Source organism: Streptomyces sp. NPDC088810 (genome assembly GCF_044750305.1).
Classification (GTDB): domain Bacteria; phylum Actinomycetota; class Actinomycetes; order Streptomycetales; family Streptomycetaceae; genus Streptomyces.
Window position 1 is genome coordinate 1 of record NZ_JBIVJQ010000006.1, and the last position, 56,269, is coordinate 56,269.

At 73.0% G+C, this 56,269-nt stretch carries 50 protein-coding genes and 1 pseudogene (1 of these 51 cut by a window edge); 23 read left to right on the top strand and 28 right to left on the bottom strand.

Annotated elements, in window-relative coordinates; all coding sequences use genetic code 11:
• A partial coding sequence (locus ACIP4Y_RS20410) for a phosphopantetheine-binding protein (protein WP_401395223.1) occupies positions 1-479 on the bottom strand: 479 nt, incomplete at its 3' end.
• Positions 480-764: 285 nt separating this feature from the next.
• Between ACIP4Y_RS20410 and ACIP4Y_RS20415 the strand changes: the two genes are divergently transcribed.
• The gene (locus ACIP4Y_RS20415; RefSeq protein ID WP_401395226.1) at positions 765-1,640 is read left to right on the top strand and encodes a hypothetical protein; all 876 of its coding nucleotides are present in this window, start codon (positions 765-767) and stop codon (positions 1,638-1,640) included.
• 72 nt (positions 1,641-1,712) lie between these two features.
• Here the strand turns inward: ACIP4Y_RS20415 and ACIP4Y_RS20420 are convergent, their stop codons facing one another.
• Genes ACIP4Y_RS20420 through ACIP4Y_RS20430 form a run of 3 tightly spaced genes read right to left on the bottom strand, consistent with a single transcriptional unit; the run spans position 1,713 to position 4,223 of the window.
• Positions 1,713-2,405, bottom strand: coding sequence for a thioesterase II family protein (locus ACIP4Y_RS20420; protein ID WP_401395229.1), 693 nt, complete (start codon positions 2,403-2,405; stop codon positions 1,713-1,715).
• Between the two features lie 40 nt (positions 2,406-2,445).
• Positions 2,446-3,225, bottom strand: a complete 780-nt coding sequence (locus tag ACIP4Y_RS20425) for an ABC transporter permease (RefSeq protein WP_401395232.1) — start codon at positions 3,223-3,225, stop codon at positions 2,446-2,448.
• Entirely contained in the window at positions 3,225-4,223 is a 999-nt protein-coding gene (locus ACIP4Y_RS20430; RefSeq protein ID WP_401395235.1) for an ATP-binding cassette domain-containing protein, read from the bottom strand. Before ACIP4Y_RS20430 ends, ACIP4Y_RS20425 begins: the two co-directional genes overlap by 1 nt.
• A gap of 234 nt (positions 4,224-4,457) precedes the next feature.
• Here ACIP4Y_RS20430 and ACIP4Y_RS20435 point away from each other — a divergent pair, with 234 nt between their 5' ends.
• Positions 4,458-4,865: an SCP2 sterol-binding domain-containing protein gene (locus ACIP4Y_RS20435; RefSeq protein ID WP_401395238.1), complete on the top strand. Its 408-nt coding sequence runs from the start codon at positions 4,458-4,460 to the stop codon at positions 4,863-4,865.
• Between the two features lie 247 nt (positions 4,866-5,112).
• Here ACIP4Y_RS20435 and ACIP4Y_RS20440 read toward each other — a convergent pair whose 3' ends face one another.
• Positions 5,113-6,762, bottom strand: coding sequence for an AMP-binding protein (locus tag ACIP4Y_RS20440; protein WP_401395241.1), 1,650 nt, complete (start codon positions 6,760-6,762; stop codon positions 5,113-5,115).
• 489 nt (positions 6,763-7,251) lie between these two features.
• Here ACIP4Y_RS20440 and ACIP4Y_RS20445 point away from each other — a divergent pair, with 489 nt between their 5' ends.
• Complete coding sequence (locus ACIP4Y_RS20445) at positions 7,252-7,950, top strand: response regulator transcription factor (protein WP_358648023.1); 699 nt, start codon at positions 7,252-7,254, stop codon at positions 7,948-7,950.
• Here the strand turns inward: ACIP4Y_RS20445 and ACIP4Y_RS20450 are convergent.
• The gene (locus ACIP4Y_RS20450) at positions 7,941-10,241 is read right to left on the bottom strand and encodes a heavy metal translocating P-type ATPase (RefSeq protein ID WP_401395246.1); all 2,301 of its coding nucleotides are present in this window, start codon (positions 10,239-10,241) and stop codon (positions 7,941-7,943) included. The genes ACIP4Y_RS20445 and ACIP4Y_RS20450 overlap by 10 nt on opposite strands.
• Positions 10,242-10,682: 441 nt before the next feature.
• On the opposite strand from ACIP4Y_RS20450, the gene ACIP4Y_RS20455 reads away from it, so the two are divergent.
• Positions 10,683-11,648 carry an SDR family NAD(P)-dependent oxidoreductase gene (locus tag ACIP4Y_RS20455; protein WP_401395249.1) on the top strand — a complete coding sequence of 322 codons (966 nt, stop codon included), beginning with the start codon at positions 10,683-10,685 and terminating at the stop codon, positions 11,646-11,648.
• A gap of 205 nt (positions 11,649-11,853) precedes the next feature.
• Here ACIP4Y_RS20455 and ACIP4Y_RS20460 read toward each other — a convergent pair whose 3' ends face one another.
• Entirely contained in the window at positions 11,854-12,819 is a 966-nt protein-coding gene (locus tag ACIP4Y_RS20460; protein ID WP_401395252.1) for a pirin family protein, read from the bottom strand.
• Positions 12,820-13,249: 430 nt separating this feature from the next.
• Positions 13,250-13,945: a type 1 glutamine amidotransferase domain-containing protein gene (locus ACIP4Y_RS20465; RefSeq protein WP_401395255.1), complete on the bottom strand. Its 696-nt coding sequence runs from the start codon at positions 13,943-13,945 to the stop codon at positions 13,250-13,252.
• Between the two features lie 184 nt (positions 13,946-14,129).
• On the opposite strand from ACIP4Y_RS20465, the gene ACIP4Y_RS20470 reads away from it, so the two are divergent.
• Entirely contained in the window at positions 14,130-15,074 is a 945-nt protein-coding gene (locus ACIP4Y_RS20470; protein ID WP_401395258.1) for a LysR family transcriptional regulator, read from the top strand.
• A gap of 17 nt (positions 15,075-15,091) precedes the next feature.
• On the opposite strand, the gene ACIP4Y_RS20475 is transcribed toward ACIP4Y_RS20470, so the two are convergent.
• Together ACIP4Y_RS20475 and ACIP4Y_RS20480 are read right to left on the bottom strand one after the other, a co-directional pair.
• Positions 15,092-15,658, bottom strand: a complete 567-nt coding sequence (locus ACIP4Y_RS20475) for a GNAT family N-acetyltransferase (RefSeq protein WP_401395261.1) — start codon at positions 15,656-15,658, stop codon at positions 15,092-15,094.
• A gap of 2 nt (positions 15,659-15,660) precedes the next feature.
• Positions 15,661-16,260: an HDIG domain-containing metalloprotein gene (locus ACIP4Y_RS20480; RefSeq protein WP_401395264.1), complete on the bottom strand. Its 600-nt coding sequence runs from the start codon at positions 16,258-16,260 to the stop codon at positions 15,661-15,663.
• A gap of 189 nt (positions 16,261-16,449) precedes the next feature.
• Here ACIP4Y_RS20480 and ACIP4Y_RS20485 point away from each other — a divergent pair, with 189 nt between their 5' ends.
• Positions 16,450-16,806: a cupin domain-containing protein gene (locus ACIP4Y_RS20485; protein WP_358648015.1), complete on the top strand. Its 357-nt coding sequence runs from the start codon at positions 16,450-16,452 to the stop codon at positions 16,804-16,806.
• 80 nt (positions 16,807-16,886) lie between these two features.
• On the opposite strand, the gene ACIP4Y_RS20490 is transcribed toward ACIP4Y_RS20485, so the two are convergent.
• The 3 genes from ACIP4Y_RS20490 to ACIP4Y_RS20500 all read right to left on the bottom strand — a co-directional run bounded on the left by ACIP4Y_RS20490 (position 16,887) and on the right by ACIP4Y_RS20500 (position 20,137).
• The gene (locus ACIP4Y_RS20490) at positions 16,887-17,867 is read right to left on the bottom strand and encodes a pyridoxal-phosphate dependent enzyme (RefSeq protein ID WP_401395268.1); all 981 of its coding nucleotides are present in this window, start codon (positions 17,865-17,867) and stop codon (positions 16,887-16,889) included.
• A 63-nt stretch (positions 17,868-17,930) separates the two neighbouring features.
• Positions 17,931-19,283, bottom strand: coding sequence for a VWA domain-containing protein (locus ACIP4Y_RS20495; RefSeq protein WP_401395271.1), 1,353 nt, complete (start codon positions 19,281-19,283; stop codon positions 17,931-17,933).
• The gene (locus ACIP4Y_RS20500; protein ID WP_401395274.1) at positions 19,280-20,137 is read right to left on the bottom strand and encodes an AAA family ATPase; all 858 of its coding nucleotides are present in this window, start codon (positions 20,135-20,137) and stop codon (positions 19,280-19,282) included. The genes ACIP4Y_RS20495 and ACIP4Y_RS20500 overlap by 4 nt, the downstream gene beginning before the upstream one ends.
• Before the next feature lie 158 nt (positions 20,138-20,295).
• On the opposite strand from ACIP4Y_RS20500, the gene ACIP4Y_RS20505 reads away from it, so the two are divergent.
• Genes ACIP4Y_RS20505 through ACIP4Y_RS20515 form a run of 3 tightly spaced genes read left to right on the top strand, consistent with a single transcriptional unit; the run spans position 20,296 to position 22,582 of the window.
• A complete protein-coding gene (locus ACIP4Y_RS20505; RefSeq protein ID WP_401395277.1) occupies positions 20,296-20,976 on the top strand; it encodes an ABC transporter permease in 681 nt (226 codons plus the stop codon).
• Positions 20,973-21,644 carry an ABC transporter permease gene (locus ACIP4Y_RS20510; RefSeq protein ID WP_401395280.1) on the top strand — a complete coding sequence of 224 codons (672 nt, stop codon included), beginning with the start codon at positions 20,973-20,975 and terminating at the stop codon, positions 21,642-21,644. The genes ACIP4Y_RS20505 and ACIP4Y_RS20510 overlap by 4 nt, the downstream gene beginning before the upstream one ends.
• Positions 21,641-22,582, top strand: coding sequence for an ABC transporter substrate-binding protein (locus ACIP4Y_RS20515; RefSeq protein ID WP_401395283.1), 942 nt, complete (start codon positions 21,641-21,643; stop codon positions 22,580-22,582). Before ACIP4Y_RS20510 ends, ACIP4Y_RS20515 begins: the two co-directional genes overlap by 4 nt.
• Before the next feature lie 6 nt (positions 22,583-22,588).
• Here ACIP4Y_RS20515 and ACIP4Y_RS20520 read toward each other — a convergent pair whose 3' ends face one another.
• From ACIP4Y_RS20520 to rhaI, 9 genes and pseudogenes are all read right to left on the bottom strand, one after another.
• The gene (locus ACIP4Y_RS20520; protein WP_358641451.1) at positions 22,589-23,743 is read right to left on the bottom strand and encodes a betaine/proline/choline family ABC transporter ATP-binding protein; all 1,155 of its coding nucleotides are present in this window, start codon (positions 23,741-23,743) and stop codon (positions 22,589-22,591) included.
• A gap of 9 nt (positions 23,744-23,752) precedes the next feature.
• Positions 23,753-23,911 (bottom strand): hypothetical protein, encoded by a 159-nt coding sequence (locus ACIP4Y_RS20525; protein ID WP_401395287.1) that lies wholly within the window; start codon positions 23,909-23,911, stop codon positions 23,753-23,755.
• Between the two features lie 52 nt (positions 23,912-23,963).
• Positions 23,964-24,455: pseudogene (locus ACIP4Y_RS20530) on the bottom strand (zinc-binding dehydrogenase); the annotation flags it as partial.
• Positions 24,456-24,561: 106 nt separating this feature from the next.
• Complete coding sequence (locus ACIP4Y_RS20535) at positions 24,562-25,203, bottom strand: lactate utilization protein C (RefSeq protein WP_401395290.1); 642 nt, start codon at positions 25,201-25,203, stop codon at positions 24,562-24,564.
• A complete protein-coding gene (locus tag ACIP4Y_RS20540; RefSeq protein ID WP_401395293.1) occupies positions 25,200-26,678 on the bottom strand; it encodes a LutB/LldF family L-lactate oxidation iron-sulfur protein in 1,479 nt (492 codons plus the stop codon). The genes ACIP4Y_RS20535 and ACIP4Y_RS20540 overlap by 4 nt, the downstream gene beginning before the upstream one ends.
• Positions 26,675-27,430: a (Fe-S)-binding protein gene (locus tag ACIP4Y_RS20545; RefSeq protein WP_401395295.1), complete on the bottom strand. Its 756-nt coding sequence runs from the start codon at positions 27,428-27,430 to the stop codon at positions 26,675-26,677. Before ACIP4Y_RS20545 ends, ACIP4Y_RS20540 begins: the two co-directional genes overlap by 4 nt.
• A 72-nt stretch (positions 27,431-27,502) precedes the next feature.
• Complete coding sequence (locus ACIP4Y_RS20550; protein ID WP_401395298.1) at positions 27,503-28,954, bottom strand: rhamnulokinase family protein; 1,452 nt, start codon at positions 28,952-28,954, stop codon at positions 27,503-27,505.
• On the bottom strand, positions 28,951-30,990 hold the full coding sequence (locus ACIP4Y_RS20555) for a bifunctional aldolase/short-chain dehydrogenase (RefSeq protein ID WP_401395301.1): 2,040 nt from the start codon (positions 30,988-30,990) through the stop codon (positions 28,951-28,953). The genes ACIP4Y_RS20550 and ACIP4Y_RS20555 overlap by 4 nt, the downstream gene beginning before the upstream one ends.
• A gap of 108 nt (positions 30,991-31,098) precedes the next feature.
• Positions 31,099-32,259, bottom strand: a complete 1,161-nt coding sequence (gene rhaI / locus ACIP4Y_RS20560) for an L-rhamnose isomerase (RefSeq protein WP_401395303.1) — start codon at positions 32,257-32,259, stop codon at positions 31,099-31,101.
• 269 nt (positions 32,260-32,528) lie between these two features.
• Between rhaI and ACIP4Y_RS20565 the strand changes: the two genes are divergently transcribed.
• The 9 genes from ACIP4Y_RS20565 to ACIP4Y_RS20605 all read left to right on the top strand — a co-directional run bounded on the left by ACIP4Y_RS20565 (position 32,529) and on the right by ACIP4Y_RS20605 (position 42,461).
• Positions 32,529-34,046, top strand: coding sequence for a sugar ABC transporter ATP-binding protein (locus tag ACIP4Y_RS20565; protein ID WP_401395306.1), 1,518 nt, complete (start codon positions 32,529-32,531; stop codon positions 34,044-34,046).
• On the top strand, positions 34,043-35,113 hold the full coding sequence (locus ACIP4Y_RS20570) for an ABC transporter permease (protein WP_401395309.1): 1,071 nt from the start codon (positions 34,043-34,045) through the stop codon (positions 35,111-35,113). Before ACIP4Y_RS20565 ends, ACIP4Y_RS20570 begins: the two co-directional genes overlap by 4 nt.
• Complete coding sequence (locus tag ACIP4Y_RS20575) at positions 35,106-36,071, top strand: ABC transporter permease (protein ID WP_401395312.1); 966 nt, start codon at positions 35,106-35,108, stop codon at positions 36,069-36,071. Before ACIP4Y_RS20570 ends, ACIP4Y_RS20575 begins: the two co-directional genes overlap by 8 nt.
• A 111-nt stretch (positions 36,072-36,182) precedes the next feature.
• Complete coding sequence (gene rhaS / locus ACIP4Y_RS20580; protein WP_401395316.1) at positions 36,183-37,247, top strand: rhamnose ABC transporter substrate-binding protein; 1,065 nt, start codon at positions 36,183-36,185, stop codon at positions 37,245-37,247.
• A gap of 15 nt (positions 37,248-37,262) precedes the next feature.
• Entirely contained in the window at positions 37,263-37,583 is a 321-nt protein-coding gene (locus ACIP4Y_RS20585; protein ID WP_401395319.1) for an L-rhamnose mutarotase, read from the top strand.
• A 16-nt stretch (positions 37,584-37,599) separates the two neighbouring features.
• Positions 37,600-39,012, top strand: coding sequence for a BNR repeat-containing protein (locus ACIP4Y_RS20590; RefSeq protein ID WP_401395322.1), 1,413 nt, complete (start codon positions 37,600-37,602; stop codon positions 39,010-39,012).
• 53 nt (positions 39,013-39,065) lie between these two features.
• Positions 39,066-40,097, top strand: coding sequence for a LacI family DNA-binding transcriptional regulator (locus ACIP4Y_RS20595; protein ID WP_401395325.1), 1,032 nt, complete (start codon positions 39,066-39,068; stop codon positions 40,095-40,097).
• 111 nt (positions 40,098-40,208) lie between these two features.
• A complete protein-coding gene (locus ACIP4Y_RS20600) occupies positions 40,209-41,510 on the top strand; it encodes an alpha/beta fold hydrolase (RefSeq protein ID WP_401395328.1) in 1,302 nt (433 codons plus the stop codon).
• Positions 41,511-41,609: 99 nt separating this feature from the next.
• Entirely contained in the window at positions 41,610-42,461 is an 852-nt protein-coding gene (locus ACIP4Y_RS20605; protein WP_401395331.1) for a pentapeptide repeat-containing protein, read from the top strand.
• Here the strand turns inward: ACIP4Y_RS20605 and ACIP4Y_RS20610 are convergent.
• Positions 42,423-43,988, bottom strand: a complete 1,566-nt coding sequence (locus tag ACIP4Y_RS20610; RefSeq protein WP_401395334.1) for a cytochrome P450 — start codon at positions 43,986-43,988, stop codon at positions 42,423-42,425. The two genes, ACIP4Y_RS20605 and ACIP4Y_RS20610, sit on opposite strands and share 39 nt — an antisense overlap.
• 121 nt (positions 43,989-44,109) lie before the next feature.
• Here ACIP4Y_RS20610 and ACIP4Y_RS20615 point away from each other — a divergent pair, with 121 nt between their 5' ends.
• Positions 44,110-44,727 (top strand): TetR/AcrR family transcriptional regulator, encoded by a 618-nt coding sequence (locus tag ACIP4Y_RS20615; protein WP_358641416.1) that lies wholly within the window; start codon positions 44,110-44,112, stop codon positions 44,725-44,727.
• A gap of 80 nt (positions 44,728-44,807) precedes the next feature.
• Entirely contained in the window at positions 44,808-45,533 is a 726-nt protein-coding gene (locus tag ACIP4Y_RS20620; RefSeq protein WP_401395337.1) for a DUF2470 domain-containing protein, read from the top strand.
• Here the strand turns inward: ACIP4Y_RS20620 and ACIP4Y_RS20625 are convergent.
• The 5 genes from ACIP4Y_RS20625 to ACIP4Y_RS20645 all read right to left on the bottom strand — a co-directional run bounded on the left by ACIP4Y_RS20625 (position 45,501) and on the right by ACIP4Y_RS20645 (position 50,592).
• Positions 45,501-46,736 carry a lactonase family protein gene (locus ACIP4Y_RS20625; RefSeq protein WP_401395340.1) on the bottom strand — a complete coding sequence of 412 codons (1,236 nt, stop codon included), beginning with the start codon at positions 46,734-46,736 and terminating at the stop codon, positions 45,501-45,503. The genes ACIP4Y_RS20620 and ACIP4Y_RS20625 overlap by 33 nt on opposite strands.
• A gap of 109 nt (positions 46,737-46,845) precedes the next feature.
• Positions 46,846-47,961, bottom strand: a complete 1,116-nt coding sequence (locus ACIP4Y_RS20630) for a hypothetical protein (RefSeq protein WP_358641410.1) — start codon at positions 47,959-47,961, stop codon at positions 46,846-46,848.
• A gap of 46 nt (positions 47,962-48,007) precedes the next feature.
• The gene (locus tag ACIP4Y_RS20635; RefSeq protein ID WP_358641408.1) at positions 48,008-49,261 is read right to left on the bottom strand and encodes an aromatic acid exporter family protein; all 1,254 of its coding nucleotides are present in this window, start codon (positions 49,259-49,261) and stop codon (positions 48,008-48,010) included.
• Positions 49,262-49,340: 79 nt separating this feature from the next.
• Positions 49,341-49,835: an FBP domain-containing protein gene (locus ACIP4Y_RS20640; protein WP_401395343.1), complete on the bottom strand. Its 495-nt coding sequence runs from the start codon at positions 49,833-49,835 to the stop codon at positions 49,341-49,343.
• A gap of 115 nt (positions 49,836-49,950) precedes the next feature.
• Positions 49,951-50,592, bottom strand: a complete 642-nt coding sequence (locus ACIP4Y_RS20645) for a PAS domain-containing protein (RefSeq protein WP_358641404.1) — start codon at positions 50,590-50,592, stop codon at positions 49,951-49,953.
• Positions 50,593-51,324: 732 nt separating this feature from the next.
• On the opposite strand from ACIP4Y_RS20645, the gene ACIP4Y_RS20650 reads away from it, so the two are divergent.
• The 3 genes from ACIP4Y_RS20650 to ACIP4Y_RS20660 form a co-directional block, all read left to right on the top strand.
• Positions 51,325-54,507, top strand: coding sequence for a cytochrome P450 (locus tag ACIP4Y_RS20650; RefSeq protein ID WP_401395346.1), 3,183 nt, complete (start codon positions 51,325-51,327; stop codon positions 54,505-54,507).
• Between the two features lie 20 nt (positions 54,508-54,527).
• Positions 54,528-55,505: a phosphotransferase family protein gene (locus ACIP4Y_RS20655; protein WP_401395349.1), complete on the top strand. Its 978-nt coding sequence runs from the start codon at positions 54,528-54,530 to the stop codon at positions 55,503-55,505.
• Positions 55,506-55,591: 86 nt separating this feature from the next.
• Positions 55,592-56,269: the 5' portion of an ROK family protein gene (locus ACIP4Y_RS20660; protein ID WP_401395352.1), read on the top strand. 612 nt of this gene lie beyond the right edge of the window; 678 of the gene's 1,290 nt are visible here — the first part of the coding sequence; it begins with the start codon at positions 55,592-55,594; its stop codon lies off the right edge, out of view.

The following is a 56,269-nucleotide window of genomic DNA, read 5'->3' on the forward strand; positions in this document are numbered from 1 at the left end:
CGGGACTCCAGCTCCAGATAGACATGCGTCGAGACGTCACCCAGCTCGAACAGCCCCGACCGGCCCAGCCAGTAAGCATGCTGGACGTCCGTCAGACCGAACGGCTCACCCCACGACCCCGGGTCCGGACGCAGGGTCAGTTCCCGTTCCGTCTCGGCGAGCGGTGCCTCCGCCGAGGAGACCAGTGACTGGCCGACGGCCTCGGCCAGGACGCGCAGACTGGGCATGGCGACGAGGTCGGTGAGCGGGATGGACACCTCCAGCTCGGCCTCGACCGTGATCTGCAGCTCGGTGGCCTGGAGGGACTCCAGGTAGAGGGAATCGTCGAGGTCGGCGGGCGCCTCCTGGCCGGTCGTCCGGTGGTAGCACTCGCGCAGGTAGGCGCAGATGTCCCGCATCCGGTCGGCCGGGGGGAGGGCGAGCAGGGCCGCGCGGTCGAGGGAGCGCGTGCCGACGTTGCCATTGCCGATCGGGTGCACGGGATCCTCCTGGAGGCGATGCGGGAACGGACACCCGGGGCCACTCGGTGGTCCGGGCGCGGCTTGCTGCGGCCCTGCGGGCAAGCCCGGTCAGACTCACGCGCGGACGAGGCCGTCCAACAGCCCTGAATGACTGGCGGGAAGGCCGGACGGCCGGGGACGCCCACCGTGTCCTTTCGAGGGGGACCAAGGGCAGGGCTCTTCGGACGCGTCGTGCTGGGGTGGGCCCCTCACCGGCCCGCGGGGCAGGGTGCTCGGGATGTCCGACCCGTCGAAGGAGCGATTGTGGAAGGCCCGTCCCGCTCTACCAAACGGCAGGTCAGGCGCACCCTGTTGCGCCTGGTGCCGATCCTGGCCGTACTCGTCGCGGCCGGAGCGTTCATCGTCGCGAACCGCACCCAGGCCATCACCCCCGAGGGAACGCCGGTGACGTTCGCCAAGGCCCTGAAGACGTACCGCGACCATCCTTCGGCGCTCCGCGACGACCTGGGGCAGATCAGCCGTCCGGTGGCGCCGAGCAAGCAGATCAAGGGGTTCACCAAGCCGAAGGCCGGCGTCTACACCTACCGTACCGACGGCGCGGACTCGATCATCTACGACGGTGACACCTACAAGCGTCCCTTCCCCAAGGTGACCTACGCCCGGGTGCAGCACGGGCCCGGCTGCGTGTGGGAGCTGTACTTCACCCCGATCAAGGAGCACACCGACGCCCACCGCCAGTGCAGCGGCCGGGGCGAGTACTTGTGTCTGGCCCATATGCAGAAGGTGAGCTTCGCGGGGATCGAGGGGGACGAGGCGCACAAGTGCAATCCGGCCATGGTGCAGGTGGGCGGGAACGCGGTGAAGCCCGGCGGACGGGAGGAGACGATCTGCATCTCGCACGGCAACCGCGCCGCCATCAAGATCAAGTACATCGGTGACGAGACCGTCCAAGTCGGCGGTGAGGCCCGGCCGGCCCACCACGTGAAGATCGACAGCTATGTGAAGGGCGAGGGCCTGGACGGTGACGCCGTGGCGGACGTCTGGTTCGACAAGGCGGACGGCCTGTATCTGAAGGTCGTCAGGTCGGCCGACGTCAACGTGGACCGTGGCGGCGGCAACAAGGGCACCTACCGCGTCGAGGCGTCGTACACGCTGGAGTCCCGCACCCCCAGGACCTGACCGGAGGCACGACAGCCGGCGGGGCCGCCCCTGAGAACAGGGGCGGCCCCGCCGCGACGTCGGCCGCGCCGGTCACCGCACCGGTGACACGGTCTCCTGCCGGATGCGCTCCAGCACCGGATCGGGATTGTCGGCGACGAAGAAGTGCCCGCCGGGCACGCTGTGCAGCTCGAAGCTGCCCGTGGTGTGCAGCCGCCACGGAGCGCACTGGTCCACGGGTGCCCGGTCGTCGTCGGTGCCGGCCAGGGCCACGATCCGGCAGCCCAGCGGCAGCCCGGGGACGTAGCGGTAGGTCTCGGCGGCCCGGAACTCCGCTCGCAGGCCCGGTTCGGCCGCCTCGCGCAGTGCGGCCTGGCCGAGGAGTTCCGGCGGGGTCCCGCCGAGCGCGCGCACCTCCGACCAGAACTCGGCGGTGGGCAGCGCGGCCAGCTTCGGGCCCGGCGACGGCAGATGCGGGGCGACGTGGCCGGTGGCGAACAGCACCTCCGGGCCCCGGCAGCCCCGGGCGGCGAGCACCCGTGTGGTCTCGAAGGCGATCAGCGCCCCGAGGCTGTGGCCGAGGAACAGATACGGGTCGCGCTCGCCGGCCAGGTGGTCGGCGCATGCCTCGGCCAGCGCGGTCACCGAATCCGGCGCGGTCGGCGTCCGGCCCGGGAACCGGGCACCGCGGCCGAGGACACGCACCTCCACGGAGGTGAGCCGGTCTCCCCAGGAGCGGTAGGGGGAGTCGGTGCCCCCGGCGTGCGGGAAGCAGTACAGCAGCATGGCAGGGTGCTCCTCGGTGGGCGGAGTGCGGCGGCCCGGCTCAGTCGCCGACCAGGCGGGTGAAGGCCGGGAGGACGAAGATCTGGGTGACGATCGTGAGTCCGACGAGGACCGCCAGGGCCTTCAGCAGCGCCTCCGTGGCCGTACCGCTCTCCGGTCCCGTCATCAGGGCGCGGATGCCCTCGATGACGTAGGTGAACGGATTCCACGTGGTGAGCTTGGCCAGCCAGTCCTGCAGGAGGTACGGCGGAGCGGCGGCCGGGCTGGCGAACAGCAGCAGCACCGACAGGGGGGCCATGGCGAGCGGCGCCTGCGGATTGCGGGTGCGCAGCGCCACGACGTAGAAGATGCCGCCGTAGGCGACCGACCAGAACGAGGAGAGCACCAGCAGCAGCAGGACCCCGGCCGGGCCGGAGTCGACGCGGGCGCCGAGCAGCACGCTGACCCCGAGGACCACGAGGCCGGCCGGCACCACCCGCAGGGCGTCGAACAGGAGCCGGGACAGCAACAGGGCCGCGGGGCGTACGGGTTGCAGCCGCAGCCGGTCGAGGAAGCCGCTCTGCGCGTCGAGCACCAGGGCGGTGGCCGAGTAGCCGGAGCCCATCATCCCCGTGAACAGCAGCAGGCCGGGCGCCATGTAGGCGGCGTAGGGGGTGACGGGGAAGCCCGGGATGAACGCCATGCGCTCGTAACTGGACGCCACGAGGGTGATCAGGAACAGCGGGAACAGCACGGGGAAGACGAAGGCGATCACGGGGCTGCGCCGGCCCTCGCGCAGGTTGCGCCTGAGCAGGGTCATGGTTCCGGACAGTGCGGACATCAGATGCCTCCCCGGCCCGTGCCGACGGTCCTGGCGAGCGCGGCCGCGGCGACGCTGCCGTCGTTCGCCGTCCTGCGCTCCAGCCCCTCACCGGTGAGGCGGATGAAGACTTCCTCGATGGTCGGATCCGTCACGGTGACCCCGTTCAGGGGAACGCCCCGTTCGTGCAGCTTCCGGAACAGCGACGGCAGGACGTCCTCGTCCGCCGGCAGGTCGATCCGGAGCAGGTCGCCGGTCTGCCGGCAGGCCGCCGGGCCGGCGACCGAGACGGCCAGTTCCTGTGCCTCGGGGGTGGCGGGCAGGGTGAGGACCTTGCCGCCGATGCCCTTCTTGAGCTCCTGCGGGGTGTCGATCACGGAGAGCGTGCCCTTGTCGAGAATGGCGATCCGGTCGCACAACTCGTCGGCCTCGTCGAGGTACTGGGTGGTGAGGAACACGGTTCCGCCGCCTCGCCGGTAGGTGCGGACGAAGTCCCACAGGGCCCGTCGGCTCTGCGGGTCAAGGCCCGTGGTCGGTTCGTCCAGGAAGAGCAGCTCCGGGCCGTGGATCAGGGCGAGAGCCGCGTCGAGGCGGCGCCGCATGCCCACCGTGTAGGTGGCGACGAGCCGATCGGCCACCTCGGTGAGCCCGAACCCGGTGAGCAGTTCCTCGATGCGCTCGGTGCGCCGCGCGGGGCGCATCCTGCGCAGGGTCGCGACGAGGTGCAGATGCTCCCGGCCCGACATGAGCGGGTCGAGCGCGGCCTGCTGCAGCGACAGGCCGATGCGGTCGCGCACCTGGGCACGATGCTTGACGACATCGAGTCCCAGCACCCGGGCGCTGCCCGAGGTCGCGCGGGTGAGGGTGGCCAGGATGCGGACCGTGGTCGTCTTGCCCGCTCCGTTGCGGCCGAGGAAACCGAACACTTCCCCCTCGGCCACCTCGAAGTCGACCCGGTCCACCGCCACCGTGCCGTCGTCGAACGCCTTATGGAGGCCCTGGGCCTCGATGATGGACATGCCGTTCAGCGTCATGCCTCGGATCGCCGCTGAACAGCGCTGTTTCGGAGCGTCGTTCGTGCCCCGTGCGGCGCCCGTTCTAGGTGGCCGTTCGGGCCCGTCGAGGGTGCTGTAACTCGGGCGTCCCGTTGGCCCTGGGAGCCGCCCCGGCGCTTCGGTACAACGGTGGCACCGCACAAGATTCGAGGGGATGCCGTGAGCCTCTTTCCCAGCGCAGAGTGGTTGAATTCATACGTGGAGCTGATCAATTCCTCGGAAGAGTTCGAGGAGGCGGCACGCACGTTTCAGGCGGAGATCGCATTCGTCTTCGAAGCGGAGGAGGACCGCGGCGTGCCGGCCGACATCTGGTGCCACACGGAGTTCGGGGACGGTAAATGCAAATGCGCCACGTACGACGTGGGGCCGGAGGGGGCGCGTGACGCCACCTTCGTGATCAGGGCGCCGTACTCGGTGTGGAAAAGCGTGATCGAGGGCGAGACGGACCCCATCGAGGGCATGCTCGACGGCGACCTCATGGTGACCGGTCACCTGCCGACGCTCCTGAAGTACGTGCGGGCGACGGACGAACTCGTGTCCCTCGCCGCCCAGGTCTCCAGCAGCTTCGCCGACGAGGTGCGCGGAGCCGTCGGCGAGGTGCGCTGAGCGACGGTGTGGGTGAAGCCGCCCGGCCGGGTGTGTTCGCCGGCGGGGCGGCTTCGGCGTGGGGTCGGCGGGCGGTGGCGACGATGTCGAGTTCGCCTGCCAGGTAGCGTTCCCGGCAGGTGCCGCGGCGCTTCTTGCCCGAGGAGGTCTTGGGCGGGGTGGCGGTACGTACGGGGACGTCTTCGGCCGGTGTGGGTGAAGCCGCCCGGCCGGGTGTGTTCGCCGGCGGGGCGGCTTCGGCGTGGGGTCAGCGGGCGGTGGCGACGATGTCGAGTTCGCCTGCCAGGTAGCGTTCCCGGCAGGTGCCGCGGCGCTTCTTGCCCGAGGAGGTCTTCGGCAGGGTGGCGGGACGCACGAGGACGACCTCGGCCGGCGCGTGCTTGGCCGCCTCGCGCAGCCGCTCGAACAGCTCGCGGGCGAGCCGGTCCTGGCTCACGGCGCCGCCCCTGCCCTCGGCGACCACCACCATGCGCTCCTGGTCCGTCAGGGAGAACGCGATCACGTTGCCGCCCCGCACACCGGGCACCGTCTCGGCCACGATCTCGTAGTCCTCCGGGTAGAGGTTGCGCCCGCCCACGATGATCATGTCCTTGGCCCGGCCGCAGATGTACAGCTCGCCCTCGTGCAGGAAACCGAGATCGCCGGTGTCCATGTGGCCGTCGGTGAGCCGGCCCAGGCCGTCGAGCGGGGCGCCGGGCGCGGTCCAGTACCCGTCGGTCACGCCGGGCCCGGTCACCCGCACCTCGCCGACCTGGCCGTCGGGGAGCACCTCACCGCCGGGCCCGTGCACGGTGACGCGGGTGCCGGGCAGCGGCGTGCCGCAGGAGACCAGCGGACGGGCCGGCAGTTCGTGACCGCCGTACTGGCGGGGCGCCTCCTTCGGGTCGAGCACGCGCACCGACGCCCGCGCTGACGCCGCGGTGACGACGAGCGTCGTCTCGGCCATGCCGTAGGTGGGGCACAGCGCCCCGGCGGGCATGCCGCTCCTGCCGAGCACCCGGACGGCTTCCTCCACCGTGTCGGCCGTCACCGGCTCCGCACCGTTGATGGCCACCCGCAGCCGGGACAGGTCGAGTGCCGCGGGCCGCAGCTGCTGGGCCTTGACGGCCAGCTGGTAGGCCGAGTTCGGGGCGGCCGTGATCTCGGCGCGGTGAGCGGTCACCGTCTCCAGCCAGCTCGCCGGGCGGCCGAGGAAGTTCTCCGTGGGCATCACGACGACGTGCACGCCCTGGACGAGCAGTCCGACCACCGAGACGATGCCCATGTCGTGGTAGAAGGGCAGCCAGCTGACGTAGGTGTGCCCGGGGCGCATGCCGAGCGCCGCCATGCAGGCCAGCACGTTTCCGACCAGCTGTCCCTGCCGTACCGGAACGGCCTTGGACGATCCGGTGGTTCCCGAGGTGAACTGGAGGAGGCCGAGGGCGGAGCCGTCGGGCACCGGGGGCTCGGGCGCTGCCGGGCCCGACAGGCCGGCGTCGAGCGGGAGCACGCGGCACCCGGGGGGCACCGCCGCGCTCAGCCGGGGCGGTCGGTCGGTCAGGACGACCTCGGCGCCCGCCGTGGCGAGCCGTTGCGCGAGCAGATCCTGTCCGGCGGACGCCTCCAGCCGCTCGTGCGGCAGCACCACGGGCACGGCGCCCAGCCGCCACAGGCCGAACAGGTTCAGCAGCAGCTCCACGGAGGTCGGCGCGAGCACGCACACCCGGTCCCCCGGCCGGACACCGGCACGGCGCAACCGGGCGGCCACACCCGTCGATATGTCGCCAACTTCGCTCAGACTCAGGCGTGTCGGCCGCATCGCCCGGTCGAGCACGGTGAGCGAGCCGCCGCGCCGCGACGAGTCGTGCAGCGCGGCGGGTATCGACTGCTGGTCGCTTCGCAGGGGGTCGGCGGTCATCGGACACAGCCCTCTCGGATAGCGGGGGAGCACCGGGTGCGCCCCACGCTAGGCGGACCTCGCCCGACTCCGCGTCCGTCCTTGGAGACGCCGTCCGAGGGTGCCCGAACGGCTACGCCGCCCCCGCGACCGAATGCCCCGGTGTGACGCCCCGCGCGATGCGCCGGTGAGACAGGTGGCGTGATTCACCCGGACGGGCACCCGGGTGCTTGCCGGTGGTATTGCCCGCGGGCTGAGTCGTCAACTACTGTCGCCACGCTCTACTAGCCCGGCATAGTAGAGAAATGACGCGACCGGGGTTGACGCGCTGTCGGCAACACGCGGAGCGATACTGGAAAGTACGCCGCTGGAACGTATCGACAGCAGCGAACGGACCGCTGCCCGCGGGGCCCCGGAATCCCGCGCCGCCGATAATTCCCGCTTGTTCAGTGCACGACTCCTTCCAGAGGAAAAAAAGGGTTCCCGCCGAGCAACTCAGGAGTAAAAGTCGTGACCGAGACCGACCGCACCACCGCCCTCGAATACCGCCCCGCCACCCATGACGGGCTGGACATCGCGCTTTTCGTCCCCAACGAAGTGGCGAGGTTCGGTCTGCGCACCATGCTGGCCTCGATCAGGGTGCGACATCTGATCGAGGCCGACTCGTTCGAAGAACTCGCCGAGCACCTGCACCATGCGCCGGTCGACGTCGTGATCATGTCCTGTCCGGGGCAAGAGGTCACCCAACAGGAAGAAACGCTCCGCGAGATCTCCGCGATGAACGTCAAGGTGCTGTTCCTGCTGGAGAACGCGTCACAGCACATGGTGGTACGCGCGGCCTCGCTGCCCGTCGACGGCTTCCTCGTCCAGCCGGAGCTCACCCGGAACGCCCTGGCCGACGCGCTGCGCCGGATCAGCGACGGCGAACTGTCCATGCCCTCCACGCTCGCCCGCGAGTTGCTGTCCCAGGTACGCGAGCGCAACGGCGCCAAGGCGCCACGCCCGGTGTCGCTCACGCCCCGGGAACAGCAGGTCCTCTCGCTGGTCGGGGACGGCCTGAGCAACAAGCAGATCGCCCGCCGCCTCAGCATCTCCGAGCACGGCGCCAAGCGCCATGTGGCCAACGTGCTGGCGAAGTTGAACAGCCCCAACCGGACGCTGGCCGTGGTGACCGCGCTCAAGGAGGGGCTGCTTCCGCCTCAGGCCTGAGCAGGTCGCCATGAGCGCAGCCGCAGGCTGTTACCGACGACCAGCAGGGAGCTCCCCGACATGGCGACCGCGGCGATCATCGGGTTGAGCATGCCGGCGGCGGCGATCGGGATGAGCAGGATGTTGTACGTGAACGCCCAGGTGAGGTTCGACCCGATGGTCCCCATGGCCCGCTTGGCCAGCTCCAGGGCATCCGCGACCGCCAGCGCGTCCTCGCGCATCAGCGTCACCGACCCCGCTCCGATGGCCACGTCCGTGCCGGTGCCCATGGCCATGCCGAGTTCGCAACCGGCCAGCGCCGCAGCGTCGTTCACTCCGTCGCCGACGACCGCCGGCACGCGACCGGCGGCCTGGAGGTGCGCCACCGCCTCGGCCTTGTCCTCCGGCGACGCGGAGTGCCGCACCTCGTCGATGCCCAGCTCGGCGGCGACCGCACGGGCGGCCCCGGGACCGTCCCCGGTCAGCAGCATGACCTCGATGCCGAGCGCCCGCAGCCGCGCCACCAGTTCGGTGCTGCCCTGCCGCAGGGTGTCCCCGAGCGTCAGTACGGCCACACACGCGCCGTCGACCTGAACCACGACGGCCGTGCGCCCCGCGGCGTCCGCCCGGTCCGCGGCCTCCCGCAGGGCCGCGGGCAGCGCGGTGTCCGGGGCGATACGCCGGATGCACAAGGCGTGCCCGTCCACGCTGCCGCGGACCCCGGTCCCGGCCATGGCGGTGAAACCGGAGACGCCACCGGGAACGCGGTCCGCGGCGGGCACGGCGGCGGCGATGGCGCGGCCGACGGGATGCTCGGACAGCTGCTCCACGGCCGCCGCCAGGCGCAGCACGGCGGCGGCCGACCAGCCGTCGACGGTCACCGTGTCCAGCAGGCGCATGGTGCCCGAGGTGAGCGTGCCGGTCTTGTCCAGCACCACGGTGTCCACGGCCCGCAGCCGCTCCAGCACCTCCGGGCCCTTGAACAGCACCCCGAACTGCGCGCCGCGCCCGGTGGCCGCGAGCAGCGCGGTGGGCGTCGCCAGCCCGAGTGCGCAGGGACAGGCCACCACCAGCACCGCGACGGCCGTGGTGACGGCCCCCTGGGCACTGGCGCCGGCGCCGAGCCAGAAACCGAGGACGCACGCCGCGATCACCAGCACCGCCGGCACGAACACCCCCGCGAGCCGGTCCGCGAGCCGCTGCACCCGGGCCTTGCCCGCCTGGGCCTCCCACACCAACTGGGTCACCCGGGCCAGCCGGGTGTCGGCGCCCACCTCGGTCGCCCGGACGACGACACTGCCGCCGGCGTCCAGCGTTCCGCCGGTGACCCGGTCGCCCGGTCCGACCTCGCGGGGCGCGCTCTCCCCGGTCAGCAGGGACAGGTCGAGCGCGGCACTGCCCCGCACCACCACGCCGTCGGTCGCCACGCGCTCCCCGGTCCGGACGAGGAACAGCTGACCCGGCACCAGCCGACCGACGGGAATGCGCCGTTCGACGGGCGGCTCGCCGGGCGGTCCCTCGTCCAGGACGGTGACATCCTTCACGACGAGTTCGGCGAGAGCGTGCAGCGCGGAGCCCGTCCGGCGCCGCACCCGGTCCTCCATCAGCCTGCCGCACAGAACGAACAGCGGGATGCCGACGGTGGCCTCCAGATAGACGTGGTCGTGCCCGCCGACGGCGCCCAGCGAGAAGGGCATGACCAGGCCCGGGGTGCCGGCGGTGCCCAGGAACAGCGCGTAGCACGACCACGCGTACGAGGCGGTCACGCCCAGACTGACCAGGGTGTCCATGGTCGCCGTCGAGTGCCGCAGGGCGCGCAGGGCGCGGCGGTGGAAGACATCGGCGCCCCACAGGGCCACCGGGGTGGCCAGCAGGAAGCACACCCACTGCCAGTTGCGGAACTGCAACGCCGGGATCATCGACACGAGGAGCACCGGCAGGGCCAGCACCGCGGTGAGCACCACCTTGAGGCAGTCCTCGTCACGGCATCCGGTCGGCGGGGCCTCGGGCGCCTGAGCGCTGTCGTCGATCCGGTCGGCCGTGTAGCCGGCCCCCCGTACCGCGTCGAGCAGATCCGTCACGGGCACGTCGGCCGGATGGACGACCCGGGCCCGCCCGGTGGCCAGGTTGACGCCCGCCGTGACGCCCGCGATGCGACGGAGCCGCTTCTCCACGCGGGCCACGCAAGCGGCACAGGTCATTCCGCCGACGGCGAGGTCGGTGGTGAGCAGGCTGCCGCGGTCTGCGGGCTCCGCCTCGCCCTCCCCGCTGTCCGCCGGCGCCGGGCGGACCGTCCCGGACTCGGCGCTCATCGGCCGTGCTCCGCGGAGTGTGAACTGTCGTCCTGCGGATAATGCCACCCGGGACGCCACTCGGGCGCCACCGGGCCCACCGCGCGCCCGACCCCGTAGAACACGGCGCAGAGCACCCCCAGGACCAGGACGAATCCGATCGGTTTGCCAAAGGCGAAGGAAGATCGCCGCCGCTGTTGTGCATCCATGGCCAGGTAGTCGCGCCGACGGGTTACGGGGTTCCCGGCCGCCGGCGTACCGGTCAGCGCGCCCTTCCCCGTGGTTTCGGCGCTGCCCCCGGCAACTCCGTGCTCGGAGGACTGCGAGCATCCGCTCGTGGTGGTCGTGCGGCAGCCCGCGCAGGTCGAAACCGCGAGCCGGGACAGGATCGGCCACCTGGCGTCGAAGCAGCTCTTCAAGGAGCTTGACTTCGAGTGCACTCGAATTCGTAGCGTTCCGGGTATGAGCACTGCACAGCACAAGATCGGATCCGGTTTCGGTGCCACCAGCACCGCCGACGACGTCCTGCAGGGCATCGACCTGACCGGAAAGCTTGCCCTCGTCACCGGCGGTTACTCGGGGATCGGCCTGGAGACCACCCGGGCGCTCGCCAAGGCCGGGGCCCACGTGGTCGTGCCCGCCCGCCGCCCGGCCACGGCCGAACAGGCGCTGACCGACATCGCGGGAGTCGAACTGGACGAGCTGGACCTCGGCGACCTGGAGAGTGTGCGCGGCTTCTCCGAGCGGTTCCTCGCCTCCGGACGGAACATCGACATGGTGATCGACAGCGCCGGGATCATGGCCTGCCCGGAGACACGGGTGGGGCCCGGCTGGGAGGCCCAGTTCGCCACCAACCACCTCGGTCACTTCGCCCTCGTCAACCGTCTGTGGCCAGCGATCGCACCGGGCGGTGCACGGGTCGTCTCCGTCTCCTCTCGCGGGCACCACTTCTCCGGCATCCGCTGGGACGACATCCACTGGCGGCAGGGTTATGACAAGTGGGAGGCCTACGGTCAGGCCAAGACCGCCAACGTCCTGTTCGCCGTCCAGCTCGACAAGCTCGGCCGCGATGCCGGTGTCCGGGCCTTCGCCCTGCACCCCGGCGGCATCATCACCCCGCTCCAACGCCATCTGCCCAAGGAGGAGATGATCGAGCGGGGGTGGATCGACGAGGACGGCAACGTGCTCAACCCCGAGGGCTTCAAGACCCCGCAGCAGGGTGCGGCCACCCAGGTGTGGGCGGCGACCTCGCCGCAGCTGGACGGGATCGGCGGCGTCTACCTGGAGGACTGCGACATCGCCGAGCCGGCGCCGGAGGACGACGCCGAGCGCCTTGGCGTGAAGGACTGGGCGATCGACCCGGAGCAGGCGGCTCGGCTGTGGGAGCTGTCGGCGGAGCTGACGGGCGTCAACGCGTTCGCCGCCTAGAACTCCCCGGACGTGGCAGGTCCGGGGAGCGCCGAGTTCCCGGGTGCCCACGGCGCGACAGGTGTGCCGACAGCGAAGTCGGCAGCTGGGGTCACCTCGCTGCGGAGGGCCGCTGCCACCAGGGCAGGCGACGGCCGAGCGAGACCGGCTGATTCCTGCGGCCCGGGTGAATCCACACCGTGCTCTCGCAGGCCGACGCCGGCGGTCAGCGGCCCCTTCCTCGAGGCTTGAGCGGCACTGCCGGCAGTTCGGGCGCACGCAGTGGAGCTCCGTCGTACCCCTTCACCTCGCCGAACCGGGTGCCCTTCATCCAGTCCTCGCGAGCCTCGACGATCTCCTCCTGGGAGCGGGCCACGAAGTTCCACCACATGACCAGTTCCTCGGCGAACGGCTCGCCGCCCAGGAGCATGATCCCGGCGTCCGACTCGGCGCGCAGCGGGAGTCCGGAGCGGCCGCAGCCGAGGTAGAGCAGGGAGCCGGGCAGCACCGGGACCCCGTCCACGTGCACCTCGCCGGACATGGCCAGCACGCCGTACTCGAAGTCCGGCTCCAGGGGGAGGCGGGCCTGGGCGCCCCGGCGCAGGGCGAGGTCGGCGCCGACGATCGGGGTGTACGCCGTACCGGGGGAGCGGGCGCCGTCCAGGTCGCCCAGGATCACCGTGGCGGTCAGGCCGGGCGCGGTCACCGTGGGCAGCTCGGGGTGGTACTCGAACGACGGTTCCGTGTGCCGGTGCTCGTCGGGCAGCGCCACCCAGAGCTGGGCGCCGTGCAGGAAGCGGGCGTGCGGGCGGGGGCTCTCCTCGGAGTGGCTGATCGCGCGGCCCGAGGTCATCAGGCCCAGCTGCCGGGGCCCGATCGTCTGCAGGCTGCCGGTCGAGTCCCGGTGCAGCACCTCGCCCTCGTGCAGCCAGCTGACCGTCTGCAACCCGATGTGCGGATGCGGCGGGACCTGCATGCCGGGCTCGTCGGCGATGTCGTCCGGGCCGTAGTGGTCGACGAAGGCCCACGCGCCGATCATGCGCCGGCCGAGGTTCGGCAGCAGCCGGCGCACCTCGGTCGACTCGCCCAGCTTCACGTGACGGGGACTCAGCAACTCGCGGACGGGTTCGGCGACGACGAATCCGCGGCCACCGCAGACACTGGGCACGGGCGCGCGGTCAAGGTTGCTCATGCCGCCCAACCTAGCGCTCCGCGCGCTGCGGGAGAGGGGTGCTGCGGGCGGTTCACCGGTGTGGTGCGCTCGGGGACGGCTGGGCCGTGGACGGGCGTACCGGGCTCGGTGCCGGGGACGGTGTGCCGGTCGAGGGACGGGGGGAGCGGCCGGCCCGGCCGGACGGGGCGGGCCGCCGCGCGTCGTGGAGAACACCAGCGCGGCCACGGCGGCCAGGGCCAGCACGCCCGCCACCGCCCGGCGCACCAGCACCCTCCGGCGCCGTACCGCAGCGGCCGCATGGGTTCCTTCGGTCGCTCGGGCAGGACATCTGGCCGAAGCGGAGGCCTCCACCCCGGCAGACGCCCGTCCCCGGGCGAGGTTGCAGGTGACGGCCGACGAATTTCCCGCGCTCCGCGATCCGCCGACCGCTGCCGTCACCCGCCGCCTTTCAGCCCAGCTGCTTCAGCAGCTCCTCGGCCACCGGAGCCGAGGACGCCGGGTTCTGGCCGGTGATCAGGTTGCGGTCGACGACGACGTGCGGCGCCCACGGCTCGGCCGCCTGTACGTCGACGCCCGCCTCGGTCAGCCGGTCCTGGAGCAGCCACTTGGCCTGGCCGGCGAGGCCGCCCTGGGTCTCCTCCTCGTTGGTGAAGGCCGCCGCACGGTACCCGGCGAAGGCATTGGTGCCGTCGGGCCGGACCGCGGCGAGCAGCGCGGCCGGACCGTGGCAGACCACGGCCAGCGGCTTGCCCGAGTCCAGGGCCGCCACCAGCAGCCCGCCCGACTCGGCGTCGACGGCCAGGTCCTCCATCGGGCCGTGCCCGCCCGGATAGAAGACGGCGGCGAACTCGCCGAGGTCCACCTCCGCGAGCTTCACCGGCGTGCGCAGCTCGGTCATCTCCTCCAGCGCGCGGGCGACCTGGGCGGCGCCCTCCTCGCCGCCGTTGAACTCGGGCGCCAGGCTCGCCCGGTCGACCGGCGGCACCACACCGCCCGGCGTGGCGACGACGACCTCGTGCCCGGCGGCCTTGACGGCGCGGTACGGGACCACGGCCTCCTCGGCCCAGAAGCCGGTGGGGTGCGCGGTGCCGTCGGCGAGCGTCCACTGATCGGCGCCGGTCATCACGAACAGGATCTTCGACATGGGGTCCCTCTTCGAAAGCGTGCGTCTTCGGAAAGCGTGCGTCCGCGGCAACGTGCGTCCGCGACGTGCGTCCGTCGGAAAAGAACGTAGGCGGCAGGACCCATAGACATCCAATGAAGGATCGAATGGCTGACATTGGATCCCCTATGGGTCCGTGGGAATACCGGCCGGTGATACTCGGACCGTGGAGACCGCTTCCCTCGACCTGAACCTGCTGCGCACCTTCCTCGCGGTGTACCGCTCCGGCTCCTTCACCGGTGCCGCCCGCCTGCTGGGGCTGTCCCAGCCGACGGTGACGACGCAGATGCGCGCGCTGGAACGGCAGACCGGCCGGGAGCTGTTCGAACGGCTGCCGCGCGGGGTCACACCGACCCCGGTGGCCGACGAGCTGGCGGCCCGCGTCGCCGCACCGCTGGACGAGCTCGCGGCCGTCGCCGGCCCCACCCCGCCGGCCGGCACCGGGACCGAACCGGTCCACCTGGCCGGCCCGGCGGAACTGCTGTGCACCATGGTCCTGCCGGCCCTCGCGCCGCTGGTCGCCGAGGGCGTACGGCTGCGGGTGGCGACCGGGCTGACCGATCCGCTGCTGGACGAACTGCGCGCCGGCCGCCACGACCTGGTGATCGCCACCACCCGCCCGCGCGGCCGCACCCTGCACGCCGTTCCGCTCACCGACGAGGAGTTCGTGCTGGTCGCGGCACCGGTCTGGGCCGAGCGGCTGACGGACCACCGGCGCGCGCAGGACCCCGAGGGCCGGGCACCCGGCGCGCAGGGCGCCTTCGACCCCGCCGTCCTGCAGGGCGTCCCGCTCCTCACCTACGCCGAGGACCTGCCGATCGCCCGCCGCTACTGGCGGCACGTCTTCGGCCGGCGCCTGTCCCGTACGGCCGCGGTGACCGTGCCCGACCTGCGCGGGGTCCTCACGGCCGTGGCCGCGGGCGCCGGGTTCAGCGTGCTGCCCCGCTATCTGTGCCAGGACCTGCTGGAGTCCGGCGCGCTCGTCGCGCTGCTGGAACCGGAGGACCCGCCGATCAACACCGGCTTCCTCGTCCAGCGGCCCGGCGTCTCCGACAACCCCGACGTGGCCCGCGTCCGCGCCCTGCTGCTGCGGGCGGCGCGCGGCTGGTAGCCCGGCCGGCGGCCCGTTCAGGCCGCGGAGGCTCCCGGGTCGGTCCGCCACTCCGGGGCCAGCACCGCCCAGATCTCCTCGTCGTGCCGCTCGCCCCGGTACAGGTAACTCTCCCGCAGCACGGCCTCCTTGCGCATGCCGAGCCGGCGGGCGACCGCGATGCTGGGCGCGTTGCCGGCCGACACCCACCACTCGACGCGGTGGATGCCCCGCTCCCGGACCGCCCAGTCGATGAGCCGGCGTGCCGCCCGGGTCACCAGACCCCGGCCCACCCCGGCCGGCTCCAGCCAGCACCCCGCCTCCGCGGTACCCTGCGCCACGTCCATCCGGCGCAGGATCACCGCCCCGACGAGGGTGCCGTCGAGGCGGATCCCCCGGATCAGGCCCGCGTCGGCCGCCTCCTTCCGCGCGTACGCCTCCAGGAACGCCCGGCCGGCGGCCACGTCCGTGACCACGTCCGGCAGTCCGTTGAAGCGCCCGATGAACTCCCGTCCCCGGTTCACATGGGCGAGGAACTCCTCGGCCTGCCAGGGCTGGAGGGGGCACAGCTCGGCGCCGTCGTCACCGAGTGAGGTCGCGAACACGGTCACCTTCGGGGGAGCGGGTGGGACGTCTGGTACGCCAGCCTACGGTCCGCGCCCTCGCCGATGGCGGTGAGGACCTCGTCCAGTTCCATGAACCACTGCCAGGCCGGCCGGCCGTCGGCCCCCGCCAGCCGCGCCACCACCAGGTCCTCCAGCTCCGGGACCCGCTTGTTCTTCCAGACCTTGTCGGCCAGGCTCACCAGCAGGTCCGCCACCCCGGTGCCGGGAGCCGTCCAGGAGGCGTGGGTGCCGGCGAACCGGGCGAGTTCGGCCGGCACCCCGTACCGCAGCAGCAACTCCCGCCCCGCTTCCTCGTGCTGGGTGCCGGGACCGGACAGCTCGGCGGGGTGCAGCGCCTTGCCGATGTCGTGCGTGGCGGCACCGAACAGGACCGCCTCGGCGTCGAACTCCAGGTGCGGACAGTGCCGTTGCACCCATGCCACGAGCTGGGCGGCGACGTCGTGCACCGCCCGGAGGTGGGCCACCAGCCGTGGCGGCGCACCGGCCCGCTCCAGCAGCAGGGCGGCCTGTTCGGGCAGGGGGCGCAGGGGCGGGTCACCGGTGTCGTCCGTCGCTATCGACGCGGTGTCGGTGGCGGTCATCGGGCCAGCGTAGACGCCCTCCGGGAACTGACATCGTTGTCCCGCGTTCCCTGGATGGCGGGGCCGGGGTGCCAGGCCGACGATGGTGGTGGGGTACGGGCCGCCGCCGCAGCACCGGTGCCGTCCGAGGCCGCCGGGGACGGAGGCCGGCCCCGGCCGCGGTCGGCGGCCGGAAGGGAGGACACCGTCATGCTGGAAGTGAAGACGGTCGAGAAGCCGGACGAACGGCGCGACTTCCCCCGCGGCCACCTCGAAGCTCTCCACCTGACCGGGCTCGACTTCGCGGTGGGCACGTTCGAACCCGGGTGGCGCTGGTCGGAGTCCGTGGCGTCGATCGCGGGCACCGAGAGCTGCATGGTCCACCACAACGGGTATGTGGTGCAGGGACGGTTGCACATCCGCATGGACGACGGCGGTGAGGGCGAGGTCGGCCCGGGCGACGTGTTCGTCTGCCCGCCCGGCCACGACGCCTGGGTGGTCGGTGACGAGCAGGTCGTCGTCCTGGACTTCGCCGGGACGATGGCGAACGAGTACGCGAAGGGCTAGCCGGACGTCGGCGTCCGTCCGCGCGTTGTCTGCCGCCGGGCCGCACCGGGTGCGGCCCGGCGGCCTGTCCGCAAGCCCCGTCAGGCTGTGGCGTCGAAGGTCCCCGCTTCCTCCTCCGCGAACCCCACGGCGTCCGGGTGGCCGAACAGGCCCGGGAGGCCGCCGGTGTGGAGGAGGACCGTCTTCTCGCCGGGGCGGACGGTGCCGTCGGTGATCGCGGCGTGCAGGCCGGCCAGGGCTCGGCCCGTGTAGACGGGGTCCAGTGGCAGGCCCTCGGTGCGGGCGGCCAGCCGCAGGGCATCGCGCACCGGGCCGGTCAGTGTCGCGTACCCGGCGCCCACCTGGTCCCGGCGGATCCGCAGCACCTCGGGTGATACCTCCTCCGTGGTGAGCGGTGCGGCGAACTCGGTCACCGCCGCTGCCGGGTCGGCCAGCGCGCCCACGTCGACGCCCAGTACCGCCCCGCTGCCCAGGGCCGCGACCAGCCCGGCCATCGTGCCGCCCGAGCCGAGCGCCACCACCGCCGTGCGCAGCTCCGGCAGTTGCTCGCGCAGTTCCGCGCCGCAGCGCAGGTAGCCGCGGGCACCCAGGACGCCGGAACCGCCGAACGGGATCAGTGCCGGACGGGCACCGCCGGCCCGCAGGCGCGCGCAGACCTCGGCCGCCGCCGCGTCCAGCCCGGCCTGGTCCACCGGGCCGGCCCAGGCGAGCCGGGCCCCGAAGAGGCCGTCGAGGGCCAGGTTCCCGGAGCGGGAGGCGCCCGGGGAGCCGCGCAGCACGAGGACGACCGCCAGGCCGAGCCGGGCGCCCGCGGCGGCGGTCAGCCGGGCGTGGTTGCTCTGCGGGGCACCGGTGGTCACCAGCGTGTCCGTGCCCTCGGCGAGGGCCGCGCCCACCGTCCACTCCAGCTTGCGGATCTTGTTCCCGCCGCCGCCGAGACCGGTCAGGTCGTCCCGTTTCACCCACAGGTCGTCCGGCCCGAGTCCCAGCGCGGCGGCCAGCCGGGGCGCCGGTTCCAGCGGGGTGGGGAAGGTGCCCAGCGGCACGGGCGGGTGAGTCATGGCGACGCGTCCTCGGGTCGGGTCGGGCGATGGGGCCAGTGGATCACGGACCGGCGCCCGGCGTCACACCGGCAGCAGCCCCGCGACGAGCCCGCTCAGCTGCCGGGCCGTGCGGCACTCGTGCATCTCGACCAGCTCGGCGTAGGCGGGCGCGGCCGAGTCGCCGGTGCCCCAGCGGTCGCGCGGCTCGGGGTTCAGCCAGTAGACGCGCCGGGCCCGCCGGGCCAGCTCGCGGACGGCGGGGAGGTTGGGGTCGCTCATGTTCGTCCGGGCGTCCCCGAGGACGAACACGGTCGTCCGCGGTCCGACCGCACCGCCGTACCGCTCGGTGAACTCGCCCAGCGCCACGCCGTAGTCGCTGCTGCCGTGCCAGCCGGTGAGCACGGCCTCGGCGCGGATCCGGGCGCTCAGCCCGTCGGGGTCGGCGCGGCCGTGGTCGAGCAGGCCGGTGACCTCGTCGAGCCGGTTGACGAAGGCGAACACGCGCACCTTGCCGAACTGGTCGTGCAGGGCCTGCACGAGGAGCATGGTGAAGTCCGAGAAGCCGGACACCGAGCCCGACACGTCGCAGAGCAGCACCAGTTCGGGGCGGACCGGACGGCGCCGGCGCAGCACCGGCCGCATCGGCACCCCGCCCGTGGACAGCGAGGAGCGCAGGGTGCGGCGCAGGTCGATCGTGCCGCGCGCGGCCCGGCGGCGGCGCGCGGCGAGCCGGGTGGCCAGCTTGCGCGCCAGCGGCTGGACCGCCTTGCGCAGTTCGGCGAGTTGATCCCGGTTGGCGAACAGGAAGTCGACCCGGTCGGCGGTCGGCCGGACGCCCCGGCGCGCGATCTCGTCCCGCCCGCGCCGCTCCGCGACCCGGCGCCGGGCCTCCGCCCCGACCATCCGCCGGAACTCCTCGATGCGGCGCCGGATCTCGTCGTCCAGCAGCCGGTCCGCGAACCCGGCGCCGCTCCCGTCCCGGCCCCGCACCTCGGACCGTACCCGGGCCAGCAGGGTCTGCGGGCGCAGCCGGTCCAGGGTCTGGTACGCCGACCAGCCGTCCGAGCCCGGTGAACTCCCGTACCCGCCCAGGCCGTCGACCGCCTCCGCCGCCAACCGGGCGAGCTGCGTACGGTCGTCGGCGGCCAGCGCGTCCGCGAGCCGGTCGCGCAGGGTCTCGCGGTCCGGGGGAGCACCGTCCGGGCCGCCGACCCCGCGCGGGAAGTACAGGTCGAAGACCGAGTCGAACAGGGCCCGTTGGCCCGGGCCGTGCAGCAGAGTGGCCGCCAGCCCCTCGCGCAGCAGCTCCCGGTCGGCGAGGCCCAGTGCCTCCACGGCGCGGGCCGCGTCCACGGTCTCCCCGGTGCCGATCCGCACCCCGTGCCCGCGCAGTGCCGCGGCGAGGCCCGTGATCCGGTCGGCGACGTCGCTCACAGCGCGTCCAGGTCGAGCTTGGCCGCGGCCTTCTGGATGTCGTCCTGGTGCTTGAGGATCACGCCGAGGGTGTCCCGTACGACGGTCTCGTCGAGGGTGCCGGCGCCCAGGGCCAGCAGGGTGCGCGCCCAGTCGATGGTCTCGGCGACGGACGGCACCTTGCGCAGGTCCATCGCGCGCAGCGCCCCGACGACCCGGACCACCGACGCGGTCAGCGCCTCGCCGAGGCCCGGCACCTTCAGCCGTACGATGCGCCGCTCCAGCTCCTCCTCCGGGAAGCCGATGTGCAGGAACAGGCAGCGGCGGCGCAGGGCCTCGGACAGCTCGCGGCCGGCGTTGGAGGTGAGGACGACGAACGGGCGGCGGGTCGCGGTGACCGTGCCCAGCTCCGGGACGGTGATCTGGAAGTCGCTCAGCACCTCCAGCAGCAGTCCCTCCATCTCGACGTCGGCCTTGTCGGTCTCGTCGATGAGCAGCACCGTCGGCTCGTCGCCGCGGATGGCGGTGAGCAGCGGGCGGGGGAGGAGGAACTCCTCGGTGAAGATGTCGGTGCGGGTCTCGTCCCAGCTCTCGTCGCGGCCCGCGCTGATGCGCAGCAGCTGCTTGGCGTGGTTCCACTCGTACAGGGCCCGGGACTCGTCCACGCCCTCGTAGCACTGGAGCCGGACCAGCCGGGCCGCGGCCACCTGGGCGACGGCCTTGGCCAGTTCGGTCTTGCCGACCCCGGCCGGGCCTTCGACCAGCAGCGGCTTGCCCAGCCGGGCGGCGAGGAAGACGGTCGTGGCGACGGCGGGCGAGGCGAGATAGCCGGTCTCGGCGAGGCGGGCGGAGACGTCGTCGACGGACGTGAACAACGGGGCCTCCGGCGGGTCGGGGAGCGGGCTCCTGGGGGAAACAACGGCCGAGCCCCTATCTAAGCGCTTGTTCAGCTCCGGCGCCACGGGTACGAGCACTCCCCCGGACGGGCCAGCCCAGCGCGCCGACGCCGTGGGCCGCCCGGTCCAATGGAGCCGTGACCGCGCCCCCGGACGACTGCCTCGCGCGCAACGAGTGGATCTGCGGTGCCTATCTGAGCACCCGCCGGCAGATCCTGCTCGACGCGGTCGTCCAGCACCTGCAGCTGACCTTCCTGTCGGTCCTGATCGGCCTGCTCGTCGCCCTGCCGCTCGCGGTACTGGCCCGCCGCTGGGGCTGGGCGGCCGGCCCGGTCCTCGCCGTCACCACGATCCTCTACACCATCCCGTCGCTGGCCATGTTCTCCCTGCTCCTGCCCCTCTACGGCCTCTCGGCCACCCTGGTCGTCGCCGGGCTGGTGCTGTACTCGCTCACCCTGCTCGTCCGGAACATCCTCGCCGGACTGCGCGCGGTCCCGGAGGAGACCCGGCAGGCCGCACTCGGCCTCGGCTACGGCCCCGTCCGCCTGCTCCTCACCGTCGAGCTGCCCCTCGCCCTGCCCGCCGCGATGGCCGGCCTGCGCATCGCCACCGTCTCGGCGGTCTCCCTGGTCACCGTCGGCGCGATCGTCGGCTTCGGCGGCCTCGGCAACCTCATCTACGCGGGCATGAACACCTACTTCAAGGCCCAGGTGCTCACCGCGTCCGTGCTGTGCGTGGTCATCGCCGTCGCCGCCGACCTGCTCCTGCTGGGCGTGCAGCGGCTGATCACGCCCTGGTCACGGGCGGCCCGCGGATGAACGCCCTCGCCGCCGCCTGGAGCTGGCTCACCGACCCCGCGCACTGGTCGGGCGACGACGGCATCCGGCACCGGCTGCTCCAGCACCTCGGCCTCACCGTCGTCTGCCTGCTGCTCAGCTGTCTGATCGCGCTGCCCGTAGCCCTCGTCCTCGGCCACCTCGGCAGGGGCGGCGCGCTCGCGGTGAACGTCTCCAACGTCGGCCGGGCCGTGCCCACCTTCGCCGTCCTGGTGCTGCTGCTCCTGACCCCGGTGGGCAGGTGGGGCGAGGGTCCGACGGTGGTCGCCCTGGTGCTGTTCGCCGTACCGCCGCTGCTCACCAACGCCTACGTCGGCATGCGCGAGGTCGACCGGAGCGTGGTCCAGGCCGCCCGGGGCATGGGGATGACCGGCCGGCAGGTGCTGTGTCGAGTGGAACTGCCCCTTTCGCTCCCGCTGGTGCTGAACGGGGTGCGGATCGCCGCCGTCCAGCTCGTGGCCACCGCCACCATCGCCGCGCTCGCGGGCGGCGGCGGCCTCGGCCGGATCATCACGGCCGGGTTCAACCTCGCCAGCACCCCGCAGGTGGTCGCGGGCGCGCTGCTCGTCGCCGTGTTCGCCCTCCTCGTCGAGGGGGTATTCGAGGCCGTCGAGCGGCTGGCACCGGTGTGGGCCCGGGGCGGCCGATGAGGGGTCGTACGGCACTGGCCGCGCTGGCGCTCCTCATGCTGGGCGGCTGCGCCACCGGCCCGGCCCTGGAGCACCGCGGCCAGGTCACCGCACCCCCCGGCGACAGCCGTCACCTGACCATCGGCTCGGCCGGCTTCACCGAGAGCGACCTGCTCGCCCAGCTCTACGCCCAGCTGCTGAACCAGGCCGGCTACCGGACCTCCGTCCTCACCGTCGCCAACCGGGAACTGTACGAACCGGCCCTCGAATCGGGTCAGATCGACGTCGTGCCCGAGTACGCGGCCACGTTCGCCGACTGGCTCGATGCAAAGACGCACGGCGCCGGCGCGCGCACGGCCGGTTCGCCCGACCTCGCCGCCACGATGCGGGCGTTGCGCGGCCTCGCCGCACCCCGCGGCCTCACCGTCCTCCCACCGGGCCGGGCCGTCGACCAGAACGCCTTCGCGGTGACCGCCGCCTACGCCCGCCGGCACCGCCTCAGGACCCTCAGCGACCTCGGCGCCTCCCGACTGAAGGTACGGCTCGCGGCGGGCGACGAGTGCGTGCAGCGGCCGTACTGCGCGCCGGGTCTGCGGAAGGTGTACGGCATCGACATCACCGGCATCGACCCCAAGGGCGTGGGCACCACCCAGGCCAAGCGGGCCGTGCAGACCGGCCGGGACCAGATGGTGCTGACCACCACCACCGACGCCACCCTCGGCTCGTTCGGTCTGGTCCTGCTCGCCGACGACAAGCGGCTGCAGAACGCCGACTACGTCGTCCCGGTCGTCAACCGCTCGCGCGCGGGCGGCCCCGGCGTGGCGAAGGCACTCGGCCGGCTCAACGACGTCCTCACCACCGGCGACCTGGCCGCCATGAACCAGCGGGTCGACAGCTGGCGCCGGCTTCCCGCCGACGTGGCCCGCACCTACCTGAAGGACAAGGACCTGCTGAAATAGTCCGCCTCAGGCGTCCGCCACCGAGTCGAACGGCACCTGCCCGCGCGTCACTCCGCGCGCCTCCGCGTCCACCGAACGGCGCAGCGCCTCGTGCAGCTTCGCCGGGGTCAGCACCCCGAGGAACCGCGCCCCCTCCAGCACGGCGACCCACCCGGCGTCGTACTGGAGCATCACGCCGAACGCCTGCTTCAACGGGGCGCCGACCGGCACCCAGGCGGTCATCCGGTGGGTCAGCTCCCCGACCGTGCCGCCCGCCACCAGTTCCTCGATGCCGACCCAGCCGTGCAGATCACCGCCCCGGTCCAGGACCACCGCCCACCGGGCGCCTTCGGCCCGCAGCCGCTCCAGCGCCTGCCCGGCGGGCTCGTCCCGGCGGGCCACCGGCGGCTGCTCCAGGTCCTCCGGCTCGATCGTGGTGACCGACAGCCGTTTCAGCCCGCGGTCGGCGCCCACGAAACCGGCGACGTACGGCGTGGCGGGCGACCCCAGCACCGCGCCGGGCGTGTCGAACTGCTCGATCCGGCCCTGCCCGTACACGGCGATACGGTCGCCGAGCCGGACGGCCTCCTCGATGTCGTGCGTGACCAGCAGCACCGTCTTGCGCACCGCGGCCTGCATGCGCAGGAACTCGTCCTGCAACTGCTCGCGCACCACCGGGTCGACCGCGCCGAACGGCTCGTCCATCAGCAGCACCGGCGGATCCGCGGCCAGCGCCCGCGCCACGCCGACCCGCTGCCGCTGCCCGCCGGACAGCTGTTCCGGATAGCGCGGCCCGTACGTCTTCGGGTCGAGGCCCACCAGGTCCAGCAGCTCGGCCGCCCGGGCCCGCGCCTTCGCCCGCTTCCAGCCGAGCAGCGCGGGCACGGTCGCGGTGTTGTCCAGGACGGTGCGGTGCGGGAAGAGGCCCACCTGCTGGATGACGTACCCGATCCGGCGGCGCAGCCGCACCGGGTCGACGGTCGCGATGTCCTCGCCGCCGACGAGGATCCGCCCCGAGGTCGGCTCGATGAGCCGGTTCACCATCATCATCGTGGTCGTCTTGCCGCACCCGGACGGTCCCACGAGCGTGACCAGCTCGCCCTCGGACACCTCGAAGGAGAGGTCGTCCACGGCCGTCGTACCGTCCGGATACCGCTTGCTGACCTGCTCGAACCGGATCATTCCCTCACGCTACGGCAGCGTGTCCCGGGCTTCATCCCGCCGTGCCCCGACCGGCGGACCCCGGCGTTCACCGCCCGGTCGTGAGCACGATCCTGCCGTACTGGTGCCCGCCTCCATGTACTGGTGGGCCTGGACGACGTCGGCCAGCGGGAAGGTGCGGTCGACCACCGGGCGCAGGGTGCCGGCGCGCGGCCATGGTCAGCGGGGGCATGTCCAGGTCGAACCCGGGGAACGGGGTGGGCCCGCCGCTCTGCATGCCCCACAGCAGCAGCGTTCCGTCGGCGGCCACGGCCCGGGCCGGCTCCAGCACCCCGGGTCCCGCGACGGCGTCGAGGACGTGCTCGGCGCCCCGGCCGCCGGTCAGCTCCCGCACCCGCCCGGCCACGTCCTCCTCGTCGGAGACGATCACCTCGGCGGCGCCGTCGTCCAGCAGCCGCTGCCGCTTGGCACGGGTCCGGGTGACGGCGACGGGCGTGGCGCCGAGCCGGTTCGCGGTCCGGATCGCGGCAAGGCCCAGGCTGCTGGAGGCCGCGTTCACGACGGCCACGTCCCCGGCCCGGACCCCGCCGACCTCCACCAGTGCGCCGTAGGCCGTCAGGTACGGCAGCCACACCGCCGCCCCGCTGACCGGGTCCACCTCGGGGGAGCGGGGCAGCGACGCGGAGGCGGGGACGAGGGCACGCTCGGCGTACACGCCGTAGTCGTCCACCACGCCCGCCGCCTCGGTGCCGAGCCGGGCCGGGAACCGCTTGACCGGTTCGATGTACCGGCCGCGTGGAACCGCACCGTCGCCGCCATGTCCTCGTGCCAAGGGGCGGTCAGCCGAGCAGGATCACCTCCAGGGTGCGCGGGCCGTGCACGCCCTCCACCCGGTCCAGTTCGATGTCGCTGGTGGCCGACGGCCCCGAGATCCACGTCAACGGCCGGGCGGGATCAAGGCGTTCAAGGGCCTGCGGGACGGAGGAGACGACCTGGTCCGGGACGCGGACGACACAGATGTGGTGGTCCGGGACGAGCGAGATCCGGCGCCGGCCCTGGTCCGGGGAGCCGTCGAGGACGATCGTGCCGGTCTCCGCGATCGCGACCGCGCACGCCGTGACCACACTCCCGGCCCGGTCGAGGTCGGGCGGCGTGCTCTCCGCCCGGTCGGCGACCCGGGTGACGTCCGCCGCGGCCAGCCAGGCCTCGTCCAGCCCGGGCGGCACCACCACCGGGCCCGCGTTCCGCTCGGCCAGCAACCGGCCGATCAGGGACGGGAGTTCGGAAGCGCTGCTGCGGTACACGAGCGCCCGGTAGTCCGCCAGGTTCTCCGCCAGCAGCTCCACCGTCTGCTCGACGGTCCGCTCCCCGTGCTCGCGCAGGTAGTCCCGGGGCACCGCCTCCTCGTACGGCCCCTCCTCCGGTGTCACGTCCGCGAGCGCGCGCCGCACCCGGCCCAGGACCCGTTCCCTGCTGCTCACTTGGTGCCGTCCTTTCCGCCGTGCGTGCGCTGCCACCAGTCCCGGAAGGGTTCCCGCGGCACGGCCGGCAGGTCGCGGGTGCCGCTCCAGGCACGGCCGGGGCCCGGCAGCGTACGCGGGTGCAGCCGGCGGGTACGGGAGGCCAGCCGCTGGCCGGTGCGCAGGGCGCCCGGGTGGCTGAACGCCCAGCGTGCCGCCCGCATCGCCGCCCGTTCGGCCGTGTGCCCCTTCGCCGGCTGGAGCACCACCTTGTTGCCCTGCCGTACCGCAGGACCGCCCTCCACGACCCGCTCGCGCAGGTGCACCAGCACCTCGGGGATGTCGATGGCGACCGGACACACCTCGTAGCAGGCCCCGCACAGGCTCGACGCGTACGGCAGCGAGGCGTCGATCTCGCTCGCGGTGCCCCGCAGCTGGGGGCTGAGGATGGCGCCGATGGGGCCCGGGTAGACCGAGCCGTAGGCGTGCCCGCCGGCCCGCTCGTACACCGGGCACACGTTCAGGCAGGCGGAGCAGCGGATGCAGCGCAGGGCCTGGCGGCCGACCTCGTCGGCGAGCGTGTCGGTACGGCCGTTGTCCAGCAGGACCAGGTGGAAGGTGCGCGGGCCGTCCTCGTCCGTGGTGCCCGTCCACATGCTGGTGTACGGGTTCATGCGCTCGGCGGTGGAGGAGCGGGGGAGGGTCTGCAGGAAGACCTCCAGGTCCCGCCAGGCGGGCACGACCTTCTCGATGCCGACGACCGAGATGAGGGTCTCCGGCAGGGTCAGGCACATCCGGCCGTTGCCCTCGGACTCCACCACGACGAGCGTGCCCGTCTCGGCGACCATGAAGTTGGCGCCGGAGATGCCGACCTTCGCGCGCAGGAACTTCTCCCGCAGGTGCAGCCGGGCGGCCTCGGCGAGTTCGGCGGGTGTGTCCGTCAGGCCCTCCGGGGCCGGGCGGCCCCACGCACCCATCTCGGAGCGGAAGATGTCCCGGATCTCGCCCCGGTTGCGGTGGATGGCGGGGACCAGGATGTGGGAGGGGCGGTCCTTGCCCAACTGCACGATCAGCTCGGCGAGGTCGGTCTCGTAGGCGCGGATGCCCTCGGCCTCCAGGGCTTCGTTGAGGCCGATCTCCTGCGTGGCCATCGACTTGACCTTCACGACCTCCGACTCGCCCGTCTCCTTGACCAGCCGGGCCACGATCCGGTTGGCCTCGTCGGCGTCGGCGGCCCAGTGGACCGTACCGCCCGCCGCGGTGACCGACTCCTCCAACTGCACGAGGTACCGGTCGAGATGGCGCAGCGTGTGGTCCTTGATCCGCCTGCCCGCCTCGCGCAGGGCCGACCAGTCGGACAGCTCGCCGACCGCCCTGGCCCGTTTGGCGCGGATGGTGTGGGTGGCGTGCCGCAGATTGCCGCGCAGGGTGGGGTTGTGGACGGCGTCCTGCGCGGCCTTCGGGAAGGCCGGCATGCCGAGATACGTTCCGGTCATACCGCCGGTTCCTCCTCCGTGCTCGCCAGGATCTCCGCGATGTGCACCGGCCGCATACCCGTCCGCAGCCGGCTCATCGTGCCGCCGAGGTGCATCAGGCAGGAGTTGTCGGCCGCGCACAGCACCTCCGCGCCCGTCGACTCGGCGTTGCGTACCTTGTCCGCGCCCATCGCCGCCGACACCTCGGCGTTCTTCAGCGCGAACGTGCCGCCGAACCCGCAGCACTCCTCGGCACCGGGCAGCTCGACCAGCTCCAGTCCCTTGACGGCCCGGAGCAGCCGGTCCGGCCGGTCGCCGAGCCCGAGCCCGCGCAGCCCGTGGCAGGTCGGGTGGTAGGTGACCGTGTGCGGGTAGTAGGCGCCGACGTCCGTCACACCGAGCACGTCCACCAGGAACTCGGTCAGCTCGTACGTCTTCGGCACCACCGGAGCCAGCGTCCGTGCCAGGGAGTCCCCCCGCCCCTCGGCCCGGGCCCGCTCGCCCATCCGCGGATACAGCTCCCGCACCATCGCCCCGCACGATCCGGACGGCGTCACGATCGCCTCGTAGTCGCGGAAGACATCGGAGAAATGCCGGGCCAGCGGCTCGGCCTCATGGCGGTACCCGGTGTTGTAGTGTGCCTGCCCACAGCAGCTCTGGCCCATCGGGAAGTCGACGTCGACACCCAGTCTGGTCAGCAGCTTCACCACGGCACGGCCGGTGTCCGGATACAGCGTGTCGTTGACGCAGGTCAGGAACAGGGCGACACGCATCGCGGCTCCTTGGTGTCGGTCATCGGACGAGTGCAGGGTAGTCGGCGGGTCCCGCCGACGGGAGAGCACGGCTCACCGCGTGGCGAGCCGGGCCTCGGCCGACCGCCACCGGCCGGTGTCGCCGCAGGGCGTGTACCGGGTGAGCGGCTGGGTGCGGGTGAGCAGCCGGCGCAGGTCGGCCAGGTCGCCGACGAGTCCCTGTGCGCGGGCCTGCACGAGGACGTTGCCGAGGGCGGCGGCCTCGGTCGCGCCGGCCACCACCGGCAGACCGCAGGCGTCGGCCGTCAGCTGGCACAGCAGCGCGTTGCGGGTGCCGCCGCCGACCAGGTACACCACGTCCACCGGATGATCGGCCAGCCGTTGCGCGTCGACCACGGCCCGCCGGTGGGCGAGGGCGAGGGAGTCGAGGATGCAGCGGGTGATCTCGGCCCGGCTCTCCGGCACCGGCTGCCCCGACGCCCGGCACGCCTCGGCGATCCGCTCCGGCATCCGCCCCGGTGCAAGGAACGCCTCGTCCCCGGCGTCCACCACCGAGCGCAGCGTCGGCACGGTGGCCGCCTCCCGCAGCAGCACCCCCAGATCCGGCTCCCCCCAGGCCCGTACGCACTCCTGGAGCAGCCACAGCCCCATGATGTTGCGCAGATAGCGGACGGTGCCGTCGAGCCCCAGCTCGTTGGTGAAGTTCGCGGCCCGGCTCTTCTCGGTGAGCACCGGAGCGCGCAGTTCGAGGCCGGCCAGCGACCAGGTGCCGGTGCAGATGTAGGCGAAGCGCTCACCGGCCGCCGCCGGGACGGCCGCCACCGCGGAGGCGGTGTCGTGCGAGCCGACGGTGGTCACCGGCACCGGACCGGTCAGTCCCGTCTCCGCCAGCACCTGCGGCCGCAGCGTCCCGGCCGGATCGCCCGGCTGCCGCAGCGGCGCGAACAGGCCGAGGTCGATGCCGAGCCGGTCGGCGGTCTCGTAGGACCAGTCACGGGTCCGGGGGTCGATCAGCTGGGTGGTGGAGGCGTTGGTCAGCTCGGTGCCCTGCTCGCCGGTGAGCCAGTACGTCAGCAGGTCCGGGATGAGCAACAGCCGTTTTGCAAGGGTAAGTTGGGTCGTCGAACGGGCGGCCGTGAGCTGGTAGAGGGTGTTGAACGGCGCGTACTGGAGGCCGGTGGCCGCGTACAGCCGGTCGGCCGGCACGGTCGACCACACCTTCTCCGCGACCCCCTCGGTACGGCCGTCCCGGTAGTGCACCGGGTTGCCGAGCAGGGCCCCGTCGGCGTCCAGCAGGCCGTAGTCGACGGCCCAGCTGTCCACGCCCACGGAGTCCACCTGCCCGGCCGCCCGCAACCCGTCCAGGACACCGCCGTACAGCGCGAGGATGTCCCAGCGCAGCCCCTCCGGGAGGCGCACCGGACGGTTGGGGAACCGGTGGGCCTCGCTCAGCTCCACCGAGTCCGGGCTCACCCGCCCGACCATCACCCGCCCGCTGGAGGCGCCGAGATCGACCGCCGCGTACGACTTCACTTCGGCGCTCATCGCAGGAAAGCGGCCGCCACACCCGCGTCGACCGGGATGTGCAGACCGGTGGTGTGCGTGAGGTCCCCGCCGGTGAGCGCGAACACCGCGTTCGCCACGTGCTCGGGCAGCACCTCCCGCTTGAGGATGGTCCGCTGCGCGTAGAACTCGCCCAGCTTCTCCTCCCGCACCCCGTACACCGCGGCCCGCTGCGCACCCCAGCCGCCCGCGAAGATCCCGGACCCCCGCACCACCCCGTCCGGGTTGACCCCGTTGACGCGGATCCCGTGCTCACCCAACTCGGCGGCGAGCAGCCGTACCTGGTGGGCCTGGTCGGCCTTGGTGGCGGAGTAGGCGATGTTGTTCGGCCCGGCGAAGACGGCGTTCTTCGAGGCGATGTACACGATGTCGCCGCCCAGCCCCTGCGCGGTCATCACCCGGGCCGCCTCCCGCGACACGAGGAACGACCCGCGGGCCATGATGTCGTGCTGGAGATCCCAGTCCTGCACCGACGTCTCCAGCAGCGGCTTGGAGATGGAGATCCCGGCGTTGTTGACGACGAGGTCGACCCCGCCGAAGGCGAGCACGGCCGCCTTGAACGCGGCGGCGATCTGCTCCTCGGACGTGACGTCGACGGTGACGGAGACGGCCTTGTCCGGCCCGCCCAGCTCCTCGGCGACGGCCGCGGCGTTCTCGCCGTTCAGGTCGGCGACGACGACGCACGCCCCCTCGGCCGCCAGCCGGTGCGCGATTGCCTTCCCGATTCCGCTGCCGGCCCCCGTCACGAGCGCGACGCGCGTGGCGAGCGGCTTGGGCTCGGGCATCCGCCGGAGCTTGGCCTCCTCCAGCGCCCAGTACTCGATCCGGAACTTCTCGGCTTCCTCGATCGGCGCGTACGACGAGACGGCCTCCGCGCCCCGCATCACGTTGATGGCGTTGACGTAGAACTCGCCGGCCACGCGCGCGGTCTGCTTGTCCTTGCCGAAGGAGAACATGCCGACGCCCGGCACGAGCACGACGGCGGGATCGGCGCCGCGCATGGCGGGGGAGTCGGGCAGGGCGTGCCGCCGGTAGTAGGCGGCGTACTCCTCCCGGTAGCCGGCGTGCAGCTCCCGCAGCCGGGCGACGGCCTCGTCCAGCGGCGCGGCCGGCGGCAGGTCCAGCACGAGCGGCCGTACCTTGGTGCGCAGGAAGTGGTCCGGGCAGGAGGTGCCCAGGGCGGCCAGCCGGGGGTGCTCGGCGCGCGCCAGGAAGTCGAGCACGACCTCGGCGTCGGTGAAGTGTCCGACCTGCGGCTTGTCCTGGGAGGCGAGCGCGCGGACGTACGGCGCGAGGGCGGCCGCCCGCTCCCTCCGCTCGGCCTCGGGCAGCGCCGCGTACCCCTCGACGACCGGCCCGAACGGCTCCGCCTTCCCCTTCTCGGCGAGGAACGCCTCGGCGGTGCGGATGATGTGCAGCGAGTTGCGCTCGCACTCCTCGGACGAGTCGCCCCAGGCGGTGATGCCGTGCCCGCCCAGGATGCAGCCGACGGCCTGCGGGTTGGCGGCCTTGATCGCGGCGATGTCCAGCCCCAGCTGGAACCCGGGCCGCCGCCACGGCACCCACACCACGCTGTCCCCGAAGCACTCGGCGGTCAGCTTCTCCCCGTCGGCCGCGCAGGCGAGCGCGATACCGGAGTCCGGGTGGAGGTGATCGACGTGCGGGGCGTCGACCAGCCCGTGCATGGCGGTGTCGATCGAGGGCGCGGCCCCGCCCCTGCCGTGCAGGCAGTAGTCGAAGGCGCCGACCATCTCGTCCTCGCGCTCGACCCCGGGATACACCTCGGCCAGGGCCCGCAGCCGGTCAAGCCGCAGCACGGCCAGCCCGCCTTCGGTGAGCGTGCCGAGGTCACCACCGGACCCCTTCACCCACATCAGCTCCACCTCGCCCCCGGTGACGGGATCGGTGGCGGAGCCCTTGGCGGACGCGTTCCCGCCGGCGTAGTTGGTGTTACGGGGATCGGAGCCGAGCCGGTGCGAACGGGTGAGCAGAGCGGCGACTTCGGGACGGGTGGTCATGAGTGCGGGTTCCTTTCCAGGAGAGGGGAGGGGCCAAAGGGGTGCGGGGAACTGCGCGACAAGCCACGACGCACCCGCACCCCGCTACGGCGCTCAAGAGGCAGAGGCTCACGCCCCCCAACCGGCCTGCTCCCCGCCCACCCGCTCGGCGACGATCTTCTCGCCCCACCCGGACCGGGCATACGCGCCCATCGGATCGGGATCCAGCCCCGACTCCTCCCGGACCTCGCCCAGAAGCCCCCGCACATCCGTGTTGTACGCGTCCATCAGCACGGCGTTGGCCCCCAGTACATCCCCGGCCCCCTGAGCCGCAGCCAACGCCTCACGGTCGACCAGCAGAGCTTTGGCCGTGGCCTCCTGCACATTCATCACCGACCGGATGATCGCCGGGATCTTCGCCTCGATGTTGTGGCACTGGTCGAGCATGAACGCGACGTCGGAGGTGAATCCCCCGCCCCGGATCACCTCGTACATGATCCGGAACAGCTGGAAGGGATCGGCCGCCCCCACCATCAGGTCGTCGTCGGCGTAGAACCGCGAATTGAAGTCGAACCCGCCGAGCTTCCCCTCCCGAAGAAGCGTCGCCACGATGAACTCGATGTTGGTCCCCGGCGCGTGGTGCCCGGTGTCGACGACCACCTGGGCCTTGTCGCCGAGCTTCAGACAGTGCGCGTAGGCGGTTCCCCAGTCCGGGACGTCGGTCGTGTAGAAGGCCGGCTCGAAGAACTTGTACTCCAGCAGCATCCGCTGTCCCTCGCCGAGCCGCTCGTACACCTCGGCCAGCCCCTCGGCGAGCCGGTCCTGCCGGGCGCGGATGTCGTCCTGCCCGGGATAGTTCGTCCCGTCGGCGAACCACAGCTTCAGATCCCGCGACCCGGTGGCGTCCATGATGTCCACGCACCGCAGCAGGTGGTCGACGGCCTTGCGCCGCACCGCCGCGTCCGGGTGGCAGATGCTGCCCAGCTTGTAGTCGTCGTCCTGGAAGGTGTTGGAGTTGATCGCGCCCAGCCGGACGCCCCGTTCCTCGGCGTACTTCGCGAGGGCCGCGTAGTCCTCCACGGTGTCCCAGGGGATGTGCAGGGCGACGGTCGGCGCTACCCCGGTGAAGGCGTGCACCTGTGCCGCGTCCTGCAGCTTCTCCCAGGGCGAGCGCGGCACCCCGGCCTGCGCGAAGACCTTGAAGCGGGTCCCGGAGTTCCCGTACGCCCACGACGGCGTCTCGACGGCCTGGGTCTTGAGCGCGGCCTTCACCGCGGCGAGGTCGGTCACTTCAGGGCTCCTGTGATGTCGGGCGGTACGACTGAGCATATGAAACGATTCAGAACGGCAAGCTAGGGGCCGTCCGGAGGGGTGTCAAGCAGTCCGGTCGACCCGGCTTTCCGTGATGCCGCCGTGACCTCCGGCTATCGAAATTTTTTCGATACGGACCCATTGACGTGACATGACTGCGGTGCCTACCGTCCGGCCATCCCCTTGAAACCTTTCACGACCCCGTGGCGGCCCCGCGGCCCTGCCGCCGGTGTCGTCGAGGAGCCCCCATGACCCACCCGCCTGACACGGGACCGGCCCCGGTGCTGGCGCTGAAGGGCGTTTCCAAGTCCTTCGGCGCCGTACGCGCCCTGCGGGACGTCTCCCTGGAGCTGCTGCCCGGCGAGGTCCACGCCCTCGCCGGCGAGAACGGCGCGGGCAAGTCGACGCTGATCAAGACGCTCGCCGGAGTGCACCGGCCGGACGCCGGTCAGGTACTGCTCGACGGCGAGCCCGTCGTCTTCCACGGTCCCGGCGACGCCCGTGACGCCGGTATCGCCGTGATCTACCAGGAGCCCACGCTCTTCCCGGACCTGTCGATCGCCGAGAACATCTTCATGGGCCGCCGGCCCAGGCGGGCCCTCGGCCGCATCGACCACAAGGCCACCCACGCGGCCACCGCCGCCCTGATGAAGCGGCTCGGTGTCGGCCTCGACCCCGACCGGCCCGCCCGCGGTCTGTCCATCGCGGACCAGCAGATCGTGGAGATCGCCAAGGCGCTGTCCTTCGACGCCCGGGTGCTGATCATGGACGAGCCGACCGCCGCCCTGACCGGCAGCGAGGTCGCCCGGCTCTTCGGCGTCGTACGCACCCTGCGCGAACAGGGCGCGGCCGTGCTGTTCATCTCGCACCGGCTGGAGGAGATCTTCGAGATCTGCCAGCGGGTGACCACCCTGCGGGACGGCGCCTGGATCGCCAGCGAGCCGCTCACCGGGATGACCGAGGACGACCTGGTGCGCCGGATGGTCGGCCGCGACCTGGCCGAGCTGTACCCCAAGCAGGACGTCGTCCCGGGCGAGGTGGCCCTGAGCGTCCGCCGGCTGACCCGCGAGGGCGTCTTCACGGACGTCTCCTTCGAGGTGCGGTGCGGCGAGATCGTCGGCCTCGCCGGGCTCGTGGGTGCCGGCCGTACCGAGGTGGCCCGCGCGGTGTTCGGTGTCGACCGCTGGGACGGCGGCGAGGTCGAGGTCACCGGACAAAGGCTCACCAAGGGCGCACCCTCCGTCGCGATGGCGGCGGGGCTGGCCCTGGTCCCGGAGGACCGGCGGGCGCAGGGCCTGGTGATGGACATGTCCATCGAGCGGAACATCGGCCTGACCGGGCTGCGTACGACCGCCCGGGCGGGCCTGATGAACCGGGGCGCCGAGCGCAGCCGCTCCCTGGACTGGGCGGTCAAGCTCCAGGTGAAGTACGCCCGCATCGCGGACGCCGTCGCCACCCTGTCCGGCGGCAACCAGCAGAAGGTCGTCCTCGCCAAGTGGCTCGCCACCGGCCCGAAGGTGCTGATCGTGGACGAGCCGACGCGCGGGATCGACGTCGGCACCAAGGCCGAGGTGCACCGGCTGCTGAGCGAACTGGCCGCCGACGGCGTCGCCGTCCTGATGATCTCGTCCGACCTGCCGGAGATCCTCGGCATGGCCGACCGGGTGCTCGTGATGCACGAGGGCCGGATCACCGCCGAGATCCCCCGTTCCGAAGCCACCGAGGAGACCGTGATGGCCGCTGCCACCGGGAGGGCCGCCGCATGACGGTGACCACCACGGACGAGACCCCCGTCGCCGGGGTGCCCCGGTCGAGCGGCACCCGGCTGGTCGACCGCGTCTTCAGGATGCGGGAACTCGCGATCCTGGCCGTCTTCCTGGTGATGATCGTGGTCACCCAGGCCGGCAACAGCGAATTCCTCTCCGAGCAGGGCATCAAGGACCTGCTGCTCAACGCGACGATCCTGGTGCTGGTCGCCACCGGCCAGTCGCTGGTCGTCCTCACCCGCAACGTCGACCTGTCCGTCGGCTCCACCCTAGGCATCAGCGCCTTCGCCACCGGCACCTGTCTGCACGGCGGCGGCAACCCGGTCGTCGCAATCCTCCTGGCCGTACTGCTCGGCATCGGCTTCGGGCTGCTCAACGGGCTGCTGGTCAGCCTGGGCCAGGTGCCCGCGCTGGTCGTCACCCTCGGCACCCTGTACATCATCCGGGGCCTCGACTCCATCTGGGTCGGCTCCCGGCAGATCACCGCGGCCGACCTGCCCGGCGGCTTCGTGGACTTCGGCTCCGGCGGCCTGTCCGCGATGCCCTGGCTGGCCGTGATCGCCCTGGTGGTGCTGCTGGCGACGGGCTACTACCTCAGGCACTACGGCAGCGGGCGGGAGCTGTACGCCCTCGGGTCCAACCCGGAGGCGGCCCGGCTGGCCGGCATCCCGGTGCGCAAGCGCATCCTGGCCGCGTACACCTTCTGCGGCGCGCTCGCCGGGCTCGCCGGAGCGATGTACCTGGCCCGGTTCGGCAACGTCGACTCCGGCACCGGCAACGGCTACGAACTCACCGTCGTCAGCGCCGTCGTGGTCGGCGGCATCGCCTTCACCGGCGGCTCCGGCAGCGTCTACGGCGCCGCCCTCGGCGCCCTGCTGCTCACCTCGATCAACAGCGTGCTCCCCGCGCTCGGCGTCAGCTCCGTGTGGGTGCTGGCCATCAACGGCGTCCTGCTGCTGCTCGCCATCGCCGTCGACCGGATCGTGGCGCTGCGCGTGGCCGCCGCCCTGAAGAAGAAGCCGGCCCCGAGGAGGACCGCCATGGCGAAGGAGAAGGCCGGTGCCTGAGTCGCTCACCCGCGCGGTCCGCTGGGACACGGTCGTCGGCGCGCTGCTGGTCGTCCTGCTGTTGCTCTCCTTCGGTCTCGTCGACGGCTTCGGCAACGCGCTCAACCTGTCGTTCCTGCTCGGCAACACGCTGCCGATCGCGCTGATCGCCCTGCCGATGACCCTCCTGGTCGTCGCCGGCGAGATCGACCTGTCCGTCGCGTCCACGGCCGGCCTGTCCGGCGCGGTGCTGGGCAAGCTGTGGAACGAGGGCATGGCCATCGAGCAGATCATCCCGCTGTGCCTGCTGCTGGGCGTGGTGTGCGGGCTGGTCAACGGGCTGCTGGTGACCCGGCTCGGGCTGCCGTCGCTCGCGGTGACCATCGGCACGCTGGCCGCGTACCGCGGTGTCGCACAGATCGTGCTCGGCTCCGACGCGGTGACCGACTTCCCCACCCAGTACCTCGACTTCGCGGCCGGCCGCGTCGCAGACTCCTTCCTGCCGCAGGCCTTCCTGCCCTTCCTGGTGCTGCTGGCGATCGCCGTGGTCGTCCTGCACGCCACGCCGTTCGGGCGGTCGCTGTTCGCGATCGGAGCGGGGGAGGAGGCGGCACGGTTCGCCGGGATCCGGGTGAAGCGGACGAAGCTCGTGCTGTTCGTCGCCACGGGGGCCATGTCGGCGCTGACCGGTGTGTTCTGGGCGCTGCACTACGCCAGTGCGCGCTACGACAACGCCACCGGGCTCGAACTGTCCGTCGTCGCCGCCGTGCTGCTGGGCGGGATCGACTTCGACGGCGGCAAGGGCACGATCGGCGGCGCGATCGCCGGTGTCTTCCTGCTCGGTGCGTTGCAGAACGTGATGAGTCTGCTGAACGTCTCGGCCCAGTCGCAGATCGTGGTGACCGGTGCGCTGCTCGTTGTGTCCGTGCTCGGGCCACGGGTGGCTCGGCAGATCGCCGTGGCGCGACAGTCCGTCTGACTGCTGCCGTCCTTGTGGCTGGTCGCGCCCGCGCGGCGGAGCCGCACATCGATACCGCCCCACGCCCCTGACGGGGCGCCCCGTCACTCCTCCTGGTAAGGAACTCTCCGCATGCGTAAGTCCTGCCTCACCCTCGTCACCGTGACCTCCCTCGCCCTCTCCCTCACCGCCTGTGGCGGCACCACCAAGAGTGACGTCAAGGACGACAACTCCGCCGCCGTCCCCGCAGGGAAGGCCGATCCGAACGCGGCCACCAAGAAGGGGCTGACCGTGGGCTTCCTGCCCAAGCAGGTCAACAACCCCTACTTCACCACCGCCGACAAGGGCGGTGAGAAGGCGCTCGCCGAACTCGGCTCGAAGTACAAGGAGGTGGGCCCGAGCAGCGCCACCGACACCGCAGGTCAGGTGAGTTACGTCAACACGCTCACCCAGCAGCGGGTGGACGCCATGGCCGTCTCCGCGCAGGACCCGGGTGCGCTGTGCACCGCGCTGAAGCAGGCCATGAGCAACGGAACGAAGGTCGTCACCTACGACTCCGACACCAGCCCCGGCTGCCGCAACGCCTTCGTCTCGCAGGCCGGCGCCGAGGACCTGGGCCGTACCGAGGTGCAGCTGCTCGCCGAGCAGATCGGGTACAAGGGCGAGATCGCGATCCTGTCGGCCGCGCAGACCGCGACCAACCAGAACACCTGGATCGGCTACATGAAGGACGAGCTGAAGGACCCCAGGTACAAGGACGTCAAGCTCGTCAAGATCGCGTACGGGAACGACGACGCGCAGCAGTCCTTCCAGCAGACCCAGGGCCTGCTCCAGCAGTACCCGAACCTGAAGGGGATCATCTCCCCGACCACCGTCGGCATCAAGGCCGCCGCCCAGTACCTGTCGGGCTCCAAGTACAAGGGCAAGGTCAAGCTGACCGGCCTCGGCACGCCGAACGACATGCGCAAGTACGTCGAGAACGGCACCGTCGACGCCTTCGAACTGTGGGACCCGGCCAAGCTCGGCGACCTGGCCGCGCGGACCGCGGTCGCGCTGGCCTCCGGGCAGATCACCGGCAAGGAGGGCGAGACCTTCAAGGCCGGCGGCACGACGTACACCATCGGCAGGGACGGCGTGATCAGCCTGGGCAAGCCGACCGTGTTCGACGCCAAGAACATCGACCAGTTCGACTTCTGAGACCGGGGACCGTTGATGCAGCGCGTGTGTTTCCTGCTGAAAGTCCGGGCGGACCGGCTCGACGAGTACCGCGAACGGCACGCGGCCGTCTGGCCGGAGATGCTCGACGCCCTGAAGGCGACGGGCTGGCACAACTACTCGCTGTTCCTGCGCGAGGACGGCCTGCTCGTCGGCTACCTGGAGACGGAGGACTTCGCCGCCGCGCAGGCGGGCATGGCGGCCACCGACGTCAACGCCCGCTGGCAGGCGGAGATGGCGCCGTTCTTCGAGTCACTGGACGGCGACCGCCCCGACGAGGCCATGAAACCGCTCACCGAAGTGTTCCACCTCGCCTGACCACCTGGAGCCGAACATGAGACGACGCACCGTGCTGGCCGGCGCCCTCGCCGCCTCCGTCACGGCCGCCGGAACCGCACGGGCGGCCGTCCCGGGCCCGTCGGTCACCAGCAGGGGCACCACCCGACTCGACTCCCAGGCCGTCTACTTCGTCTCCTACGACGGCCTGGTCAACAACAACTCCTTCCAGAAGAACGGCCTGCTGACCTACAAGGGCCACCAGTACGCCGCCTGGTACACGGCGAGCCGCAACGCGGTCGTGGCCCGCCGGGTCCTCGGCGACGGCACCTGGTCGACGGTCACCCTGCCGCACCGGCTGAAGGCCGACGACTCCCACAACGTCATCTCCATGGGCGTCTCCGCGACCGACGGCCGCCTGCACCTGAACATGGACTCCCACAGCGACGGCTTCTTCTACGTCAAGTCCGTCGCCGGGCTGCTGGACAGTCCCGCGTCCACGGCCTGGACCGCGTCCGTCTTCGGTGCCGTCCAGACGACCCTCGACGGGCTCGCGCTCACCTCGCAGTTCACCTACCCGCAGTTCGTCGCCACCCCCGAGGGCCGGCTCCAGCTCAGCTACCGCGCCGGCGTCTCCGGCAACGGCCGCAACGCCCTCGCCGAGTACGACGGTTCACGCTGGACCGCGCTGGGAGAGTGGACCAGTGCGACCGGCACGTACACCAGCGAGCACGGCTCCAGCACCGCCCGGAACATGTACCTGCACGGCATCGACTACGACACGCGGGGCCGGCTGCACGCCCTGTTCACCTGGCGGGAGCAGAACGCGGCCGTCATGTGCAGCGGCGGCGGCATCACCAACCACGACACCGGCTACGTCTGGTCCGACGACCGCGGCCGTACCTGGCGCAACGACGCGGGCACCGTCGTCGGCACCACCGGCGGGTCCGACAGGGTCGCCGTCGGCGACAGCGGTCTCGTCGTGGACCCGCTGAACCCGGACCACTCGCTGATGAACCAGGAGAGCCAGTCCACCGACTCGGCCGGCCGGCCGCACGCGATCATCAGCTACGTCCCGGGCCGCTTCGGCCGGTGCACCACGGACTACGTCGCCGACCGCACCGCCCACGCACGCGCCTTTTACCTGCGCAAGACCGCCTCCGGCGGCTGGCAGAAGACCGAGATCCCGGTCCCGCTCGGCTCCAGCCAGCGCACCAAGCTGATCCTGGACCGGTACGACAACGCCTACGCCGTGTTCCCGTTCGGCCGGATCGCCGCGGCCTCCCACGCCTCCGGCCACACCGACTGGACGCTCCTGTTCGACGGCGGCGGGCTGAACGCCTTCGGCGAGGTGGTGGTCGACGAGACCCGAGTCCGGGCGGACAACGTCCTGTCGTTCCTGTACCAGGAGAAGTCCACCGGCACCACGCCCTCGCCCCTGCACGTGGCCGACTTCGCCCTGCCGGCGTGACGGTAATGTGAAGGCCGCCCCGCCGCATCCCGTCCCTGGAGGTCTGAAGCCCGATGGCCCAGTCGGTGGGTATCAAGGACGTCGCCCGCGCCGCCGGAGTGTCGGTGGGCACCGTGTCCAACGTCATCAACCGCCCGGACACCGTCGCCGACGAGACCCGTGCCCGGGTGCTGTCCGCGATCGACCGGCTCGGCTACGTCCGCAGCGAGTCGGCGCGCCAGCTGCGGGCCGGCCGCAGCCGGATCATGGGGCTGCTCGTGCTCGACATGGGCAACCCGTTCTTCGTGGACGTAGCGCGCGGCGCCGAGCGGGCGGCCCGGGCGGCGGGCCTCGGCGTGATGGTGTGCAACAGCGCGCAGAACGCGGGCGAGGAGGCGGAGTACCTCTCGCTCTTCGCCGAGCAGCGGGTGCGGGGCGTGCTGCTCACCCCGGCCGACGCCACCGGCCGCAACATCGAGGCCTTCCGTCGGCACGGCATCCCGTTCGTGCTGGTCGACCGGGTCGCCGAGGGCACCACCGAATGTTCGGTGAGCGTCGACGACGTGGCGGGCGGCGCGCTCGCGGTCCGGCACCTGGTGGACGCCGGGCACCGCTCGATCGCCTACGTCAGCGGGCCGCCCTCACTCAACCAGGTCCGCGACCGCCGCACCGGCGCGCTGAACGCCCTCGCCGAGGCCGGCCTCGGCCCCGACGCCCTGCGCGAACTGCCCACCGAACGGCTCGACGTGGCCGCCGGCCGGGACGCGGGCGCCCGGCTGCTCGGCCTCGCCGACCGGCCCACCGCCGTCTTCTGCGCCAACGACCTGCTCGCCCTCGGCGTCCTCCAGGCCATGTACGCGGCGGGTGTCACCGTCCCGGACGACCTCGCGATCGTCGGCTACGACGACATCGAGTTCGCCGCAGCGGCCGCCGTACCCCTCACCTCGGTACGGCAGCCCGCCGTCACGATGGGTGCCCTCGCCGCCGAACTGCTGCTGGAGGAGACCGAGCAGCACGAGGGCGAGCGGAAGCGGACGCACGAGCACCGGCGGGTGGTCCTCCAGCCGGAGCTGGTGGTGCGCCGCTCCAGTCTCGCCGCGCGGTGAAGGACCGTACTGACCGGAAGTTCAGTGACAATCCATGATCCCGGGGCTCGGCGCGCGCCCGCTGATGTGCTCAACTGGGACACGCCCAGACCGTCCGTCCCAGGAGACCCGTTGAGCCTCAGCTACCGTCAGCCCGGCGTCGTCCTCACCGACCGCCACTTCACCGTGCCCCTCGACCACGCCGACCCGGGCGGCGAGACCATCGAGCTGTACGCCCGTGAGGCGGTGGCGAGCGACAAGGCCGGGCAGGACCTGCCCTGGCTGGTGTATCTGCAGGGCGGTCCCGGCTTCGGGGCGAATCGTTTCGTCGGACGGCAGGCCTGGCTCGACCGGGCCCTGAAGGAGTACCGCGTCCTGCTGCTCGACCAGCGCGGCACCGGCCGCTCCACGCCCGCCACCCGGCAGACCCTGCCGCTGCGCGGCGGCCCGGCCGCGCAGGCCGACTACCTCACCTGCTTCCGCGCCGACTCCATCGTCCGCGACTGCGAGGCCATCCGCCCCCAGGTCACCGGCGGCGCCCCGTGGACCGTGCTCGGCCAGAGCTTCGGCGGCTTCTGCACGGTGTCGTACCTCTCCCTCGCCCCCGAGGGCATCGACACCGCGATCGTCACCGGCGGCCTGCCCTCCCTGCACGCCCGCGCCGACGACGTCTACCGGGCCGCCTACCCGCGCATCGAACGCAAGGTCAGCGCGCACTACGCCCGCTACCCGCAGGACGTGGAACGGGCCCGCCGGATCGCCGACCACCTCCTCACCCACGACGTGGTCCTCCCGAACGGCTACCGCTTCACCGTCGAGGCCTTCCAGTCCCTCGGCCTGATGCTCGGCACGAGCGACGGCAGCCACCGGCTGCACCACCTGCTGGAGGACGCCTTCGTCCGCACACCGGCCGGCCCGGAGCTGTCCGACGCCTTCCAGGAGCAGGCCCAGGCCCTGCTGTCGTACGCCGGTCACCCCCTCTACGCCCTCGTCCACGAGGCGATCTACGGCCAGGACGCCCGCCCCACCGCGTGGGCCGCCGAACGCGTCCGCGCCGAGTTCCCGCAGTTCGACGCGGCCAAGGCGCTCACCGGAGACGGCCCGGTGCTCTTCACCGGCGAGACCGTCCACCCCTGGATGTTCGACACCGACCCGGCCCTGCGCCCCCTGCGCGAGACGGCCGAACTGCTCGCCGCCCGCACCGACTGGCGCCCGCTCTACGACCCGGCACGTCTCGCCGCCAACGAGGTCCCGGTCGCCGCGGCCGTCTACCACGACGACATGTACGTCGACACCGCCCACTCCCTGGAGACGGCCGCCGCGATCCGCGGCCTGCGCCCCTGGGTCACCAACGAGTACGAGCACGACGGCCTGCGCGCGGGCGCGCCCCGCGTCCTGGACCGGCTGCTGGCACTGGTGCGCGACGAGGTGTGACGGCGCCGGGCGACAGGGGCGCGGGGAACGGCGCGACAAGCCACGACGCAGCCGCAGCCGCCGCCGAGGGCACGTCGGCAGGTCACTAGGCTGGACCCCATGCCGGATCAGATAGCCGACCCCGCCCCCGACCTGCGCGGCGACTGCGCGCGGTGCTTCGGGCTGTGCTGCGCCGCCCTGCCCTTCGCCCGCTCCGCCGACTTCGCGCTGGATAAGCCCGCGGGCAAGCCCTGCCCCAACCTCCAGGACGACCACCGCTGCGGTATCCACGCCGACCTGCGGACGAAGGGCTTCACCGGCTGCACGGTCTACGACTGCTTCGGCGCCGGCCAGAAGGTCTCGCAGGTCACCTTCGGCGGACAGGACTGGCGTACCGCACCGAAGGAGCACGCGCGCCGGATGTTCGACGTGTTCCCGGTCGTCCGGCAGCTGCACGAGCTGCTGTGGTACCTGACCGAGGCACTCGGGCTGCCCGCCGCCCGGCCCGTCCACCCCGAGCTGCGGCAGGCGCTGGAGAAGACCGAGCGGCTCACCCGGCAGACCCCCGAGGAGCTGGCCGAGCTGGACGTGGCCGCGCACCGGCAGGAGGTCAACGTGCTCCTGCTGCGCACCAGCGAGCTGGCCCGCGCCGGCGCCGGCGGCAAGGGGAAGGGCAGGGGCAAGGGCAAGGACCGGCGGGGCGCGGACCTCATCGGGGCCCGGCTCCGGGGCGCCGACCTGCGGGGGGCGAGCCTGCGCGGCGCATATCTCATCGCCGCCGACCTCACCGGTGCCGACCTGCGCGACGCGGACCTGATCGGTGCCGACCTGCGTGACGCCGACCTCACCGACGCGGATCTCACCGGCGCGTTCTTCCTCACCCAGCCGCAGGTCAACGCGGCCCGGGGCAGCGGGGGGACTCGTCTGCCGGCGTCAGTCAGTCGCCCTGTGCACTGGACAGCGGGCGGCTGAAGGGTGCCGTGAGGTGTCGTCGGCCGTCTGCGGGGTCGTCGTGGCTGGCAGCGCAGTTTCCCGCGCCCCTTCGGGGCGCTGCCGGCGCCGCTCCAGCCGGAGCCGCAGCCCCTCCGGCATCAGCGTCAGGCGTTCGGAGACGGTGAGCCGGTAGCCGGGGTCTGCGTGCAGCTCGTAGCGGCGCAGCAGCAGGCCGAGGACCAGGGTCGCCTCGTGCAGGGCGAACTGGCGGCCGATGCAGGCCCGGGCGCCGGTGCCGAACGGCTTGAAGGTGTGCGGCGGCCGGCCCCGTACGGCCGCCGCGGTGAAGCGGTCCGGGTCGAACCGGTCGGCGTCCTCGCCCCACACCTCCGGCTCGCGGTGCAGCATCGGCGTCAGCACCAGGGCCCACGCGCCCCGGCGCATCGGGTGCTCCCCGGCGAGGACCGTGTCCTGCCGGGCCTCACGGGCGAAGGCGGGCGCCGTCGGCCACAGCCGCAGCGACTCGTCCAGCACCCGGCGGACGTAGCGCAGCTTGGCGATCCGGTCGTAGCCGGGCCGCGGGGTGTCGCCCCAGACCCGGTCGACCTCGGCGCGGGCCCGGGCGGCGATCTCGGGGTGCCGGGCGAGGTAGTGCAGGGCGAAGGAGAGGGCGCCCGAGGTGGTCTCGTGGCCCGCCACCAGGAACGTGATCACCTGCTTGCGGACGTTCTCCGCGGACAGCTTCTCCCCGGTCTCCGGGTGCGCGGTCGCCAGCATCCGGTCCAGCAGGTCCCCCTCGCCGCCACCGGACCGGCGCCGGGCTGCGACCAGGCCGTCGACGGTGCGGTCGAGGTACGCCATGTCGGCCGCGTTGCGCCGGGCGGCGGCACGGAGCAGCAGCGGGGCGAGCGGGCCGGGCACGCTGTTCAACCGCTGGGCGTAGGTGAGGGTGCCGACCATCGCCGTGACGAAGGGGTGCGGGCGGGCCCGCTCGAAGGAGCCGAAGTCGTGCCCGAAGCCGGTCCGGGCGATCGTCTCCAGGGTCAGCCGGGTCATGTCGCCCGGCACGTCCACCGTGCGCCCGGCCGCCAGCTCGCGGTCCCAGTGGTCGGTCAGCCGTCCGGCGACCGCGAGCATCATGCCGTGGTAGCCCTCCATGGCCTCCCGGCTGAACCCGGGCGCCAGGACGTCGTGCGCCAGCTGCCAGTTGGGCTCGTGGTTGTAGGCGGTGAACAGGCCGTCGCCGGCCACCGGCCGCAGATTGGCGACGCCGAGTCCGACGTGCTTGGCGAACCGGGACTCGTCGGCGAGGTCGGCGACCAGCCCGGCCCCCCACACGAACACGAACTCCTTGCCGAAGGCCCGGCGCCGGAATATCGGGCCCAGCTCGCGCGCGAAGCGCATCGAGTCCTGCAGCGGACGCCTCCGGTCGGCGCCGAGCACATCGCCGAGCAGCGGCAGCCGGTGCGGCGGATGCGGTATGCGGTGCAACCCGGGCCAGCCCTGCTCGGCGCTCCGGAAACCCTTCGGCAACCCGGTCCCCGTGGCCCCCGTCGTCTCCGCCATGACGCGATCTCCCTTGATCCAGCGGATGGTTGAAGCAGTGACGCGCGCGTGTTGTACGTGGGTTCAATAACGCGTTCCAGTGTCGTCCCGTTGGTGAACCGACGTCAAGTAAAGTGACGGCATGCCCGCGAACCAGGGGGAACGCGCCCGGCGCAGACTCAGCACCGCGGAACGCCGTGAGCAGCTGCTGTCGGTCGGCGCGAAGCTGTTCTCGGAGAGCCCCTACGACGACGTGTGGATCGAGCAGGTCGCCGAGATCGCCGGGGTCTCGCGCGGCCTGCTGTACCACTACTTCCCGACCAAGCGGGAGTTCTTCGCCGCCGTCGTGGAGCGGGAGAGCGCGCGCATGCTGCGCATGACGGCGGCGGTGCCCGGGGTGCCGGTGCGCGAGCAGCTCACCGCCGGCCTCGACACCTACCTCGGCTGCGTCGAGGCCCACGCCCACGGCTTCCGCGCCTTCCACCGCGCCGACGCGGCAGGCGACCAGGCCGTGCGCCGGGTCTACCAGCGGGCCCTGGCCGCCCAGGAGAAGCAGATCCTGGCCGCGCTCGCCGCCGACCCCGAGTTCGGGCCCGTCGTCGAGACCGCTCCCCAGGTGCGCCTCGCGGTGCGCGGCTGGCTCGCCTTCACCACCGCCGTCTGCCTCGAGTGGCTGCGCGGGGAGGGCGAGTTCAGCCGGGAACAGGTGCGCGATCTGTGCGCCCGCGCCTTGCTGGGCGTCCTCGCGCACTCCGGATGACCCCGGCCGTCGGTGCGGTCTGGTTGGCGTGCGCCTCGATCTCCGATAGGTTAGGCAAGGCTTACCTAAGGAGGGCTCGGATGGGTGACACGCAGGACTGGACGGCCGCCCCCGGCGCGGCGGAACGGGCACGCTCGGTGCTGGCCGCCGCCTGGTCGTGCGCGGTGACCGCGGACGGCGCGCGCGAGGAGTACGCCGGCGCGCACACCGTCACCGAGGACGGCGCGGTACGGCTGGCGGTGCCCGACGACAGCGCCCTGTTCGGAGCGGTCCTGTGCGCCCCGCGCCAACAGCCCTCCGCCCTGCTGGAGTTCGCCGACGTGGCGCCCGTACCGGTGCGCCACCGCATCCGTGCCCGGCTCTTCCTCTCCGGCTGGTTCGCGCCGTCCGGGGGTGCCCTCCTGTTCCACCCCACCCGCGTGGTGCTGCGCCGGTCCGCCGGGGCCGTGGTGGTCGACCCGGACGAGTTCACCGCCGCCCGCCCCGACCCGCTCGCCGGCGCCGAGGCCCGGCTGCTCACCCACCTCGCCGACGTCCACCCGGACGCCGTCGAGCGGCTCACCCGCCTGGTGCGGCCCGAGAGCCTGCACGCCGCGACCCGGGTGGCGCCGCTCGCCGTCGACCGGCACGGACTGACCCTGCGCATCGAACGCACCCGCGCCCAGGGCGACGTACGGCTGCCCTTCCACGCCCCCGCCGACGACGTCGCCCAGCTCACCGAGCGGATGCACGCCCTGCTGGCGCAGGCCGGTGCCGCCGGCTGCCCCCGCGCGCTACAGCGGCAGCGCGCAGACGGCGACGGGTGACGCGAACGGCTCGCCCGCCGGGCGGAGTTCACCGCGCTCCGGGTCGACACGGAAGACGGTGACCGTGCCGGAGCGCTGGTTCGCCGCGAACAGCAGCCGGCCGTCCGGCGAGAACGCGATCTGCCGCGGGAAGTCCCCGCCCACCGGCACCGTGCCGAGCAGCCGCAGCCGGGCCCCGTCGGCCTCGACGGCGTACCGGGCGAGGCTGTTGTGGCCCCGGTTGGCGAGGAAGGCGTAGCGGCCGTTCGCCGTCACCAGGATCTGCGCCGGATAGTTGGTGCCGCCGTCCGACCCCGTCGGCTGAGGTTCGCCCACGCGCAGCCGGCCGGAGCGCGGGTCGTACGCGCACACGGCCACGGTGTCGTCCACCTCGTTCGCCAGATAGGCGTACCGGCCGCCCGGATGGAAGGTCAGGTGGCGCGGGCCCGCGCCGGGCCGGGTCCGCGCCCGGGCCGCTTCGGTCAGCGTGCCCCCGGCCGGGTCGAGGCGGTAGGTGTAGACGGTGTCGGTACCGAGGTCCACGGCGAGGACGTGCCCACCGTCGGGACTGGTGAGGACCTGGTGGGCGTGCGGGCCCTGTTGGCCGGGACCGGGCGGGGGAGAGGTGTGCGTGACCAGGTCGGTGCGCTCGCCCAGGGCGCCCGAGGCGTCGATCGGGTGCACGGCGACACTGCCCGCACCGTAGTTGGCGCTCAGCAGCCAGCGCCCGGTCGGATGCACCGACAGATGGCAGGGCCCGGCGCCGCCGGTGCTCCGGGTGCCGAGGACCCGCCGGTCCGCGAGGCGGACCGCCGTCACCCCGCCGTCCTGCCGCTCGTCCACCGCGTACAGCGTGCGGCCGTCCGGGTGCACGGCGAGGTACGACGGCTCGGGGACCCCGGTGAGCGTGCCCGACCCGGTGATCCGGCCGGACTCCGGGTCGTACGACGCCAGGCCGATGCCGGTGCCGCCGCCGTCGACGGAGGTGTACGTGCCCACGTACAGCGGGCGCGGTCCGGACGGTTCCCGCGGCGGCGGGGCCGCGCCCGGCGCGCTCCGCGTGGCCTCGGTGTCCGCCGGCGGGGCGGCCGGGGACGGCACCGCCACGACGGCCGCCGTGCCGGCCACGGCCCCGACGAACCGGCGTCTGGTCCAGCCCCCGCTCTCGCGGTCCCGCCGGGGCGGGGAGGATCCCTCTTCCGCCGTCCGTGCCTCCGTGTCCATGCCGCACCTCAGGTCGTCGGTCGCCCCCCTGGTGACAGCCACCTTGGCCTGCACCCACCGGCAAGGGCAAGTCCGGCAACGGGCGTTGCGCCACGCGCAACGGCGGTGGTCACCACTCCCCGTCCTCGACCGGCTTGCCCGGGGCGTCCTTCAGCGGTGCCACCTGGCCGGCGGACGGCGCCTGCCACGGGTCCAGGTCGTCCCCGAGCCACTCGCCGACCGGCCTGACCCCTTCCAGGGCGTCCGTGGGGGCGAGATCCTCGGCGTCCGCGTCGTAGTAGTCGTACCAGGGCAGGCCCGCGCGGGTGTACGCCGCCCGGTCGACCGGCGACGGCGGGGGCGCCTCGCCGGTGATCCGGCGCCACTCCGGGGGCGTGACCAGGTGCACGAACACCCGCCCGGCCGGCTCCTCGGACCAGTCGCCGAGCGGCCGGTCGTCCCGGTAGACCTCCTGCCGCATCGAGCCGCCGACGCCCAGTCCCATGGCAGCGGCGCGCCGCGGGGCAGCGGCGGCCGGGGGCGGGGGAGCGCCGAAGGACGCGGCGGCCGGCGCTGGTCCCCCCGGGGCCGGCGCCGCCATGGGCAGGGCGGCGCCGAAGCCGCCGGCCGGGCCGTAGCTGCCGGTCGCACCGTGGCCGCCGGGCGGGCCGGCCGGGCCCGGGCGCAGCGCCCGTTCCCGCTCCTGCTCCTGGCGCCGCCACTCGGCGAGGGCGTCCTCCTTCAGCGGGAACGACTGGAGCTGGACCCCGCCCCACACCTCCTCGCCGGTGACCTGCCCCTCCACGGTCGCGCCCAGCCCCAGCGGTACGGCCACGAACTGGCGGACCGTGCCCTTGCCGGAGTTGATGCCGTCCAGCCAGGGCTGGCGGGGCAGCACCACGTAGTTCTGCGGACGCCGGGACAGCCGGCCCCGCCACGGCTCGCCGGACACCGCGCACACCTTGCCCACGCCGACCTGGAGCGCGGCCGGCTCCGTCGTACCCGCGAAACTCAGCCACATCGCCTCGCGCAGGTACACCGGCAGCATGACACCGCCGCGCGCCCGCATCGGCTCCGGCACCCGGTCGGCGTGGTCCGCCACCCGCCGGACCGGGAACTCGCCCAGGCCCGGCGGCAGCGGATGCGTGCCGCTCTCCGGCAGCCGCAGTGTGCGCACGAACCGCACCGCCACCCCGCCGGGCAGCCGCAGCGTGTTCCCGTCGATCCGGACCCCGCCACCCGTCATCCGCCCGCTCCCTCGCCTCCCGCGCCGGCCCGCCCCGACGACTCCTTCACCGAGAACGCTCACCGAACCCCGCGCGGTTCCGCCACAGCTCCTCCTGCACGCCGAGGCGGTCGCGCAGCCACGCCAACCGGGGCAGCTTGGTCCGCTGCCCGCGCGAGACCCGGTCCAGCTCCTCCAGCAGGCGCCGGGCGCGGTGCTCGGTGTTCAGCTCGTCGATGATGCGGGTCGTCTCGGTCAGGACGGCCCCGAGCAGCTGCCAGTGCGCCCAGTCCTTGCGGATCTCCTCCTGGAGCAGCTCGGCCAGCCGGTCCCGGGTGCCGGCCGCCGTGCGCAGTTCGGCACTCAGCCGCTCCTCCGCCGACTCGGCGTTCTCGCTCAGATGGGTGGTCACCAGCACGGCGAAGCTCACGATGGCGTCGGCGATCTCCGACAGCAGCTGCTCCACCGTCGCCCCCACCCGGGGCGGGAACAGCTCCTCGGACCCGCGGGCCTTGGCGAGGTCCGTGAACGAGCGGGCCAGCACCCGCAACACCACCGTGCAGATCTCCATGGTGTCCAAGCCGGTGCGCAGCACCACCCGGTGCAGCAGCCCCTCCTTCACCCGGGGATTGAGCCGCAGGCTGTCCTCGGCCTGCCGCAGCGCCGCGTCCACCTGCACGATGTCGTGGTCCAGCCGGCGCGCCTCGTGCAGCCGCTCGGCCGCCCGTTGCCAGGGGGTGCGGCCCGCGGCCTCCTCGCCCATCCGCAGCATCAGCTGGCGCACCCGCCGCGCCAGGTCCTCGATCGACCGGCCCGCCTCGTCCACCCACACCGGGGGTGGCAGCAGCAGGTTGCAGCCGGTGCCGACGACCGCGCCGATCAGCGTCTCCACGATCCGCGCCCACGCGGTGAAGCCGACCGTGGTGACCCCGAGCACCAGCATGGCGCTGATCGCCACCTCGGCCACGTATTCGTCGACTCTCACCAGGTGCCCCACGGCCAACGCGGCCACGATCAGCAGCGCGAGGCTCCACCAGGTCAGGCCCACCAGCACGCTGAACGCGATGGCGACCAGGACACCTGCGACCACCGAGTTCACCCGGCGGATGCCGTTGGTGAGGGTGGCGTAGAAGGTCACCTGGACGACCAGCAGCGCGGTCAGCGGCGCGGTGAGGGGGGCGGGCTCCGGACTCAGCCGGAGCGCGATCACGTAGGCAATCGTCGCGGCCGTCGCCGACCGCAGGGTCTGGACGACCACCGGCTCCCGGCGGCGTTTCGCCAGACGCAGCAGTCCCGTGGTCCACTCTCGTACGTCGCGCATCCCTTGGCCTGTTCCCGTTCCTCGCGGGCGTCGAACGTGGCTGTTTGCGGACTGTTTCCGACTGCTTCAGGCCAGCTGCTTATGCAGAGAGCTTGTCGAGGAAGGCGTCCAGGTTGCTCCTGGTGCGGGCGATCTGCTCGTCCAGGGTCAGGCTCTCCTCGAACCGGGCGCCGGACGCCGGGGTCTTCCTGCCGCGCACGTACAGCGAACACGCCAGGTCCGTGCACATGTACAGCCCGACCGAGTTGCCCTCCCGGCCGGCCGGGCCCGCCTTGCGCGCGGCCATCAGCGAGACCCCGCCGCCCCGGTGCGTGGTCAGGCACACCGAGCACATGCTGCGGTGCAGGAAGCCGTGCCGGGAGGCCGGGAAGCGCAGGGTGACACCGACGAGCCGCCCGTCCCGCTCGGTGACCAGATAGCTGCGGTCCGGGGCACCGGGATCGCGCCAGCCGAGGAAGTCCAGATCCTCCCACGGGCGTTCCCCGAGATCACGCGGGACCGCCACCCGCTTGGCCTCGCCCTTGGAGCAGTTGATGAAGGAGGTGCGGATGTCCTGCTCGGTGAGCGGTCTCATGGGGGAGTCCTTCCTGGTCCGGCCGTGCCGGTGAACCTAGACCCTCTAGGCTCATATCTAACCTAGTTAGCCAGAGGCGAGCGGACCAATGGTTTTCGGTGCGGCCCCCTGTCGACTACTCCTCCCCCGGGGGCCCCGGTTCCGGGGGCCATACGCCCGGGGCCAGCACGCCCAGGGCGTAGGCGCGGGCCACCAGTTCGGTGCGGTTCGTGGCGTTCCAGCGGGCCGACAGGCGGCGCAGGTGATAGGTGACGCCGTCCCTGGTGAGGCCGAGTTCGCGGGCGGCGCGGGCGGTGGTGGCGCCGCCGGCCAGCAGGGCCAGCACCCGCCGCTCCACCTCGGTGGTCCGCACCGGCTCGGGCTCCGGTGCCGGGCGCTCGCCCAGCACCCGCAGCATCACCAGCAGCGCCGGTGTCTCCTCCACGCTGTCGCTCACCGGATCCGCCGTCAGCTCCCCGTGCCGCTCGGCTCCGCCGGGCGCCCGCCAGCACACCGACACCTGGTAGCGGGAGCGGTGCCGCAGCCGTAGCGCCTCGGCGATCCGCTCCACCTGGGTGGCCTCCTGCGGCCGGAACAGTTCCAGCACCGGCCGGCCGCGCAGCCGGCCCGGGGTCGTACCGCACTCCGCTGCCATCGCCGGGTTCGCCAGCACCACCTGGCCGTACACGTCGCACACCGCCACCGGTACCGACACCCGGTCGAACAGCATCAGCGCACGGTTGCGCCACACCACCGCGTCGGCCCGTTCCGCTTCCATGGCACCTCCCGGTCCGCCGGCCGACCGCCATCCAAGAGGAAGTGCAGGTCAGCGGCAAGTCGGCGGAGCGGGAGCCAGTGCCGTCGGCCTGCCACCCCCGCGTGGGCGCCGGGCGGCGGTGCCGCGCGCAGCGGGGGCGGATCGGACGGGCGGAACAGGCCGGAGCCCTCGCCGGGGGGCGGAGCGGCGCAACGCGATGAGCGCGGAGGGGTGGCGGGCCGCGACCGCCGGGAGGTCGAGTCCGTCGAGGAGCGCGTCCAGAAGGCCGGCGGCATCCGGGCGTCCCGCCACGTGGTGCTGGACGGGCGGGCCCACTCCCGTGCCCGTGTCCGCCTGCTGGATGCAGGCCGTCGTCACCACACGCGCCGCCCGCAGCAGCGCGCCGCGTGTTCAGGGGAACCCCCGAGGGCAGCGCCGTCCCGGCCCGGCGCCGTTCCGCGCAGAGGGCGACGATCAGCCGGACCCTGTTCCAGTCGGGCACCCGGCGCCGATCTCCGTGCGCGACACCCCGCACGCTCGCACGAGACGGTGCGGTTCCGCGCAGAAGTCCGCGACGGACCCGCCGGCGGTAGGGCCGGTGCGGGCGGTTCGGCACCTCTGGACCGGGTGCGCGCAAGTGGCGCCGCCCACTTTCCACTGCACGATCGTGTAGTGCCGTGGCGCGGGCCCGGCCTGCCCGTCGACCACCCTGGAACGCAGTAGTCCGCTACCGCGAAAGGCAGTTGTCGCGTCATGCCCCCCACCGCACTGCACCCCGAACCGGCCGCACCCCTGGCCGGTGTCCCCGTCGTCGACATCACCGCCACCGGCCCCGGCCGCACCCCCGTCCAGCAGATCATGGAGCTGATGCGGGAGCACGGCCCGGTGCTGGTGCGCCGGCTGCACGGCCGGGACGTGACGTTCGTCGCCGACGCGGACCTGGTCGCCGACCTGGCCGACGAGGAGCGGTTCGCCAAACACGTCGGGCCCGCCCTGGAGAACGTCCGGGAGTTCGCCGCCGACGGCCTGTTCACCGCGTACAACGACGAGCCCAACTGGGCCAGGGCGCACGACATCCTCATGCCCGCCTTCGCGCTCGGCTCGATGCGCACCTACCACCCCGTGATGCTGAAGGTGGCCCGGCGGCTCATCGACTCCTGGGACCGGGCCGCTCGGGCCGGGCAGCCCGTCGACGTGCCCGACGACATGACCCGCATGACCCTCGACACCATCGGACTGGCCGGATTCGACTACGACTTCGGCTCCTTCGAACGCGCCGAGCCGCACCCCTTCGTGGAGTCCATGGTCCGCTGCCTGGAGTGGAGCATGACCCGCCTGGCCCGCACCCCCGGCCAGGACCACACGGCGGCCGACGCGGCCTTCCGGCGGGACGCGGACTACCTGGCCCGGGTCGTGGACGACGTCATCGCCGCCCGCACCGGCACCGACCAGAGCGGCGCCGAGGACCTGCTCGGGCTGATGCTCAGCGCGCCGCACCCCGCCGACGGCACCACCCTGGACCCGGCCAACATCCGCAACCAGGTCATCACCTTCCTGATCGCCGGCCACGAGACCACCTCCGGCGCGATGTCCTTCGCCCTGTACTACCTCGCCAAGCACCCCGCCGTACTGCGGCTCGTGCAGCGCGAGGCCGACGCGCTGTGGGGCGGCACGGCCGACCCCGAGCCCACGTACGAGGACATCGGCCGGCTCACCTACACCCGCCAGGTCCTCAACGAGGCGCTGCGACTGTGGCCGACGGCCGCCGCGTTCAGCCGGCACGCCCGCGAGGACACCCTGCTCGGCGGGCGGATCCCGCTGCGCGCCGGCCAGGCCGTCACCGTGCTCGCGCCGATGCTGCACCGCCAGCCCGTGTGGGGCGACAACCCCGAACTGTTCGACCCCGAACGGTTCACTCCGGAGGCCGAGGCGGCCCGCCCGGTGCACGCCTTCAAACCGTTCGGCACCGGTGAACGCGCCTGCATCGGACGGCAGTTCGCACTGCACGAGGCGACCATGCTGCTCGCCCTGCTGGTCCACCGCTACCGGCTGCACGACCACGCCGGCTACCGGCTCACCGTGAAGGAGACCCTCACCCTCAAGCCCGAGGGCTTCACCCTCACGCTCACCCCGCGCACCCCCGCCGACCGCGTGCACGCCCCGCTGCCCGGCACCGCCCCCGCGCCGGCCGCGGGCGCCCCGGCCCCGGACGCCCTCCCGACCCGGGTCCGCCCCGGCACCCGCGCCCTCTTCCTGCACGGCAGCAACTACGGCACCTGCCGGGGCTTCGCCGCCCAGCTCGCCGACGAGGCCGCCGCCGTGGGCTGCGCCACCGAGGTCGCCGCCCTGGACGCCTACGCGGACGGCCTGCCCACGGACCGGCCCGTCGTCATCACCGCCGCCTCCTACAACGGCCGGCCCACCGACGACGCCGCAGCCTTCACCGCCTGGCTCGACGGCACCCCCGACCTGGCCGGCGTCAGCTACGCCGTCCTCGGCGTCGGCGACCGCAACTGGGCCGCCACCTACCAGCAGGTCCCCACCCGCGTCGACGCCCGCCTCGCCGAACTCGGCGCCACCCGGCTCACCGACCGCGCCGCCGCCGACGCCTCCGGCGATCTCACGGGCACGGTACGGGAGTTCGCGGCCCGGCTGCGCACCGCACTGCTGACGGAGTACGGCGACCCGGACGCCGTGGACGGCACACCGGCCGAGCCCGGCCACGCCTACACGGTGCGCACCCTGACCGGCGGCCCGCTGGACGCCCTCGCCGAACGGCACGGCCTGGTCCCGATGACGGTCACCGAGGCCTACGACCTCACCGCGGCCAACCACCCGCGCACCAAGCGGTTCCTGCGCATCGCCCTGCCCGAGGGCGTCACCTACCGCACCGCCGACCACCTGACCGTGCTGCCCGCCAACGCCCCGGACCTGGTGGACCGGGCCGTCGCCGCGTTCGGCCTGGACGCCGACGCCGTTCTCGACATCCGGGCCACCCGCCCGCGCCGTGGGGGAGGACTCGCCGTCGACCGCCCGCTGACGGTGCGTGAACTTTTGCGCCACCACGTGGAGCTGCAGCAGCGGCCGACCGACCGGCAGCGGGCCCTGCTCGCCGAGGCCAACCCCTGCCCGCCCGAGCGTGCCGCCCTCGCCGCCCTGACCGACGACGACCCGCGCACCCTCGTGGAGCTGGCCGAGGACCACCCGGCCCTGCGCGGCGCGCTCGGCTGGCCGCTCCTGCTCGACCTGCTGACCCCGCTGCGCCCCCGCCACTACTCCATCTCCTCGGCACCGGCGGCCGACGCGCGCCACGCCGACCTCATGGTGTCCGTGCTCGACGCACCGGCCCGGTCGGGCAAGGGCCGCTACCGGGGCACCGGTTCCGGCCATCTCGCCTCCCTGCGGCCCGGCGACACCGTCCACGCCCGCGTCCAGCCGTGCCGCGAGGCGTTCCGGATCGACCACTCGGCCCCCGTCGTGCTGGTCGCCGCGGGCACCGGGCTCGCCCCGTTCCGGGGCGCCGTCGCCGACCGCCTGGCCGCCCGCCGTGCGGGCACCCCGCTCCCGCCCGCGCTCCTCTACTTCGGGTGCGACGCTCCCGAGGCCGACTATCTGCACGCCGAGGAGCTGCGCGCCGCCGAGCGGGCCGGAGCGGTGTCGCTGCGCCCTGCCTTCAGCGCCGCGCCCGAGAACGGGGCCGCCTTCGTCCAGCACCGGATCGCCGCCGAGGCCGACGAGGTGTGGCGGCTGCTGACGGCCGGGGCACGGGTGTACGTCTGCGGCGACGGCGCCCGCATGGCCCCCGGCGTCCGCGAGGCCTTCCGTACCCTGTACCGGGAACGCACGCCGGGCACCGACGGGGCAGCCGCCGAGCGGTGGCTGAACGAGCTCGTCGCGGACGGGCGTTACGTGGAGGACGTGTACGCGGCGGGCTGAGCCGCGGGGGAGGGGGCACGGTGGGGGACTCCGAAGAGCGGGCCCGGCGGGTCCTGGCCGCGGCGGGCATACCGCCCGCCCGGCTGGCCACCGTTCGGCCCCTCGTCGGCGGCACGTACAACACCGTCGAGGAACTGCGGCTCACCGGCGGCGCCCGGTACGTGCTGAAGACCGCGCCGGCCGGGCCGGGCCTGCGCTACGAGTCCCGGCTGCTGCGCGCCGAGGAGGAGTTCTGCCGAGCCGCCGCCGAGGCCGGCGTCCCCGCGCCCCGCACGGTGCACACGGACCCCGGCCCCGAGGTGCGGCACACGCTGCAGACCGTCTGCCCCGGAGTGCCCTGGGACGACTCCGTGACGCGGGCGGAACAGGCGGCCCTGCGCCGGGAGCTGGGCGCGCTGGTGGCCCGGCTGCACCGGCTCACCGGACCCGGCTTCGGCTACCCGTCGGGTGCCCTCGGCCCGCTCGCCCCCGACTGGCGGACGGCGTTCACCGGCATGCTCGACGCGGTCCTGGCCGACGCCCGCGACCACGCGGCCGAACTGCCGGTCCCGGCCGACGAGGCGGCCCGGATCCTCCGGCCCGGCTACGGCGCGCTGGACGAGGTCACCGTGCCGCGCCCCGTCCACTTCGACCTGTGGCCGGGCAACGTCCTGGTCCACCGCACGCCCGACGGGCCCCGCGTCGGCGGGCTCATCGACGGCGAGCGCATGTTCTGGGGCGACCCGGTCGCCGACTTCGTCTCCCTCGCCCTGCTGGACGACATCGAGAAGGACCAGGACTTCCTCGCCGGCTACCGCGCCGGCGGCGGCAGGGCCGCGTTCGGCCCCTCGGAGCGGGTGCGGCTCGCGCTCTACCGTGCCTACCTGTACCTGATCATGCTGGTCGAGACGGTGCCCCGGGCGGTCGACGCGGACCGGCGCCGGTGGACGCAGGAGACCGTCGCGCCCCAGCTGGTCGCCGCGCTGGACGACCTCCGTCGTGCCCGGCTTAGCTCATAGCGTGAACTAAGGGTTGTGAGAAAGTCGCGCCCCGGCTGCCCGAAGGGGTATGTTGCAGGTCGGGCAGGGTTCGTGAAGGGAGCCACATGGCTGGGCGCAACGGACGCACGGTACGCGACCTGAGGCGGGGCAACCGGACGGCGGTGCTCCAGCGGCTGTACTTCGACGGCCCGCTCAGCCGGTTCGAGCTGGGGCCGGCCACCGGACTCAGCTCCGGGTCGGTCAGCAACGTGGTCACGGACCTGATCGCCGACGGACTGGTCGAGGAGGCCGGCAGCGTCGACTCCGACGGCGGCCGGCCCCGCACCCTGCTGCGGGTCGCCCCGCACAGCGGACAGATGATCGGCGTCGACGTCGGCGAGACCCGCGTCCGGGTCGAGCTGTTCGACCTGGCCCTCACCGAACTGGCCCGCGCGGAACGCCCGTTGACCTCGCAGGGCTACGACGTCGACGTCATCGCCGGCCACATCCGCGACGGCGTCGCCGAGGTCCTCACCGCCGAACAGGCCGCCCCCGACCGGCTGCTCGGCGTCGGCGTCGGCGTCCCCGGCATCGTGGACCACACCCCGGACCGGGGCGCCGTCGTCCACGGGCAGACCATCGGCTGGGACGCGGTCCCGCTGGAGCAGCTGCTCCGCTCGGCCTCCGGGCTGCCCGACGGGGTGCCGTACTTCATCGACAACGGCGCCAAGACCCTCGGCCAGGCCGAGATGTGGTTCGGCGCCGGGCGCGGCGCCCGCAACGCCGTGGTCGTGCTCTTCGGC

Coding starts and splice junctions, on each gene's coding strand:
- ACIP4Y_RS20570 (WP_401395309.1), top strand. CDS start 34,043: ATGACGGTGACCACCACGGACGAGACCCCCGTCGCCGGGGTGCCCCGG.
- ACIP4Y_RS20440 (WP_401395241.1), bottom strand. CDS start 6,762: ATGACCGCCGACCCCCTGCGAAGCGACCAGCAGTCGATACCCGCCGCG.
- ACIP4Y_RS20635 (WP_358641408.1), bottom strand. CDS start 49,261: ATGCGCGACGTACGAGAGTGGACCACGGGACTGCTGCGTCTGGCGAAA.
- ACIP4Y_RS20545 (WP_401395295.1), bottom strand. CDS start 27,430: ATGCGTGTCGCCCTGTTCCTGACCTGCGTCAACGACACGCTGTATCCG.
- ACIP4Y_RS20610 (WP_401395334.1), bottom strand. CDS start 43,988: ATGGCGGAGACGACGGGGGCCACGGGGACCGGGTTGCCGAAGGGTTTC.
- ACIP4Y_RS20550 (WP_401395298.1), bottom strand. CDS start 28,954: ATGAGCGCCGAAGTGAAGTCGTACGCGGCGGTCGATCTCGGCGCCTCC.
- ACIP4Y_RS20460 (WP_401395252.1), bottom strand. CDS start 12,819: ATGAGCAACCTTGACCGCGCGCCCGTGCCCAGTGTCTGCGGTGGCCGC.
- ACIP4Y_RS20425 (WP_401395232.1), bottom strand. CDS start 3,225: ATGTCCGCACTGTCCGGAACCATGACCCTGCTCAGGCGCAACCTGCGC.
- ACIP4Y_RS20465 (WP_401395255.1), bottom strand. CDS start 13,945: ATGTCGAAGATCCTGTTCGTGATGACCGGCGCCGATCAGTGGACGCTC.
- ACIP4Y_RS20430 (WP_401395235.1), bottom strand. CDS start 4,223: ATGTCCATCATCGAGGCCCAGGGCCTCCATAAGGCGTTCGACGACGGC.
- ACIP4Y_RS20455 (WP_401395249.1), top strand. CDS start 10,683: ATGAGCACTGCACAGCACAAGATCGGATCCGGTTTCGGTGCCACCAGC.
- ACIP4Y_RS20485 (WP_358648015.1), top strand. CDS start 16,450: ATGCTGGAAGTGAAGACGGTCGAGAAGCCGGACGAACGGCGCGACTTC.
- ACIP4Y_RS20515 (WP_401395283.1), top strand. CDS start 21,641: ATGAGGGGTCGTACGGCACTGGCCGCGCTGGCGCTCCTCATGCTGGGC.
- ACIP4Y_RS20615 (WP_358641416.1), top strand. CDS start 44,110: ATGCCCGCGAACCAGGGGGAACGCGCCCGGCGCAGACTCAGCACCGCG.
- ACIP4Y_RS20480 (WP_401395264.1), bottom strand. CDS start 16,260: ATGACCGCCACCGACACCGCGTCGATAGCGACGGACGACACCGGTGAC.
- ACIP4Y_RS20490 (WP_401395268.1), bottom strand. CDS start 17,867: ATGACTCACCCGCCCGTGCCGCTGGGCACCTTCCCCACCCCGCTGGAA.
- rhaS (WP_401395316.1), top strand. CDS start 36,183: ATGCGTAAGTCCTGCCTCACCCTCGTCACCGTGACCTCCCTCGCCCTC.
- ACIP4Y_RS20650 (WP_401395346.1), top strand. CDS start 51,325: ATGCCCCCCACCGCACTGCACCCCGAACCGGCCGCACCCCTGGCCGGT.
- ACIP4Y_RS20620 (WP_401395337.1), top strand. CDS start 44,808: ATGGGTGACACGCAGGACTGGACGGCCGCCCCCGGCGCGGCGGAACGG.
- ACIP4Y_RS20605 (WP_401395331.1), top strand. CDS start 41,610: ATGCCGGATCAGATAGCCGACCCCGCCCCCGACCTGCGCGGCGACTGC.
- ACIP4Y_RS20640 (WP_401395343.1), bottom strand. CDS start 49,835: ATGAGACCGCTCACCGAGCAGGACATCCGCACCTCCTTCATCAACTGC.
- ACIP4Y_RS20630 (WP_358641410.1), bottom strand. CDS start 47,961: ATGACGGGTGGCGGGGTCCGGATCGACGGGAACACGCTGCGGCTGCCC.
- ACIP4Y_RS20540 (WP_401395293.1), bottom strand. CDS start 26,678: ATGACCGGAACGTATCTCGGCATGCCGGCCTTCCCGAAGGCCGCGCAG.
- ACIP4Y_RS20420 (WP_401395229.1), bottom strand. CDS start 2,405: ATGCTGCTGTACTGCTTCCCGCACGCCGGGGGCACCGACTCCCCCTAC.
- ACIP4Y_RS20590 (WP_401395322.1), top strand. CDS start 37,600: ATGAGACGACGCACCGTGCTGGCCGGCGCCCTCGCCGCCTCCGTCACG.
- ACIP4Y_RS20645 (WP_358641404.1), bottom strand. CDS start 50,592: ATGGAAGCGGAACGGGCCGACGCGGTGGTGTGGCGCAACCGTGCGCTG.
- ACIP4Y_RS20520 (WP_358641451.1), bottom strand. CDS start 23,743: ATGATCCGGTTCGAGCAGGTCAGCAAGCGGTATCCGGACGGTACGACG.
- ACIP4Y_RS20555 (WP_401395301.1), bottom strand. CDS start 30,990: ATGACCACCCGTCCCGAAGTCGCCGCTCTGCTCACCCGTTCGCACCGG.
- ACIP4Y_RS20625 (WP_401395340.1), bottom strand. CDS start 46,736: ATGGACACGGAGGCACGGACGGCGGAAGAGGGATCCTCCCCGCCCCGG.
- ACIP4Y_RS20510 (WP_401395280.1), top strand. CDS start 20,973: ATGAACGCCCTCGCCGCCGCCTGGAGCTGGCTCACCGACCCCGCGCAC.
- ACIP4Y_RS20565 (WP_401395306.1), top strand. CDS start 32,529: ATGACCCACCCGCCTGACACGGGACCGGCCCCGGTGCTGGCGCTGAAG.
- ACIP4Y_RS20450 (WP_401395246.1), bottom strand. CDS start 10,241: ATGAGCGCCGAGTCCGGGACGGTCCGCCCGGCGCCGGCGGACAGCGGG.
- ACIP4Y_RS20585 (WP_401395319.1), top strand. CDS start 37,263: ATGCAGCGCGTGTGTTTCCTGCTGAAAGTCCGGGCGGACCGGCTCGAC.
- ACIP4Y_RS20595 (WP_401395325.1), top strand. CDS start 39,066: ATGGCCCAGTCGGTGGGTATCAAGGACGTCGCCCGCGCCGCCGGAGTG.